The sequence below is a fragment of the Brevundimonas sp. genome, from assembly GCF_051860745.1.
GTDB lineage: Bacteria > Pseudomonadota > Alphaproteobacteria > Caulobacterales > Caulobacteraceae > Brevundimonas.
The window spans coordinates 111,845-168,478 of the sequence record NZ_JBHYDN010000006.1 but is presented as its reverse complement, the minus strand read 5'-3'; the positions used below and the strand labels follow the sequence as shown (position 1 = coordinate 168,478).

Annotated in this window: 51 protein-coding genes (2 of these 51 only partly in view); 23 read left to right on the top strand and 28 right to left on the bottom strand. The window is 68.2% G+C overall.

What is annotated here, in order from left to right:
* Window positions 1-517, top strand: partial view of an SOUL family heme-binding protein gene (locus ACTIEW_RS09345; protein WP_439477635.1) — the 3' portion only. It extends 140 nt beyond the left edge of the window; the window shows 517 of its 657 coding nt (coding positions 141-657); its start codon lies beyond the left edge, outside the window; it ends in the stop codon at window positions 515-517.
* Between the two features lie 26 nt (window positions 518-543).
* Here ACTIEW_RS09345 and ACTIEW_RS09340 read toward each other — a convergent pair whose 3' ends face one another.
* Together ACTIEW_RS09340 and ACTIEW_RS09335 are read right to left on the bottom strand one after the other, a co-directional pair.
* Window positions 544-846, bottom strand: a complete 303-nt coding sequence (locus ACTIEW_RS09340) for a sel1 repeat family protein (RefSeq protein ID WP_439477634.1) — start codon at window positions 844-846, stop codon at window positions 544-546.
* 214 nt (window positions 847-1,060) lie between these two features.
* A complete protein-coding gene (locus ACTIEW_RS09335) occupies window positions 1,061-1,780 on the bottom strand; it encodes a glutathione S-transferase N-terminal domain-containing protein (protein ID WP_439477633.1) in 720 nt (239 codons plus the stop codon).
* A gap of 176 nt (window positions 1,781-1,956) precedes the next feature.
* On the opposite strand from ACTIEW_RS09335, the gene ACTIEW_RS09330 reads away from it, so the two are divergent.
* The 4 genes from ACTIEW_RS09330 to ACTIEW_RS09315 all read left to right on the top strand — a co-directional run bounded on the left by ACTIEW_RS09330 (window position 1,957) and on the right by ACTIEW_RS09315 (window position 7,544).
* Window positions 1,957-2,556: an RcnB family protein gene (locus ACTIEW_RS09330; RefSeq protein ID WP_439477632.1), complete on the top strand. Its 600-nt coding sequence runs from the start codon at window positions 1,957-1,959 to the stop codon at window positions 2,554-2,556.
* A 164-nt stretch (window positions 2,557-2,720) separates the two neighbouring features.
* Window positions 2,721-3,707, top strand: a complete 987-nt coding sequence (locus ACTIEW_RS09325) for an RcnB family protein (RefSeq protein ID WP_439477631.1) — start codon at window positions 2,721-2,723, stop codon at window positions 3,705-3,707.
* A gap of 106 nt (window positions 3,708-3,813) precedes the next feature.
* Window positions 3,814-6,036, top strand: a complete 2,223-nt coding sequence (locus ACTIEW_RS09320; RefSeq protein ID WP_439477630.1) for an RNA degradosome polyphosphate kinase — start codon at window positions 3,814-3,816, stop codon at window positions 6,034-6,036.
* Complete coding sequence (locus tag ACTIEW_RS09315) at window positions 6,036-7,544, top strand: Ppx/GppA phosphatase family protein (RefSeq protein ID WP_439477629.1); 1,509 nt, start codon at window positions 6,036-6,038, stop codon at window positions 7,542-7,544. Before ACTIEW_RS09320 ends, ACTIEW_RS09315 begins: the two co-directional genes overlap by 1 nt.
* Before the next feature lie 7 nt (window positions 7,545-7,551).
* Here the strand turns inward: ACTIEW_RS09315 and ACTIEW_RS09310 are convergent, their stop codons facing one another.
* From ACTIEW_RS09310 to ACTIEW_RS09300, 3 genes are all read right to left on the bottom strand, one after another.
* Window positions 7,552-8,100, bottom strand: a complete 549-nt coding sequence (locus tag ACTIEW_RS09310) for a hypothetical protein (protein ID WP_439477628.1) — start codon at window positions 8,098-8,100, stop codon at window positions 7,552-7,554.
* Window positions 8,101-8,161: 61 nt separating this feature from the next.
* A complete protein-coding gene (locus ACTIEW_RS09305) occupies window positions 8,162-8,794 on the bottom strand; it encodes a methyltransferase family protein (protein WP_439477627.1) in 633 nt (210 codons plus the stop codon).
* A gap of 84 nt (window positions 8,795-8,878) precedes the next feature.
* The gene (locus ACTIEW_RS09300; protein WP_439477626.1) at window positions 8,879-9,856 is read right to left on the bottom strand and encodes a M28 family peptidase; all 978 of its coding nucleotides are present in this window, start codon (window positions 9,854-9,856) and stop codon (window positions 8,879-8,881) included.
* A gap of 140 nt (window positions 9,857-9,996) precedes the next feature.
* Between ACTIEW_RS09300 and ligA the strand changes: the two genes are divergently transcribed.
* Window positions 9,997-12,333 carry an NAD-dependent DNA ligase LigA gene (ligA, locus tag ACTIEW_RS09295; RefSeq protein ID WP_439477625.1) on the top strand — a complete coding sequence of 779 codons (2,337 nt, stop codon included), beginning with the start codon at window positions 9,997-9,999 and terminating at the stop codon, window positions 12,331-12,333.
* 151 nt (window positions 12,334-12,484) lie between these two features.
* On the opposite strand, the gene ACTIEW_RS09290 is transcribed toward ligA, so the two are convergent.
* The 8 genes from ACTIEW_RS09290 to ACTIEW_RS09255 all read right to left on the bottom strand — a co-directional run bounded on the left by ACTIEW_RS09290 (window position 12,485) and on the right by ACTIEW_RS09255 (window position 19,312).
* On the bottom strand, window positions 12,485-13,474 hold the full coding sequence (locus ACTIEW_RS09290; protein ID WP_439477624.1) for an aldo/keto reductase: 990 nt from the start codon (window positions 13,472-13,474) through the stop codon (window positions 12,485-12,487).
* Between the two features lie 72 nt (window positions 13,475-13,546).
* On the bottom strand, window positions 13,547-15,361 hold the full coding sequence (locus ACTIEW_RS09285) for an aminopeptidase P family protein (protein ID WP_439477623.1): 1,815 nt from the start codon (window positions 15,359-15,361) through the stop codon (window positions 13,547-13,549).
* Window positions 15,362-15,400: 39 nt separating this feature from the next.
* Entirely contained in the window at window positions 15,401-15,871 is a 471-nt protein-coding gene (locus ACTIEW_RS09280; protein WP_439477622.1) for a hypothetical protein, read from the bottom strand.
* 55 nt (window positions 15,872-15,926) lie between these two features.
* Window positions 15,927-16,796: a 50S ribosomal protein L11 methyltransferase gene (locus ACTIEW_RS09275; protein ID WP_439477621.1), complete on the bottom strand. Its 870-nt coding sequence runs from the start codon at window positions 16,794-16,796 to the stop codon at window positions 15,927-15,929.
* A 3-nt stretch (window positions 16,797-16,799) separates the two neighbouring features.
* Entirely contained in the window at window positions 16,800-17,540 is a 741-nt protein-coding gene (locus tag ACTIEW_RS09270; protein ID WP_439477620.1) for a hypothetical protein, read from the bottom strand.
* 4 nt (window positions 17,541-17,544) lie between these two features.
* Window positions 17,545-17,757 carry a DUF3126 family protein gene (locus ACTIEW_RS09265; protein ID WP_292173537.1) on the bottom strand — a complete coding sequence of 71 codons (213 nt, stop codon included), beginning with the start codon at window positions 17,755-17,757 and terminating at the stop codon, window positions 17,545-17,547.
* 62 nt (window positions 17,758-17,819) lie between these two features.
* Window positions 17,820-18,641 carry a serine O-acetyltransferase gene (gene cysE / locus ACTIEW_RS09260; RefSeq protein WP_439477619.1) on the bottom strand — a complete coding sequence of 274 codons (822 nt, stop codon included), beginning with the start codon at window positions 18,639-18,641 and terminating at the stop codon, window positions 17,820-17,822.
* 20 nt (window positions 18,642-18,661) lie between these two features.
* Window positions 18,662-19,312, bottom strand: coding sequence for an NUDIX domain-containing protein (locus tag ACTIEW_RS09255; protein WP_439477618.1), 651 nt, complete (start codon window positions 19,310-19,312; stop codon window positions 18,662-18,664).
* A gap of 46 nt (window positions 19,313-19,358) precedes the next feature.
* On the opposite strand from ACTIEW_RS09255, the gene ACTIEW_RS09250 reads away from it, so the two are divergent.
* Window positions 19,359-19,961, top strand: coding sequence for a nitroreductase family protein (locus ACTIEW_RS09250; protein ID WP_439477617.1), 603 nt, complete (start codon window positions 19,359-19,361; stop codon window positions 19,959-19,961).
* A 153-nt stretch (window positions 19,962-20,114) separates the two neighbouring features.
* On the opposite strand, the gene hutI is transcribed toward ACTIEW_RS09250, so the two are convergent.
* Window positions 20,115-21,320 carry an imidazolonepropionase gene (gene hutI / locus ACTIEW_RS09245; RefSeq protein WP_439477616.1) on the bottom strand — a complete coding sequence of 402 codons (1,206 nt, stop codon included), beginning with the start codon at window positions 21,318-21,320 and terminating at the stop codon, window positions 20,115-20,117.
* A 40-nt stretch (window positions 21,321-21,360) separates the two neighbouring features.
* Complete coding sequence (locus ACTIEW_RS09240) at window positions 21,361-22,248, bottom strand: agmatinase family protein (RefSeq protein ID WP_439477615.1); 888 nt, start codon at window positions 22,246-22,248, stop codon at window positions 21,361-21,363.
* A 330-nt stretch (window positions 22,249-22,578) separates the two neighbouring features.
* Here ACTIEW_RS09240 and hutU point away from each other — a divergent pair, with 330 nt between their 5' ends.
* Together hutU and hutH are read left to right on the top strand one after the other, a co-directional pair.
* Window positions 22,579-24,246 (top strand): urocanate hydratase, encoded by a 1,668-nt coding sequence (gene hutU / locus ACTIEW_RS09235; RefSeq protein WP_439477614.1) that lies wholly within the window; start codon window positions 22,579-22,581, stop codon window positions 24,244-24,246.
* A gap of 163 nt (window positions 24,247-24,409) precedes the next feature.
* Window positions 24,410-25,936: a histidine ammonia-lyase gene (gene hutH, locus ACTIEW_RS09230; protein WP_439477613.1), complete on the top strand. Its 1,527-nt coding sequence runs from the start codon at window positions 24,410-24,412 to the stop codon at window positions 25,934-25,936.
* A 503-nt stretch (window positions 25,937-26,439) separates the two neighbouring features.
* On the opposite strand, the gene fni is transcribed toward hutH, so the two are convergent.
* Window positions 26,440-27,462: a type 2 isopentenyl-diphosphate Delta-isomerase gene (fni, locus tag ACTIEW_RS09225; RefSeq protein WP_439477612.1), complete on the bottom strand. Its 1,023-nt coding sequence runs from the start codon at window positions 27,460-27,462 to the stop codon at window positions 26,440-26,442.
* Between the two features lie 39 nt (window positions 27,463-27,501).
* Complete coding sequence (locus tag ACTIEW_RS09220) at window positions 27,502-29,328, bottom strand: PPC domain-containing protein (RefSeq protein ID WP_439477611.1); 1,827 nt, start codon at window positions 29,326-29,328, stop codon at window positions 27,502-27,504.
* Between the two features lie 98 nt (window positions 29,329-29,426).
* Here ACTIEW_RS09220 and ACTIEW_RS09215 point away from each other — a divergent pair, with 98 nt between their 5' ends.
* From ACTIEW_RS09215 to ACTIEW_RS09195, 5 genes are all read left to right on the top strand, one after another.
* Window positions 29,427-30,350 (top strand): bifunctional methylenetetrahydrofolate dehydrogenase/methenyltetrahydrofolate cyclohydrolase, encoded by a 924-nt coding sequence (locus ACTIEW_RS09215; RefSeq protein WP_439477610.1) that lies wholly within the window; start codon window positions 29,427-29,429, stop codon window positions 30,348-30,350.
* A gap of 52 nt (window positions 30,351-30,402) precedes the next feature.
* Entirely contained in the window at window positions 30,403-31,086 is a 684-nt protein-coding gene (locus ACTIEW_RS09210) for a LemA family protein (protein WP_439477609.1), read from the top strand.
* A 44-nt stretch (window positions 31,087-31,130) separates the two neighbouring features.
* Window positions 31,131-31,895: a TPM domain-containing protein gene (locus ACTIEW_RS09205; RefSeq protein WP_439477644.1), complete on the top strand. Its 765-nt coding sequence runs from the start codon at window positions 31,131-31,133 to the stop codon at window positions 31,893-31,895.
* Window positions 31,889-32,581 carry a TPM domain-containing protein gene (locus ACTIEW_RS09200; protein WP_439477608.1) on the top strand — a complete coding sequence of 231 codons (693 nt, stop codon included), beginning with the start codon at window positions 31,889-31,891 and terminating at the stop codon, window positions 32,579-32,581. The genes ACTIEW_RS09205 and ACTIEW_RS09200 overlap by 7 nt, the downstream gene beginning before the upstream one ends.
* A gap of 81 nt (window positions 32,582-32,662) precedes the next feature.
* Complete coding sequence (locus tag ACTIEW_RS09195) at window positions 32,663-33,400, top strand: endonuclease/exonuclease/phosphatase family protein (protein ID WP_439477607.1); 738 nt, start codon at window positions 32,663-32,665, stop codon at window positions 33,398-33,400.
* Here ACTIEW_RS09195 and ACTIEW_RS09190 read toward each other — a convergent pair.
* On the bottom strand, window positions 33,387-34,913 hold the full coding sequence (locus ACTIEW_RS09190) for a phospholipase D-like domain-containing protein (protein WP_439477606.1): 1,527 nt from the start codon (window positions 34,911-34,913) through the stop codon (window positions 33,387-33,389). The two genes, ACTIEW_RS09195 and ACTIEW_RS09190, sit on opposite strands and share 14 nt — an antisense overlap.
* 130 nt (window positions 34,914-35,043) lie before the next feature.
* Here ACTIEW_RS09190 and ACTIEW_RS09185 point away from each other — a divergent pair, with 130 nt between their 5' ends.
* The 3 genes from ACTIEW_RS09185 (at window position 35,044) to ACTIEW_RS09175 (ending at window position 38,573) form a co-directional block, all read left to right on the top strand.
* Window positions 35,044-35,232, top strand: coding sequence for a hypothetical protein (locus tag ACTIEW_RS09185; protein ID WP_284222848.1), 189 nt, complete (start codon window positions 35,044-35,046; stop codon window positions 35,230-35,232).
* Window positions 35,233-35,360: 128 nt separating this feature from the next.
* Complete coding sequence (locus tag ACTIEW_RS09180; RefSeq protein WP_439477605.1) at window positions 35,361-37,862, top strand: tipN; 2,502 nt, start codon at window positions 35,361-35,363, stop codon at window positions 37,860-37,862.
* Window positions 37,863-37,976: 114 nt separating this feature from the next.
* Window positions 37,977-38,573 carry a hypothetical protein gene (locus ACTIEW_RS09175; RefSeq protein WP_439477604.1) on the top strand — a complete coding sequence of 199 codons (597 nt, stop codon included), beginning with the start codon at window positions 37,977-37,979 and terminating at the stop codon, window positions 38,571-38,573.
* Here ACTIEW_RS09175 and ACTIEW_RS09170 read toward each other — a convergent pair.
* On the bottom strand, window positions 38,537-39,715 hold the full coding sequence (locus ACTIEW_RS09170; RefSeq protein ID WP_439477603.1) for an MFS transporter: 1,179 nt from the start codon (window positions 39,713-39,715) through the stop codon (window positions 38,537-38,539). The genes ACTIEW_RS09175 and ACTIEW_RS09170 overlap by 37 nt on opposite strands.
* Before the next feature lie 50 nt (window positions 39,716-39,765).
* On the opposite strand from ACTIEW_RS09170, the gene ACTIEW_RS09165 reads away from it, so the two are divergent.
* Entirely contained in the window at window positions 39,766-40,137 is a 372-nt protein-coding gene (locus ACTIEW_RS09165) for a DUF423 domain-containing protein (protein ID WP_439477602.1), read from the top strand.
* Window positions 40,138-40,145: 8 nt separating this feature from the next.
* Window positions 40,146-41,138 (top strand): prolyl aminopeptidase, encoded by a 993-nt coding sequence (gene pip / locus ACTIEW_RS09160; RefSeq protein WP_439477601.1) that lies wholly within the window; start codon window positions 40,146-40,148, stop codon window positions 41,136-41,138.
* A gap of 815 nt (window positions 41,139-41,953) precedes the next feature.
* On the opposite strand, the gene ACTIEW_RS09155 is transcribed toward pip, so the two are convergent.
* From ACTIEW_RS09155 to ACTIEW_RS09120, 8 genes are all read right to left on the bottom strand, one after another.
* Entirely contained in the window at window positions 41,954-42,421 is a 468-nt protein-coding gene (locus ACTIEW_RS09155) for a DUF6173 family protein (RefSeq protein ID WP_439477600.1), read from the bottom strand.
* 46 nt (window positions 42,422-42,467) lie between these two features.
* Window positions 42,468-43,625, bottom strand: coding sequence for a rod shape-determining protein RodA (gene rodA / locus ACTIEW_RS09150; RefSeq protein WP_439477599.1), 1,158 nt, complete (start codon window positions 43,623-43,625; stop codon window positions 42,468-42,470).
* Entirely contained in the window at window positions 43,622-45,712 is a 2,091-nt protein-coding gene (gene mrdA / locus ACTIEW_RS09145) for a penicillin-binding protein 2 (RefSeq protein ID WP_439477598.1), read from the bottom strand. Before mrdA ends, rodA begins: the two co-directional genes overlap by 4 nt.
* On the bottom strand, window positions 45,709-46,227 hold the full coding sequence (locus ACTIEW_RS09140) for a hypothetical protein (RefSeq protein WP_439477597.1): 519 nt from the start codon (window positions 46,225-46,227) through the stop codon (window positions 45,709-45,711). Before ACTIEW_RS09140 ends, mrdA begins: the two co-directional genes overlap by 4 nt.
* The gene (gene mreC / locus ACTIEW_RS09135; protein WP_439477596.1) at window positions 46,224-47,321 is read right to left on the bottom strand and encodes a rod shape-determining protein MreC; all 1,098 of its coding nucleotides are present in this window, start codon (window positions 47,319-47,321) and stop codon (window positions 46,224-46,226) included. Before mreC ends, ACTIEW_RS09140 begins: the two co-directional genes overlap by 4 nt.
* Before the next feature lie 137 nt (window positions 47,322-47,458).
* Window positions 47,459-48,499, bottom strand: coding sequence for a rod shape-determining protein (locus tag ACTIEW_RS09130; protein ID WP_284222611.1), 1,041 nt, complete (start codon window positions 48,497-48,499; stop codon window positions 47,459-47,461).
* Between the two features lie 198 nt (window positions 48,500-48,697).
* Complete coding sequence (locus ACTIEW_RS09125; RefSeq protein WP_439477595.1) at window positions 48,698-49,126, bottom strand: hemerythrin domain-containing protein; 429 nt, start codon at window positions 49,124-49,126, stop codon at window positions 48,698-48,700.
* 94 nt (window positions 49,127-49,220) lie between these two features.
* On the bottom strand, window positions 49,221-49,940 hold the full coding sequence (locus ACTIEW_RS09120) for a TVP38/TMEM64 family protein (protein ID WP_439477594.1): 720 nt from the start codon (window positions 49,938-49,940) through the stop codon (window positions 49,221-49,223).
* A 229-nt stretch (window positions 49,941-50,169) separates the two neighbouring features.
* On the opposite strand from ACTIEW_RS09120, the gene ACTIEW_RS09115 reads away from it, so the two are divergent.
* The 3 genes from ACTIEW_RS09115 to ACTIEW_RS09105 all read left to right on the top strand — a co-directional run bounded on the left by ACTIEW_RS09115 (window position 50,170) and on the right by ACTIEW_RS09105 (window position 53,638).
* The gene (locus ACTIEW_RS09115; RefSeq protein ID WP_439477593.1) at window positions 50,170-50,967 is read left to right on the top strand and encodes an alpha/beta fold hydrolase; all 798 of its coding nucleotides are present in this window, start codon (window positions 50,170-50,172) and stop codon (window positions 50,965-50,967) included.
* A complete protein-coding gene (locus tag ACTIEW_RS09110) occupies window positions 50,957-52,633 on the top strand; it encodes an ATP-binding protein (protein WP_439477592.1) in 1,677 nt (558 codons plus the stop codon). Before ACTIEW_RS09115 ends, ACTIEW_RS09110 begins: the two co-directional genes overlap by 11 nt.
* 138 nt (window positions 52,634-52,771) lie before the next feature.
* Window positions 52,772-53,638 (top strand): Ku protein, encoded by an 867-nt coding sequence (locus ACTIEW_RS09105; RefSeq protein WP_439477591.1) that lies wholly within the window; start codon window positions 52,772-52,774, stop codon window positions 53,636-53,638.
* Here ACTIEW_RS09105 and ligD read toward each other — a convergent pair whose 3' ends face one another.
* Complete coding sequence (ligD, locus tag ACTIEW_RS09100; RefSeq protein ID WP_439477590.1) at window positions 53,639-56,200, bottom strand: DNA ligase D; 2,562 nt, start codon at window positions 56,198-56,200, stop codon at window positions 53,639-53,641. It lies immediately after the preceding gene.
* A gap of 129 nt (window positions 56,201-56,329) precedes the next feature.
* On the opposite strand from ligD, the gene ACTIEW_RS09095 reads away from it, so the two are divergent.
* Window positions 56,330-56,634, top strand: partial view of a pyridoxal phosphate-dependent aminotransferase gene (locus ACTIEW_RS09095; RefSeq protein WP_439477589.1) — the start only. It continues 901 nt past the right edge of the window; the window shows 305 of its 1,206 coding nt (coding positions 1-305); it begins with the start codon at window positions 56,330-56,332; the stop codon falls past the right edge of the window.

Below are 56,634 nucleotides of genomic sequence, written 5' to 3'. Positions count from 1 at the left end.
GCGGATCGCGGCCCAGACCGTCGTGACCGGCTCAAGCGAGGCGGCGCGCAACCGCGGTTTCCAGCGGTTGGCTGGCTACATCTTCGGGGGAAATGCGGCCCGCACCAGCATCGCCATGACCGCTCCAGTGGCCCAGGGCGCCGGCGACGGGGCCTCACGCCGGTCGCAGAGCATCGCCATGACCGCGCCGGTCGCCCAGGGCGCCGCCGGTCCGGACCGGTGGACGATCCAGTTCTTTATGCCGGCGGAATATACAATGGACAGTCTTCCGGTCCCGCGAGACCCCGCTGTCGTCCTGACAGTGGTCCCGGCCGAGACCTATGCCGTGCTGCGCTTTGCCGGCCTCGGCGCGGCGCGGACGGTGGCCGCGAAACAGGCTGAGCTGGAAGCGGGTCTGGCGGGCGGCGCCTGGGTCAGCCGCGGTGACCCTGTGGCCTGGTTCTATGATCCGCCCTGGACCTTTCCGCCCTTACGACGGAATGAGGTCGCCGTCCGGGTCGTCCGCCGCGATCGTTGAGATCGGGCGGCCCCGACGTCGGTTTGTCAGGCGGCGAGGCTGACCACGCCCGCATCAATCCAGCGGCGGGCTGCCTTCTGGGCCTCCGCGATCTCGTCCTGCTCCATCTCCTGGCTCATCTCGCGACGATAGACGCGCGCTTCGATGGAGCCCTTCATGGCGGCCAGGTTAAAGATCATATGGGCCGAGACGCGGTCCATCGGGCAACCGCCCTGGCCGCTCGAATACATCATGCCCAGCCGGAACAGGTCGTCGCCGTTCATGTCGGCGGTCGGCAGGGGCAGGCCCTGCTCTTGATCGACTTGCGGCGCGGTTTCTTGCGCGTTCATCACCGTATCTCCCGAACCGGAGCCTTTCTGGCCCCGCCCTCTGAGACGCGATCAAATACCTGCGGTTTGAAGGTAAAGTTAACAGCAGGGGGCAGTTGCGGCCTTTTCAGTACAGATTGAGCGAATACTGCGTCCCTGTTCAGACCTCTGAAATAACTCGGAAATCTCTGATTCACACCTGCTAACAGGGCATGACCGGGAGGCTTACGAACGGTTACCGCGCCCGCTGTCCGAACAGCACCTTGCGCGCCGTCTTGGCCGCCTCGCCGGACGCCGCCAGGCTGCGGCGCATATCATCGCCCAGTGCCCGACCCGCGATCACGGCGGGCCGGGCGCCCACCCGCTCCATCCAGGCTTTCAGGTTCGGGAACTCCGCCAGGTCCTGTCCCTGCAACTCCGGCAGCACCCAGGGCCAGGCCGCCATGTCGGCGATGGAATACTCCCCCGCCAGATAGTCGCGGTCGGCCAGCCGTCGGTCCATCACGCCATACAGACGATGCGTCTCATCCGTATAGCGGCGGACGCCATAGGCGATCTGGCGCTGATCCTTGATGATCGCGGGCGCGTACTGGCGGAAATGGTGCGTCTGGCCCGCCATCGGCCCCAGCCCCCCGACCTGCCAGAACAGCCACTGATCCACCTCGGCCTTGCCGCGGGGGTCCTGCGGATAGAACTGGCCCGACTTGATCCCCAGGTACTGCAGGATGGCCCCGGACTCGAAGATCGACAGCGGCTGCCCGTCCGGACCGTCCGGATCAACGATGGCCGGCATCCGCCCATTCGGGCTGATGGCCTGAAAGGCCGCCCCGAACTGCTCGCCGGCGCCGATGTTCACCGGCTTCATCTCGTACGGCAGGCCCATCTCCTCGAGCGCGATCGAGATTTTCCAGCCGTTGGGCGTAGGCCAGTACCAGAGTTCGATCGGCGCGGTCATGCAAGGGTCCTGTAAAGCTGGCTCACAGGTGGGTGGATCGCCTCGCGCGCGCAATGCCGCGCCCGCCAATCCTGACATTCGCGTTCAGGGAGAGTTCATCCCCCCGGGGCGACGTTCACACATGATTAACGGGCGGATCCGGTGTCTCGTCGCCGTCCCTCAGTTGGAGAGTGATCATGAACCGCTTGACCAAGGCTGCGGTGCTCGGACTGGTGCTGGCCACCGCCGCTCCCATGGCCGCCGAGGCCCAGAGCCGGGGCGACCGTCGCGAAAACCGCCGCGACTATCGCGAGGATCGACGGGACGACCGCCGCGAGTTTCGTCAGGAGCGCCGCGACGACCGCCGCGACTGGCGGCAGGGCGACTATGACAACCGCCGCGACTTCCGTCAGGACCGTCGGGAAGACCGGCGTGATTTCCGCGAGGAACGCCGCGACGACCGTCAGGATTTCCGCCGCGAACAGCGTTGGGACCGCAACAATCGCGACTGGTGGCGCGGCCGTAACGACTTCCGAGACTACCGCGGCGCCCGGAACGGCTACTGGTACGCCCCCAGCTACGGCTACTACCGCGTCGAGCCGCGCTATTACGGCCAGCGCTGGCAGCGGGGCCATTACCTGCCCCACTCCTATCGCAGCTACTACGTTCGCGACCCCTACGACTACAACCTGCGTCCGGCGCCGCGCGGCTACCGCTACGTCCACGCCGGCAATGACATCGTGCTGATCGCCATTGCGAACGGCCTGATCGCGAGCGTGCTGTCGGGCGTTTACTAGGGTCCGTCATACGCTCTGAAACGCGCCCCGCGGGCTTCGGCCGGCGGGGCGTTTTCGCATCCCGCTCCATTGTGACCACGCAGTTTGTTCAGTCATGGTTCATGATGAAAGCGCGACCTTGACCACAAGCCGTCTGACAGGGACGTGCGGGGAAGAATACGAGAATGAAACGCTCATTGATGGTCGCCGCAGCCCTTGCGGCCTTCGCCGTACCGGCCATGGCGCCCTTGACCGTCCTGGCCCAGGACGGAGAACGTGGCGGAGGCCGGCGCGGCGCCGCTCTCCAGAACGGGGACGAGGCTCGCGAAGACCGGCCTGACCGTCCTAACCGACCCGATACGCCGGATCAGCCCGACAGACCGCAACGCCCCGACAGGCCGGATCGACCGGATCGGCCGGATCGGCCTGACCGGCCGCAGACTCCGGATCAACCGCGCCCGGACCGGCCTGACCGGCCCGATAGACCTGATCGCCCTGACAGACCTGACCGGCCGCAAACACCTGATCGGCCGCGCCCGGACCGGCCTGACCGCCCGGACAGACCGGATCGCCCTGACCGGCCGCAAACGCCCGATCGGCCGCGCCCGGATCGTCCGGACAGACCCGACCGCCCTGACAGGCCTGACCGGCCGCGGCCTGATCAGCCTGACAGACCGGATCGCCCCGACCGGCCGCGCGATCGGGACGACCGGCGCGATGACCGATGGGATCGGCGCGAGGATCGGCGTGACGACCGCCGGGACCGTCGCGAGGATCGTTTCGAGCGTCGATCCGACCGCCGCGAGTATCGCGAGTTCCGCAACCGCTTCAATGGCGACCAATGGCGGCGAACCTGGAACCGCAACCACCGCGGCGACTGGTGGCGCAGCGATCGTCGGTTCCGGGGCTACAGCGGCTTCCGTATCGGTTTCTATTTCGCGCCGGGCTACGGCTATTACCAGGTGCCCCGGAACTACTGGGGCCAGCGCTACCATGTCGGCGACTACCTGCCGTCGATCTTCTGGCGCTATCAGCTGAATGACTGGCGCACCTACGGCCTCGGCTATCCGCCCGAGGGCACGCGCTGGGTGCTGGTCGACAACCACATCTATCTGATCGACCAGTACGACGGTTACATCATCGACGTCATCCTCGACGCCTGGAGCTGGTAAGCCGTCAGGACACGGAGGAAACGCCGTCCGGCCCCGGGGTCGGGCGGCGTTTTCCATTGTCAGAGCGAGGTTGCGGCCATCGCCGCGCCGGGCCAGAACCGGCTCCATGAGCGATCCGGCGATCAGCGACACGACCACCGGCGAGGAGGTCCCCTCCTCGCGTGCGCCACAGCTGGAGCTGTCCGAAGCCCTGATGGCCTCGCCGACCCGCTTCTTCAACCGCGAGATCTCGTGGCTGGCCTTCAACGGCCGGGTGCTGGAGGAGGCCGCCAATCCGGGGCACCCCCTGCTGGAGCGGCTGCGCTTCCTGTCGATTTCGGCCAACAATCTCGACGAGTTCTTCATGACCCGCGTCGCCGGCCTCAAGGGCCAGGTGCGCGAGCGGGTGCGCGTGCTGTCCGCCGATGGCCTGACCGCGGCCGAGCAGCTCGACAAGGTGAATGTCGCCGCCGGCAGCCTGATGGCCGAACAGCAGCGCCGCTGGCGCAAGCTGCGCAAGGAGCTGACGGGCGTCGGCATCGAGGTCGTCGATGCAGGCCGGATCACCAGGACCGAGCGCGAGCGGCTGGAGCCCGAGTTCCTGAACCAGCTGTTCGCCGTGCTGACGCCGATGGCGATCGACCCGGCCCACCCCTTCCCCTTCCTGCCCAACCTCGGCTTCTCGCTGGCGCTGAAGCTGAAGCGGCGCTCGGACAACCGCACGCTCTACGCCCTGGTCCCCGTGCCGACCCAGGTGAAGCGGTTCTGGCCGCTGGCGACCGACGGCCGCTCAACCCCCGGCCGCCGCCGCTATCTGACGCTGGAGAGCCTGCTGATGCTCTTCATCGACCACCTCTTCCCGGGCTGCGACGTGCTGGAGCGGGGCGTCTTCCGTCTGATCCGCGACTCGGACATCGAGATCGAGGAAGAGGCCGAAGACCTGGTCATGGAGTTCGAGGAGGCGTTGAAACAGCGCCGTCTCGGCTCGGTCGTGCGCATCAAGATCGAGGCGTCCATGCCGGACGACCTGCGGACCTTCATCACCGACCAGCTGGACGCCGCGCCGCAGGACATCGTTCTGGTCGACGGCATGCTGGGCCTGGCCCAACTGGCGGAGCTCATCCCCTCGGGCCACCCCGACCTGAAATTCAAGGGCTATGAGCCGCGCTATCCCGAGCGCGTACGGGACAACGGCGGCGACATCTTCGCGGCCGTGCGCGAGAAGGACATGCTGATCCACCATCCGTTCGAGAGCTTCGACGTGGTGGTCCAGTTCCTGCGCCAGGCGGCCCGCGACCCCCACGTTATCGCCATCAAACAGACGCTGTACCGGACCTCCAAGGACAGCCCGATCGTCGCCGCCCTGATCGAGGCGGCCGAGAACGGCAAGAACGTCACCGCCCTGGTTGAGATCAAGGCCCGGTTCGATGAGGAAGCCAATCTGCGCTGGGCCCGGGCCATGGAGCGGGCGGGCGTCCACGTCGTCTTCGGCTTCGTCGAATGGAAGACCCATGCCAAGCTCAGCGTCGTCGTGAGGCGCGAGGGCGAGGGGCTGAAGACCTACTGCCATTTCGGCACAGGCAACTATCACCCGGTGACGGCGCGGATCTACACCGACCTCAGCCTGTTCTCTTGCGACCCCGTGCTGGCCCGCGACGCTTCGCGCGTGTTCAACTACATCACCGGCTACGCGCAGCCCGACGAGCTGGAGGCCCTGGTGGTCTCGCCGCTCAACATGAAGACCACCCTGATCGACCTGATCGGCAAGGAGATGGCGGCGGCGGCCAAGGGCAAGCCGGCGGCGATCTGGGCCAAGATGAACTCGTTGGTCGATCCCCAGATCATCGACGCCCTGTATCGCGCCAGCCAGTGGGGCGTGCGCATCGAGCTCGTGATCCGCGGCATCTGCTGCCTGCGCCCCGGGGTAACGGGCCTGTCGGAAAACATCCGCGTCAAGTCCATCGTCGGCCGGTTCCTGGAACATAGCCGCATCGTCGCCTTCGCGAACGGCCGCGACCTGCCTCACGACAAGGCGAAGCTGTATATCTCTTCGGCCGACTGGATGAACCGGAACCTCGACCGCCGGGTCGAGCTGATGACCCCGGTGCTGAACGCCACGGTGCATGACCAGGTGCTGGACCAGATCATGGTCGCCAACCTCAAGGACGACGCCCAGAGCTGGGTGCTGGCCGCCGACGGCGCCTATCATCGGGTCACGCCCGCCGACCCCGAACGACCGTTCTCGGCGCACAAATACTTCATGACCAACCCCAGCCTGTCGGGGCGTGGCCGCAAGGTGAAGACCCTGCCGGGCCATCTCAGCTACGAGCCGTCGCGGAAGAAGCGTTGATGCCCGACGCGCTGCAATCCGTGATCGGCGCGCCGCGCGACGTCGCCGCCATCGACATCGGCTCCAACTCGGTGCGTCTGGTGCTGTACCGGCTGGAAGGCCGCGCCATCTGGACGGTATTCAACGAGAAGGTGCTGGCGGGTCTCGGGCGCGACCTGGGGGAAACCGGCCGCCTGTCAGTCGAGGGCGCGGCCCAGGCCCTGACCGCCCTCAAGCGGTTCGCCGCCGTCATCGACGGCGTTCAGCCCGCCCACACCTTCGTCGCCGCCACCGCCGCCGTGCGCGAGGCCGAGGATGGCCAGGAGTTCTGCGACCGCGTCGCCGCCGCCACAGGGCTGAAGATCCGCGTCCTGTCCGGCGAGGAGGAGGCGCGTTACGCCGCCCTCGGGGTCCTCGCGGGCATTCCGCACGCCGACGGGGTGGTCGGCGACCTCGGAGGCTCCAGCCTCGAACTGGTCCGTCTCGCCGACGGCATGGCGGGACGCGGGACGACCCTGCCCCTCGGCCCCTTCGCCCTGGCCGACGCGCGCGGCTTCGACGCAGACCGCCTGCGCGGGACTATCGCGGGGCGGCTGAAGCCCGTCGGCGACTACCGGTCCGACACCCTCTATGCGGTCGGCGGCGCGTGGCGGACCCTCGCCCAGGTGCATATGGAAATCACCGGCTATCCGCTGCGCATCGTGCACCAGTACGAGATGGACGCCGTCGACCTGATGGGCACGGCCCGGCTGATCGCCCGGTCGTCGAAGGCCTCGCTGGAGAAATGGCCCGGACTGTCGCGCAAGCGCGCCGACACCCTGCCCCTGGCCGCGCTCGTGCTGGAAGGCCTGATCGAACGGCTGGGGCTGAAGCGGATCGTTCTGTCGGCCTGGGGTGTCCGCGAAGGTCTGTTGTATGAGGCGCTTGAGCCCGAGGTCGCGTCCGCCGACCCACTGCTGGCGGGCTGCTCGGCCCTGGGCGCCCGTCAGGGCATTTCACCCGCGCTGCCCGGCGCCCTGAATGGCTGGATCGCGCCCTTGATGGCCGCCCTGCCCCCGGTGTTCGATCGGGACCGCGACGCCGTGCTGGCTGACGCGGCCTGCCGACTGGCCGATCTCGGCGCCCGTCTGCATCCCGACCACCGCGTCGAACTGGCCTTTGATCAGGTGCTGCGCGCGCCGGTGCCGGGCCAGAACCATGCTGAACGGGCCTATCTCGCCGTGGCCGTGAACGCCCGGTATGGCGGGGGCGGCTCGACGCCCGAGCCGAAGACGGTGGCCCGCCTTCTGAACGAGGAACAGCGGCAGGGCGCCCGCGCCCTCGGCCTGGCGATCCGGCTGGCCTGCGACCTGTCCGGCCGATCGCCCCAGCTGCTGGTCAACGCCCGCGCCGGGGTGAAGGACGGCGCCCTCGTCCTGACAGCCTCCGACGGCTATGCCGACGTCCTGCTGGGCGAACAGACCCGCCGCCGCGGCAAGGCCCTGGCCGAGGCCATGAGCTTGAAGCTGGATATCCGCTCGGGCGACTGACCCGGCGTCAGTCCCCGCCCCACCAGCGCAGCTCGACGTTCCGCGGTGGCGCTTCGCCGACCGTCAGCGTTCCCGTGACCACGACCCCCTCATCGCCGAGGTTGCGCCGCGAGGTCGCCAGGGCCCCGGGATCGAGCGCCCCCTCAAAACGGACCGCGCCCAGTTCGGCCGACTGACCTTCGAAGCGGATGCGGGTGTCCGTCACGGAATAGACCGTCGGCAGGACGCGAGCGGTGATGCTGCGCGCCTCGCCGATCTCGGTTTGGACCATAGGGCTGGTCACGTCGTCGAACTGCAGCATGACCGGGCCGAACGTCCCGCTCCGGCTTCGGCCTTCCCAGGCCTGGAACTCCTGCGCCTGACCGACGAAGACATGATCGAACGACCATTTCCCGATCCGCACCTCGCGCGCGGGCATGTAGTAGCCGGACAGGTACGAACTCAGGCTGTGGCTGAACGCCGGGGCGGAGGAGTCCGGGGCTTCGGCCGGAGCATCCGGCCGGTCGCATGACGCCAGAAGCGCCAGGCCAACCGCCAGTCCGATCAAATTTCGCATGACGAGGGCTCCCTGAACGTCCGGCGCCAACCGGACCACGGAGCGGTCCGCCTGTCCACCGTCAGGGCAGGTGGGCGGCGATATGCAGCCAGCCGGTCGCCTGGCCGGCGTCGATCAGTTCAAACACCGGAATTGCGAGCAGGAAGACCAGCCCGTCGCGGATCGTCGTCACGAACAGGCTCGGACGGATGGTCAACTGATCCTCATCCCGCCACAGCGAAAAGCACGGCCAGAAGCGCGGCGTGCGGGCCTTGTAGGCGATGTAGACGGCCCCGAACTCCCGTTCCAGAAACGCCTCCTCGCGCCGGACCGTCATGTAGAAGACGGCCATGGCCGCCAGCACAAAGCCCAGACCGATCGTGACGCTGCCGCTCTGCGCCCCGATCCCGAAGGCGCCGATGTAGCTGAAGACATAGAGTGGGTTGCGGCTGATCGAATAGGGACCGCGATCAACGATCTCGGCCTTCTTTCGCCCGCCGATGTACAGCGAGCACCAGGCCCGGCCGACGATCGACAGGATCATGGCGACGAACCCGATGGACTCGACCCGCTCGTGCCATTCGCCGTCGACGCCGCCGAGCGACTGGGTGACCAGGGCGAGTCCAACCAGCCCCACAAGAGCCGCGAGTACGGCCGCCTTGCGAATCTTCTGAACCGCGCCGAGGTCCAATGCCGGTCGATGTGCCGTGATCATGGGGTCGCCTCCGATTATCAAACCCAAACGACCCGAGCGTGACCATTTCAAGCCCGTATCTTTACGGGCACCCTGCGCTCGCGACTAGCGGTCGAGGCCGCGGTCCAGCGCCCGGAATGAGGCGATCGAGAGCTCGGTTACGCTGATGAAGACCGAGGGCGTGATCTTCTCGAAATCGTCCGACGGGCGGTGATAGTCCGGATGGTAGTTCACCCCCAGGTACAGGAACGGCACCTGGGCCCGGTGGAAGGCGGCGTGGTCCGACGACTCGACCCAGTTGTCCTGGCCGGTGTCCTGCGGCGTGTCCTTGCCGAAGGCCAGCGCCACCGCGCCATTGGCCGGAATCGGCTCGAGCAGGGGGCGGAACGTCGGATTCTGATAGGTGCCCGTGACCCACAGCTTGCCGTCGGTCTCGGCCCGCGCCGTCATGTCGAAATTCAGGTTCATGGCGATGGATTCGAGCGGCATCGGCGGCACCTCGACGAAATGCTTCGCGCCCAGCAGGCCGTGCTCTTCGCCGTCGAGGGCCACGATCAGTACGCTGTGCTCGGGCGCCTGACGCTTCAGATCGGCGGCCAGGGCCAGCATGGTTGCCACGCCGGAGGCGTTGTCGTCCGCGCCGTTGAACACCAGGCCCTCGGCGTTGACGCCGACGTGGTCGTAGTGGGCCGTGACGACGATATAGCGGTCGGTGACGCGCGTGCCGGGGATCACCCCGATCACATTGACGCCGTTGTACGTCTTCGGTCCCGCGCGGGTCCGGCCCTGCATCTCCCACGGCTGCAGCCGGCCCATCGGCGCCGCTACGACGCCCAGCGCCTCCAGCCGGCCGACGATGTAGGTGCGCGCCCTCTCTCCGCCCGCCCCGCCGGTGTCGCGGCCCTGCATGTCGTCGGCCGACAGGATGCGCACATCTTCCAGCAGCTGGGCGTGCATCGCCGACGGCGCCGGCGCGGCCGCTGCGGGCGGCGTCGCCTCGGGTCCGAACAGACCGGCGCAGGCCGACAGCAGAAGGGCGCCGCCGAGGGCGGTCGACAGGGCGAAAAGACGAACGTGACGCATGGGGGCTCCTGGGAATCGCCGCGACGCTAGCCGAGCGCGGCGGCGGTGTCAGTTTAACTCCCTGTCATCCGGCTTCCGGGCCTCGCAACCCCGTCGGCCGATGCTAGAACGACCCGGTGAGTCCTTCCGGCGAGCCCCCCATGTCCGACATCCCCGTCGATCAGCTGTCCGAGTCCGCCGCGCGCGAGGAGCTCGACCGGCTGGCCGCCGAGCTGGCCCGGCACGACGCCCTCTATCACGCCGAAGACGCCCCCGAGATTTCCGACGCCGACTATGACGCCCTCAAGCGCCGCGCGCTCGAGATCGAGGACCTGTTTCCCGATCTGACCAGTCCCGCCTCGCCGTCGCAGGTGGTCGGCGCGGCGGCCTCCAGCCAGTTCGCCCCGGTGCGCCACGGCGTGCCCATGCTGTCGCTCGACAACGCTTTCTCTCCGGAAGAGGTGACCGACTTCGTCGCGCGCATCCGCCGCTTCCTCAAACTGCCCGGCGACGAACACATCGCCTTCGTCGCCGAGCCCAAGATCGACGGCCTGTCCGCCAGCCTGCGCTACGAAAAGGGCGTGCTGGTCACCGGCGCCACGCGCGGCGATGGCAAGGCCGGCGAGGATGTCACCGCCAACCTGCGCACCCTGAAGGACATTCCCGACCGTCTGAAGGGTTCGGGCTGGCCCGCCGTGGTCGAGGTGCGGGGCGAGGTCTATGCCCCCAATGACGCCTTCGACGCCTTCAACGCCGCCGCCGAGGCCGAGGGTCAACGCACCTACGCCAACCCGCGCAATTTCGCCGCCGGCTCGCTGCGCCAGAAGGACCCGACGGTCACAGCCGCGCGACCGCTGCGCTTCTTCGCCTACGCCTGGGGGGAGACCTCGGCCGCCTTCGCGAAAACCCAGGCCGGCGCGCTCGAGGCCCTGGAGAGCTGGGGCTTCCCGGTCAACGACCGGTCGCGCCGGGTCGAGGACGAGACTGGCCTGCTGGCCCTCTACGACGGCCTCCAGACCGACCGCGCGACCCTCGGCTATGACATCGACGGTGTGGTCTACAAGGTCGACCGGCTGGACTGGCAGTCCCGCCTCGGCTTCGTCGCGCGCACCCCGCGCTGGGCCATCGCCCACAAATTCCCGGCCCAGCAAGCGACGACGGTGCTGGAAGACATCGACATCCAGGTTGGTCGCACCGGCTCGCACACGCCCGTCGCCCGGCTGCACCCGGTCACGGTCGGCGGCGTCGTCGTCCGCAACGCCACCCTGCACAACGCCGATGAGATCGCGCGGCTGGACGTCCGCCTCGGCGACACCGTCACCCTGCAGCGCGCGGGCGACGTCATCCCCCAGATATTGGGTGTCGTCGATCCCGACCGGCCGGGCCGCGGCGAACCGTGGGAGTTCCCGCACATCTGCATCTGCCCCCTGAAGACCGCGCTGGTGAAGGAAACCAACGCCTCGGGGGTGGAGTCCGTCGTGCGCCGCTGCACCGGCGAACTGGCCTGCCCATTCCAGCGCATCGAACACCTCAAGCATTTCTGCAGCCGACGCGCTTTCGACATTGAGGGCCTCGGCGAGAAACAGCTGATCGCCTTCCACGAACGCGGCTGGATCAGCCAGCCCGCCGACATCTTCCGCCTCGCCCGCGACGTCGGGAAGCTCGACACCCTGCGCGCCGAGGACGGCTATGGCGAGACCAGCGTCCGCAACCTCGTCGCGGGCATCGACGCCCGGCGCACCATCGCGCTGGACCGCTTCATCTACGGCCTCGGCGTGCGCGACATCGGCGAACAAACGTCTATCGTCCTGGCCCGCGCCTTCGAGACCTGGTCCGCCTTCGAGACCGCCTGTCTCGCCGCCGCCGGGGGCATTCCCAGCGAGGACTGGGTCCGGCTGAACGAGGCCCACGCCGTCTCGCCCCGCGTGGTCGCCGCCCTCGCCGAGGCCTCGCCGCCCGCCGCCGATCCGTGGCCCGAAGCCGCCATCGACCAGAAGATCGCCCTCGCCTTTCCCGGCCTCGCCGCCCCCGCCCGCCGCGGCCTCGCCATCCTCGCCGACGACTGGGCCGGACTGGTGCGCCTGGCCGCGATCGCCCGCGACGAAGGCCCCTCCGAGGGCCTCGGCCAGATCGCCGGCGTCTCCGGCGTCGGACCGGTCGCCGCCCGTGCGCTGGCCCTGTTCTTCCGCGAGACCCACAACCGGGCCATGGTCGACGCCCTGGTCCGCGAAATGGATCGGATCGAGGACGCGGAGAAACCCAGGTCCGACACCGCTGTCGCCGGCAAGACCGTGGTCTTCACCGGCGCGCTCGAACGATTCACCCGCGACGAGGCCAAGGCCCGCGCCGAGGCCCTCGGCGCCAAGGTTTCCGGCTCGGTGTCGAAGAAGACCGACTACCTCGTCGCCGGCCCCGGCGCCGGCTCCAAGATGGCCGACGCGCTCAAGCACGGCGTCACGGTCCTGACCGAGGACGAATGGCTGGCCCTGATCGGCTGACCCCGTCTCCTCCCTGTTCGCGCAGCGAATGGGGAGGTGGCGCGGCGCGGCTTCGCGCCGTGACGGAGGGGTGGACGACGCGCGCCGGCGCCCCTCCACCATGCTTCGCATGGTCCCCCTCCCCATCGCTTCGCGACAGGGAGGAAACGCCCTACCGGTTCAACGCCGCCCGCGCCGCCTCGGCATAGCGGTGGCCCGAGGCCGCTCCCTTGGGAAACACCGCCTCGATCCGCGCCTGATCGTCTGCAGTCAGCGTCAGATCGACCGCCGCCGCATTCTCCTCCAACGTCCGGATGCGCCGCGTTCCCGGGATCGGGACCAGCGTCTCGCCCTGGGCCAGCACCCAGGCCAGGGCCAGCTGCGCCGCCGTCACGCCCCTGTCCGCAGCAATGGCCGCGACGGCGTGGACCAGGTCGATGTTCTTCTGGAAATTCTCGCCCTGGAAGCGCGGGTTCGAGCGTCGGAAGTCGTCGGCGGCCAGATCCTCGACCGACTTGATCTCGCCCGAGAGAAAGCCCCGACCCAGCGGACTGTAGGGCACGAAGCCGATGCCCAGCTCGTCGCAGGTCGCGAACAGTTCGTCCTCCGGCTCGCGGCTCCACAGCGAATACTCCGTCTGCAGGGCGGTGATCGGGTGCTCGGCATGGCCCCGGCGCAGCGTCTCCGGCGAGGCCTCCGACAGGCCGAGGAAGCGCACCTTGCCCTCGGTCACCAGCTCGCCCATCGCCCCGACCGTCTCCTCGATCGGCGTGTTCGGGTCGACGCGGTGCAGATAATAGAGATCGACGTGGTCCATCCCCAGACGCTTCAGGCTGCCCTCGATGGCGCGGCGCACATTGGCCGGCGAGCCGTCGACGGCCAGGGCGGTGCGTTCGGCATTGTAGCCGATGCCGAATTTGGTCGCCACGAACGCCCGGTCGCGCCGGTCAGCCAGCGCCTTGCCGACCTGAATCTCGTTCGTGTGCGGACCGTACATCTCTGCCGTGTCGAGGAAGGTGACGCCGAGGTCGAGCGCGCGGTGGATTACCGCCGTCGCCTGCGCCTCATCCGAGGCCTGGCCATAGAAGGCCGCCATACCCATACAGCCGAGGCCAATGGCCGAAACCTGAGGGCCGCCGCGGCCGAGTTTGCGCGTCTTCATGACCGCTCTCCGTGAATTGTGGGGGGCCGGCGACGCATCCGCCGACCCACAGGAGATGGGCGCCGTTCGGCCTTAATTCAAGGGCGCTGCCTGCCCCCGCAGCCAGTCCAGCGCCTCGCCCTCCAGCAACGGTCCGACCTTGGCCAGAACCTCGGCGTGATAGGCGTCGACATAGGCCCGCTCGTCCGGCGTCAGGAGATCCACATCGATCAGCTTGCGGTCCAGCGGCGCGAGGGTCAGCTGTTCGAATCCGTGCATCGGCCGCTCGCCGCCCGGAATCGCCGTCGGCGGGGTCACCACTTGCAACGTCTCGATCCGGATGCCCCAGTGGCCCTCGCGGTAGTAGCCGGGCTCGTTCGACAGGATCATGCCGGTCAGCAGCGGCTGGCTGTTGACCGCCTTGGCGATCCTTTGCGGCCCCTCATGCACACCCAGATAAGAGCCCACGCCGTGGCCGGTGCCGTGGTCGTAGTCATGGCCCGCCATCCACAGCGGCAGCCGCGCCAGGGCGTCCAGCTGGTGGCCCGTCGTTCCGACCGGGAAGCGCACCACAGCCATGGCGATATGGCCCTTGAGCACGAGGGTGAACATGCGGCGCTGGGCGGCCGTCGGCTCGCCCACCGCCATCGTCCGGGTCACATCGGTGGTGCCGTCCAGATACTGGCCGCCGCCGTCCACCAGCAACAGACTGCCCTTCTCCATCCGCCGGATGGTGCGGGTCACGGGCTTGTAGTGCGGCAGGGCGCCGTTGGGCCCGGCCCCGGCGATGGTGTCGAACGACAGGTCCCTCAGCGCGCCGGTGGCCTCGCGGAATTCCTCCAGCGCTTCGGCGATCTGGCGCTCGTCCGGCAGGGTCTCCTGCCCCACGGTGTCGACCCAGTGCAGGAAGCGGGTCAGGGCCGCGCCGTCGCGGATGTGCGCCTGACGGCTGCCCTCGATCTCGACCGGATTCTTGCAGGCTCGCGGCAGGGTGCAGGGGTCCATGCCGCGCACCACGGTCGCGCCCGTCGCCTCGAGCCGATCGAAATACCAGGCCGGCGACTGGCCCGGATCGACCAGCACCTTCTGGCCCGAAAGGCCGTCGAGCACGGCGTCCAGCGCGGCGGGCGCTTCCAGCGTCACCGCATCGCCCAGCCAGTCGGGCAGTTCATTGGTCACCTTGCGCGGATCGAGGAACAGCTGCGCCGTCCCGTCCGCCTTCACCACCGCCTGCCCGAGTGGCAGGGGCGTGCGGATCACGTCGCCCCCGCGGATGTTGAACAGCCAGGCCAGCGACGCCGGCGCCGTCAGCACGGCGGCATCTGCGCCCGCCTTCGCCACCGCCTCGCCGATGCGGGCGCGTTTCAAGGCGCTGCTCTCGCCGCTGTAGCGGTCTTCGTGCGGGACCACCGGCGCGGTCGGCTGCTCCGGACGTTCCTCGGCCCAGGCGAGATCGAGCGGATTGGGTTCGACCGGCTTCAGCTCGGCCCCGGCCTTCTTCGCCGCACGCTTCAGCGTCGCAAGGGCGTCGGGACTGTGCAGCCGTGGATCATAGCCGATCACCGAACCCTTCGGCGCCCGCTCCAGCCAGGCCGGAACGCCGCCCTCGACGAGGTCGAGAATCTCGAACTGCGCCGGGTCCACCTGGGCCCTGACCTGAACCGTATAGCGGCCGTCCGCGAACACGGCGGCCCGGTCCATCAGCACGGCGCCCGCGCCGGCCGAACCGGTGAAGCCGGTCAGCCAGGCCAGCCGGTCGTTGGCGGCGGGCAGGTATTCGTTCTGGTGCTCGTCCTCGTGCGGGACCAGCAGGCCGTCGAGCCCCTGCTCGGCCATCTTCGCGCGCACGCGCGGCAGATGTTTCGCCCCGAAGGACGGATCGGTGGTTTCGTCGAAGCACTGGCGCATGGCGGCGAAACTAACGTCCCGCCGCCATGTCGCAAGCCGTCAGTTCTGCGGCGCGGTCGGCGTGACGATCGCGGGAGCCGGGACCTGCACCTCCCGCTCGATGACCATCGGCGTTGAAGCACGGGCTTCGGCGGCGCGAGCCTCGCTGGCGGCGCGGATGGCGTCGGCCTGCGAACGGGCGGCGTCGGCGCGGGCGATGTCGACGCTGGCCTGGGCTCCGGCGACCTGGCCCTGGATCAGGGCCGAATCCGCCTGGGCCTGGGCGGCGGCGGTGTCGAGCTGGGCTTCGAGCAGCGCCTCGTCCGACTGCGTGTCGGGTCCGCGCGCGAGGATCCAGAACACCGCGATAAGGACCGCGGCGCCCAGGATTCCGGCGATCCACCAGCCGGTGTTGGACTCGCGCACGACGACGGTTTCGACCGTCTCGGTCACATGGGCTGGCGATACGATGGTCTCGGTGATGACCGTCTCGCGGCGGTCGGGATCGTTGTTGGGGTCGTAATGCGTCACAGGCAGTTCCTCCACTGAACTGCCGCAACGGTTGCGGACGACGCCCGTTCCGCTGTTAACCCACCCGCCTCAAAACCAGCGCGCTCCAGGCGTCCCGATGGATGCGCCGCTCGAGGACGAAGCCGCGCGAAAGATAGGCCGCCGACACCCGCCGCTCCTGCGTCCGCAGCAGGCCCGACAGGATGGCGACGCCGCCGAGGCTCAGCGCGTTCTTGATGTCCTGCGACAGGGAGACCAGCGGCGGGGCCAGGATGTTGGCGAACACCAGATCATAGGGACCGTGCTGGCGGACCTTGCGGTCATTCAGCCCGAAGGCGTGCACGAAGCGGGCGTCCGCCATGTTCAGCTTCGCATTCTCGTTGGCGATACGCACCGAGGGCCTGTCGATGTCGGTGCCGACGGCGACCTTCGATCCGGTCCTGGCCGCCGCGATGGCCAACACGCCCGTACCGCAGCCGACATCGAGAACGCGCTCGAACCGTTCGCGCTTCAGGAGTTCGTCAAAGGCGATCAGACAGCCGACCGTGGTGCCGTGGTGCCCGGTGCCGAAGGCGGCGCCCGCGTCGATCTTCAGATTGACGGTATTCCCCGGCACGCTGCCCTCGTCGTGCGCGCCATAAACGAAGAACCGGCCCGCGCGCACGGGCGGCAGGCCCGACAGCGACATGGCCAGCCAGTCGGCGTCGGCCAGTTTCTCGACCTTTACGGTCAGGCCGTCATGCGCCTTCAGCCGCGCCTCGATGCCGCGGGCGTCGTCGGCGTCGTTGGGAAAGGCGTCTATTCGCCAGATGCCCTTGTCCTCGTCTTCCTCGAGAATCGAATAGGTGGCGCCCTCCAAAAACGGATCGGAATCCAGCGAAACAGCGGCGGCCTCGGCGATCGCGCGCGGGCCCCGGGCGATTATTTGAACTGCGGACTCGGACATTTCTCAAACACCGCTATCATTGCGAATCGAGACGCGCGCTGGCGTGCTCTCCTGCGCCAGCATCAACCAACTGAACCGAGGGGTCGGGGAATTCATGGCTAAAGCACCATCCAAGCCTAAGGCGGCCGCCAAACCGAAGCCGGCGCCCGCCGCTTCCAAGCCGAAACCGGCGGCAAAGTCGAGCGCCGCGCCGAAGGCCGCTGCAAAACCTGCCGCCAGGCCCGCCGCTCCGAAGGCCGTCGCGAAGAAGCCTGCCGCCAAGGCCGCCGCCAAACCCGCAGTCAAGGCGGCTCCCAAGGCCGCCGCGAAACCGGCGGTGAAGAAACCTGCCGTCAAGAAGCCCGCTGCGAAGAAGCCCGCAGCCAAGGCTGCGCCGAGAGCCGCTGCGAAGCCGGTCGCCAAGCCGGCCGCCGCGCCCCGGCCCGCTGCTGCAGCGCCCGCACTCGCGCCCGCTCCGAAGCCGGCGGCTCCGGCTCGCACCGCGGCCAGGCCCGCAGAGAAGAAGGGCTTCTTCGCATCGCTCAGCCGGATCATCTTCGGCAAAAGCTGACCATCAACGCCTGAAATGACGAAGCGCCGGTGGATCGCTCCACCGGCGCTTTTTCGTGTTCCTTCCATCCGCTCACCCCGGCGAATGCCGGGGCCAGGATGGAAGCCTGGTCGATGTCGGGAATGTTCGAGCGTGCTGTCCAGGCTTTCGCTGGTGTTTTCTGGGTCCCGGCATTCGCCGGGATGAGCGGGCAAGAACTCAGTCTGCCGGCAGATCTTCCGCCAGGATGGCCATCTCGAACATGAAGCTGCCGGCCTCGTCCTCGTCCTCGAAAACGACGCCGATGAACTCATCGCCGACATAGACCTCGCAGGAGTCATTGGGCTTGCCGCGCGGCTTCAGGATGATGCCGCCGGTGTTGAAGGTACGCTTCAGGTGCGTCTCGACGCGCTTCATGTCAGCGGTGTTCATGCTCGGCCTCAGGTCTGTCGTGAAGGCGCGGACCCTAGAGAAAGCCCCGCGCGAGGGGAAGGTCAGATGACGAAGTCGTAGACGATGTCGGCCAGCGTATGGTCCATCGTCCGCGCCGGCGTCGCCTCTGTCGGGCAGTTGACCAGCCGCGCGGGCACGCCCGCCACGGTGCAGCCCGCCGGCACGGCCTTAAGCACCACCGAACCCGAGGCCACCTTGGCGTAGTCGCCGACAGTGATGTTGCCCAGCACCTTGGCCCCGGCGCCCAGCAGCACCCCCTTGCCGATCTTCGGATGCCGGTCGCCGCGCCCGGCGCCCGTGCCGCCCAGGGTGACGTTGTGCAGCATCGACACCTCATCGCCGACCACCGCCGTCTCGCCGATGACAATGCCGGTGCCGTGGTCGAGAAACAGGCCGGAACCCAGCCGCGCGGCCGGATGGATGTCGACCTGGAACAGTTCGGAAATCCGGCTCTGAAAATGGAAGGCCAGGGTCTCGCGGCCCTCGGTCCACAGCCAGTGTGACACGCGCCACGCCTGCAGGGCCTGGAATCCCTTGAAGTAGAGGAAGGGCTGCAACAGCGTCTTGATCGCCGGGTCCCGCTCGGCCACGGCCTGAAGGTCGGCCTCGGCGGCGGCGACGATGGACGGATCGGCGGCGAAGGCGTCGCGGCACACTTCGCGGACCGACATCGGCCCCAGTTCGCTGTCGCCCAGCTTGCGCCCGATCTGGAAGCTCAGGGCGCTGGCCAAGTCGTCGTGCGACAGGATGACGGCGCTCATCTGCGACGCCAGATGCGGCTCGTCCCGGGTCGCCGCCTCGGCGGAGGCGCGCAGGTCCGACCAGCAGTCAGACCGCTGCGCGACAATTTCGAGCTTGGGCATCGCGGACTCCTTCGGCTTCATCATACGCCCGCCAGCATGGCCTTCGCCAGTTCGGGCGGCAGATCGCCTTCCCGCGCCATATGGTAGGCCCGGAGCGCGGTCGCCAGCGTGAACATGTCCCGGATCGCTCCTGTCCTGATCTCGGCCAGCAGATCGGCGAACGGCACGCGCACGACGCGGATGATCTCGGTCGGATCAGGGGCGACGGGCGCCGGCGTCAGCCTCCAGGCGATCCATGCCATGGCCCGCTCGTCGGTCACGGAATTGCTCATCTCGGCCTTGTAGGCCGGAAGCCAATGCGCCGCCTCAAGCCCGGCCTCCTCGGCCAATTCCCGCCGCGCGCCCTCGATCGGATCCTCGTCGCACGGCGCCCCGCCCTCGGGCATCTCCCATGACCAGTTCATCAGGGCGAAGCGCTGCTGACCGACCAGGGTCACCGTGCCGTCCTCATGCACCGGCAGCACCCCGACCGACAGATTGCGCGGCCGCATCACCACATAGTCGGCCTTCAGCCCCGTCGGCGCGGTCGCGTCATGGCGGGTCAGCCGCAGCCAGGGGTTCTCGAACGTCACGGCCGAACCGGCGTCGCGCCACGGCGGCGGCCGGTCGCTTCCATCGTCCCAGCCGGGCAGCGGGCGGTCGTCGTCGAAAGTCTTGTGGGAGTCGCTCATGGGTCCGGGTATGGCGCACCGGGCCTCGCGCGCCTAGGTCAGGCCCATGACCGACGCCGATCTGGGAGCCGCCCTCCCCCTGCCCGTCCCGTCCGCCGAGATGCAGGACCGCCTCACGCACCGACGCTCGGCCCCGGCCCAGGCCCTGACCACACCCGGCCCTTCGCGGGTCGAGGTCGAGCGCATTCTGCTGCTCGGCGCCCGCACCCCCGACCACGGCAAGCTCTTCCCCTGGCGGTTCGTGGTCATGGGCCCGCAGAGCCGCGCCGACCTCGCCGTCGCCCTCACGCCCCTCGCTGTTCGCCAGCCCGACCCCGGCAAGGCCGCCAAGGTGTTGTCCAAACTGACCGCCCCGCCCCTGACCATTCTGGTGCTCTCTGTGCCCGTCCCCGGCCACAAGGTGCCGGAGTGGGAGCAGCAGCTCTCCGCCGGCGCCGTCTGCATGAACCTCAAACACGCCGCCAATGCGCTGGGCTTCGCCGCCAGCTGGATCACCGACTGGTACAGCTACGATCCGGACGCCCTGGCCCTCTACGGCGTCGGCGCGGGCGAGCGTGTGGCCGGCTTCATCCACATCGGGACCCTGGCCGAGCCGCCGCTGGAGCGGCCCCGCCCGGACGTCGCGGCCCTCACGACCTGGCGCGACTGACCCTCAGAGTCTGAACAGGCCGAGGCTCGCCAGCGTCGCCGCCGCCATCAAGGCGGTGACCACCACCAGCAGGGCGGTGAGCAGGTTTTCGGTGCGGTCGGGCCGGTTGAGCATGGCGAATCTCCGCCTGCATCATCTCGCGATTCGGCGATTTCAGGCGTCCCAGACGCCGCCGACCATCCGCCGCGCCAGCAGCGGCTTGCCCAGCCAATAGGCCAGCTCCGCCGGCCGCTCGATATCCCACACCGCCAGATCGGCGGCCTTGCCGGCCTCCAGCGTGCCGATCTCGCCTTCCAGACCCAGCGCCCGCGCCGCGATCCGCGTCGCCCCGGCCAGCGCCTCCTCGGGCGTCAGCCGGAACTGCACGCAGGCCAGATTGATCGCCGCCGTCATCGAGGCCAGCGGCGACGTTCCAGGATTGCAGTCCGTCGCCACCGCAATCGCCACCCCATGCCGGCGCAACAGCTCCACGGGCGGCGGCGTGGTCTCGCGCAGCATCAGATAGGCCCCGGGCAGCAGCACGGCGACGACCCCGGCCTCGGCCATGGCCCGCACGCCCGTCTCGCCCGTATGTTCGACATGGTCCGCCGACAGCGCCCCGAACCGCGCCGCCAGCGCCGCCCCGCCGCCGTCGGACAACTGGTCGGCGTGCAGCTTGACAGGCAGCCCCAGCGCCCGCGCCTTGTCGAACAGCCGTCCCACCTCCTTGGTCGAGAAGGCGATCGGCTCGCAGTAGGCGTCAACCGCATCGACCAGGCCCTCGGCATGGGCTGCGGGCAGGATCTCGTCCACAGCCAGATCGACATAGCGGCCCCGGTCCGCCTTCCACTCGGGCGGCACCGCGTGCAGGCCCAGATAGCTGGTGCGCACCCGCACGCCCGCCTCGCGCCCGATCCGCCGCGCGACGCGCAGCATCTTCAGCTCGCTGTCCCGATCGAGCCCATAGCCCGACTTGATCTCGACCGTGGTCACCCCCGTCGCCTTCAGCCCCGACAGCCGCCCCAGCGCGCTCGCATACAGCTCATCCTCCGACGCCGCCCGCGTCGCGGCCACGGATGAGACGATGCCGCCCCCCGCGCGCGCGATCTCCTCATAGGTGGCCCCGCCGAGCCGCTGTTCGAACTCGCCCGAGCGGTCGCCGCCGAACACCAGATGGGTATGACAGTCGACCAGCCCCGGCGTGACCCAGCGTCCGTCCAGCCGGTCGGTCGTCACCGCCGTGTGCGCCGGCAGATCGGCGCGGGCGCCCGCCCAGACAATCCGCCCGTCGCCGATCAACAGCGCCCCGTCCTCGACGGCGCCGTACGGCTCGCCGCCCGACGTCATCATGGCCAGACGGCAGTCGGTGACCAATCTCATGTCCCTCTCCCCTCGGGAGAGGGGTTCTGAGTACGATCCTTCATCTTCCCGCAAAGCCCGCCAGCAGTTCGCAAAACCACCGCCCCGCCGTCAGCGAGCCGAGATCGCCGATCTCCAGCGACGGATCGTATTCCGTCAGGTCCACCGCCCTGACCTTCGCATGCGCCCCGATCACTCGCGTCGCATCGAAGAAGTCCTGGACCGAAACCCCACCCGGCCGTGCGCCCGGCGAGGCCGGCCACTGGCTCCGGTCGATCACATCGATGTCGAAATCGACGTAGATGACGTCGCAGAGGCCCGACAGCCGTTCCAGTTCCTGCGCGACCACCACCGCCATGCCCAGTTCACGGCAGGCCCGCGCCGTCCGCACCGATATCCCCGCCGCCTTGGCCTTGTCGTGGGCCCGTTTCGTATTGGCGAAGGGCGCGAGGCCGATCTGGCTGACCCGGTGGCCCGAAAGCCCGTCCTCGAGCAGCGCCTGCACCGGATTGCCGTTGGTCAGGCCCTGATCGGTGTCGCGCAGGTCGAAATGGGCGTCCAGCGTCAGCACCCCGACCCTGTCCAGCCCCAGCGCATGCACGCCCGGCCGGGTGATGGCGTTGTTGCCGCCGATCAGCACCGTCAGCTCGCGCGTTCCCTGCGCCGCCGCCGCATCCCGCACCGGGGCGAAGGCGTCCGCCGGCGACATGCCCTTCAGCGCCACGTCGCCCGCGTCATGCACCCGTGTAGACAGCTCGGCGCCGGTCTCCACGTCATAGGTCGAGAACCGCGGCAGCACCGCCCGGAACGCCTTCGGTCCGAGGTCGCACCGCCCCGGCGTCAGCGACCGCTCGTTCAGCCCCGCGCCGATCAGGGCGACAGGGGCGTCCGGGTGGCAGCCGACGAGGTCGGCGATGCTCGTCCAGCGAAGGGCTTCTGAGTCTGTCATCCGACCACATAACTCCTTCTCCGCTCAGGGGAGAAGGCCGAGGCGCCGGCCCTCTCCGACGGCCGATGTGGCCCGCCTTGTCATCCCGGCCGCAGCGAAGCGGAGAGCCGGGACGGGACTGACGCCCATCACCCCACCTCCCGGACAGCCCGTCAGGGCTGATCCGGGAGACAGCCGGACGCCACCCGGCCTGTCTCCCGGACAACCGCTGCGCGGCTTCCGGGAGAGCTCAGAAGCGTCAGCAAACGTCCCGGACATCGCCTTTGGCGATTCCGGGATGACAAGGGACCGGCGCTTCTCCCCCGAGGGGAGAAAGCGCTAGAAGGCCTGATGACGACTCAACAGACGAACACCCGCGTCATTCGCAGCCCACGCGGCCTCGACATGACCGCGAAGACCTGGGCCGCCGAGGCCGCCCTGCGCATGCTGATGAACAACCTCGATCCCGAGGTGGCCGAGCGCCCCGAGGACCTGGTGGTCTATGGCGGGATCGGCAAGGCCGCGCGCGACTGGCCGTCGTTCGATCGCATCGTCACGGAGCTGCGCAATCTCGAGGCCGACCAGACCCTGCTGGTCCAGTCCGGCAAGCCCGTGGGCGTCTTCCGCACCCATGCCGACGCCCCGAGGGTTCTGATCGCCAATTCCAACCTGGTGCCCAAATGGGCGACCTGGGAGCATTTCAACGACCTCGATCGCAAGGGTCTCATGATGTACGGCCAGATGACGGCCGGGTCGTGGATCTACATCGGCACCCAGGGCATCGTTCAGGGCACCTACGAAACCTTCATGGAGGCCGGACGCCAGCACTATGGCGGCGACTGGTCCGGCAAATGGATCCTGACCGCCGGCCTCGGCGGCATGGGCGGGGCCCAGCCCCTGGCCGCGACCATGGCCGGCGCCTCCTGCCTCGCGGTCGAATGCCAGCGCAGCCGCATCGAGATGCGGCTGCGCACCCGCTACCTCGACGTCATGGCCGAAACCCTCGACGAGGCCCTGGCCCTGATCGATCAGGCGAAGGCTGATGGAAAAGCCTTATCCATCGGTCTGTTGGGAAATGCGGCGGATGTTTTGCCTGAACTCGTCAGGCGCGGCGTGCGCCCCGATCTCGTCACCGACCAGACCAGCGCCCACGACCTGATCAACGGCTATCTGCCGCAGGGCTGGACCGTGGCGGAATGGGAGGACAAGCGCGTCTCCGACCCCGCCGCCGTGACCGCGGCCGCCCGCAAATCAATCGTTGATCATGTTCAGGCCATGTTGGATTTCCAGGCCATGGGCATTCCCGTCACCGACTATGGCAACAACATCCGCCAGGTCGCCTTCGACGCGGGCGTGAAGAACGCCTTCGCCTTCCCCGGCTTCGTCCCCGCCTATATCCGTCCGCTGTTCTGCCGGGGGATCGGCCCTTTCCGCTGGGCCGCCCTGACCGGCGATCCGGACGATATCCGCAAGACCGACGCGGCGATGAAGACCCTGTTCCCCGACAACGCCGGCCTGCACCGCTGGCTCGACATGGCGGCCGAGCGGATCGCCTTCCAGGGCCTGCCCGCCCGCATCTGCTGGATCGGCCTCGGCGACCGCCATCGCGCCGGCCTGATGTTCAACGACATGGTCGCCTCGGGAGAACTCAGCGGCCCCATCGTCATCGGCCGCGACCACCTCGACTCCGGCTCGGTCGCCAGCCCCAATCGCGAGACCGAGGCCATGATGGACGGCTCGGACGCCGTCTCCGACTGGCCCCTGCTGAACGCCCTGCTGAACACGGCCTCGGGCGCCAGCTGGGTGTCGCTGCACCATGGCGGCGGCGTCGGCATGGGCTACAGCCAGCATTCGGGCGTGGTCATCGTCGCTGACGGCACGCCCGGGGCCGCCAAACGCCTCGAGCGCGTCCTTTGGAACGACCCCGCCACCGGCGTCATGCGCCACGCCGACGCGGGGTATGAAATCGCCAGGGACGCGGCGCGCGAACACGGTCTCAACCTGCCGAGCCTCACATGAGAGCCCTCCCCCTCGAGGGGGGAAGGTTGGGAGGGGGTGGAGCCGCCAGCTTCTCCCGATCAAGCGCGATAGGCGCCGTCGCCTCCCGTGCCATAGCGACCGACATCCTGCCTCCACCCCATCCCCTGCCCTTCCCCCTCGAGGGGAAGGGAGAAGGTTTCGAATGACCCTCACCATCGGCCAATCCCCCCTCACCCTCGCCCAGCTTCGCGCGGTCCTCGACGTCCCCTGCACCGTCGAGCTCGCACCCTCCGCCTGGACCGCCGTCGACCGGGGTGCAGCGGTGGTCGCCGCCATCGTAGCCGAGGGCCGCACCGTCTATGGCGTCAACACCGGTTTCGGCCTGCTGGCCAACACCTCCATCGCCACGGCCGATCTGGAGACGCTGCAGAAGAACCTCGTCCTCAGCCACGCCTGCGGCGTCGGCGCCCTGCTGGACGACCGCGTCACCCGCCTGCTGATGGTGCTGAAGATCGCCAGCCTGTCGAAAGGCGCCTCGGGCATCCGCCGCGAAACGCTCGAGGCCCTGATCGCCCTCGTCAACGCCGACGTCCTGCCCTGCATCCCGTCCAAGGGTTCGGTCGGCGCCTCGGGCGACCTCGCCCCTCTGGCCCACATGTCCTGCGTCCTGATCGGCGTCGGTGAAGCCCGTCACAATGGCGAATTCCTGTCCGCCGAGGACGCTCTCGCCCGCGTCGGCCTCAAGCCACTGGTCCTGGGTCCCAAGGAAGGCCTCGCCCTCCTCAACGGCACCCAGTGCTCGACCGCCCTCGCCCTCGCCGGCCTGTTCGCCGCCGAGGCCGCCTTCGCCGCCGGCTTGGCCGCCGGGGCCCTGTCGGTCGATGCGCTCAAGGGCTCCGACGCCCCGTTCGACGCCCGCATCCACGCCCTGCGCGGCCAGCCCGGCCAGATCGCCGTCGCCGCTCGTCTGCGCGAGCTGATGGCCGGCTCGGCCATCCGCGACAGTCACCGCGAGCACTGCCACAAGGTGCAGGATCCCTACTCCCTGCGCTGCCAGCCCCAGGTCATGGGCGCCGTGCTGGACGTCCTGCGCAACGCCGCTGCCACGCTGGAATGCGAGGCCAACGCCGTCACCGACAACCCGCTGGTCTTCATCGAGGACGGCGACGTCATCTCCGGCGGGAACTTCCATGCCGAACCGGTCGCCTTCGCCGCCGATACTATCGCCATGGCGCTGTGCGAGATCGGCAATATCTCCGAACGCCGCACCGCCATCCTCGTCGATCCGAAGATGAGCGAACTGCCCGCCTTCCTGGTCAAGGAATCCGGCCTGAACTCCGGCTTCATGATCGCCCAGGTCACCGCCGCCGCCCTCGTCGCCGAGAACCGGATGGTCGCCCATCCGTGCAGCATCGACACCGTCCCGACCTCGGCCAATCAGGAGGACCACGTCTCCATGGCCACCCACGGCGCCCGCCGCCTGCTGGACATGGCCGAGAATACCGCCGCCGTGGTCGGGATCGAGCTTCTGGCCGCAGCCCAGGGCATCGAATTCCACCGCCCGCTGACGTCCTCGCCTGACCTTGAAAAGGTCTACGCCATCGTCCGCGAGGCCGCCGCGGCCTATGGCTCGGACCACTATTTCGCCCCCGACATCGCCCGCGCCACCGACGGCGTCCGTGCCGGCCGCTACCGCGTGTTCGCGGGGGATCTGCTGCCGTCGGCGTAGTCGCCTCGCCTTTCGTCATCCTCCGGCAAGCCGCGCCTTCGCGGCGCAGACCGGGGACCCAGCAGCGCCGAAGGCGATCTGTTCAGGCAAGGTGTCCGTGACAGTGTCGCGCTCTCGCGCGCCGCTGGGTCCCCCGGTCTCGCTCCGCTCGCCGGAGGATGACGAAAGCGGAAGCGCGCCCCCCCTGAGTCTGGTGCAGCGCCTTGCGCGGTCGGCCAGATTGAATGGAGACTCTCGCCCCTCCCAACCCGCTACTCTCGCCCCCGAAACCCGCTACTTCCGCCCCTTCGAAAAGCGGATTTCGAGCGTCCCGGGATCCTTACGACCGCTTCTGACGCATCCCCATGTTGTAGTGCTTCAACGCCCACCGGGCGGGGTCTTTGACATTATCCACCCCACGCCGCGCCGCCTTTGAGGCCCGGTTTCGCAGGGAGACCCACGGCCCGACCGCGTCCGAAAATTTGCACGTAATTTTTTGGCGGGACTACGAGACTCTCGCCCCTTCACCCCTGCAGCGGCGCCTTGCGCAGGGCCGTCAGATTGGCCGCGCCGGTGCAGAAGCAGACGGTGCGCATCTGGCGGATCACGGTCTGGAAATGCTCGACCACCGCCTCGGTCGAGATCGTCGCGGAGGTCAGAACGCCCGCCGCCTGACCGACCATGTCGGCGCCCAGCCGGATGGCCTTCGCCGCCTCGACCCCGTCGCGAATCCCGCCCGACCCGATAATCACGCCCTTGGGACAGGCCGCCCGGACCTCGGCGATGGCCCGCGCCGTGGGGATGCCCCAGTCGGCGAAGGCGGCGGCATGGGCCTTGTCGCCCTCGCCCCCGGCCCGCTCGCCCTCGACCGTGGCCCAGTTCGAGCCGCCGGCTCCGGCCACGTCGACGGCCGCCACGCCCATGGCGAACAGTCGCCTGGCCGTGGCCGCCGAGATCCCGGCCCCCGTCTCCTTGACCACCACCGGCGCATCGATCGACTTGACCAGCGCCTCAAGCGCCGCGCCCACGCCCCACCAGTCCCGATCTCCCTCGGGCTGGCAGGCCTCCTGCAGCGGGTTCAGGTGCACGATCAGGGCGTCGGCGGCGATCATGTCCAGCACCCGCCGCGCCTCTTCAACGCCGAAGCCGCGGGTCAGTTGGGCCGCGCCGATATTGGCCAGGATCGGCGTGTCAGGCGCCTTGAGCCGCAGGGCCATATCCAGCCCCGGCGTCGCGCCTTCCGCATCAAGCGCCGCCCGTTGCGACCCGACCGCGAGGGCGATGCCCAGATGCTGCGCCGCCTCGGCCAGCCGCGCGTTGATGGCCTCGGCCCGGGCCGGCCCGCCGGTCATCGAACTGATCAACAGGGGCGCCTTCAGCCGCCGGCCGAGGAAATCCGTCCCCAGGTCGATCTTGCCATGATCCAGATCCGGCAGGGCCTCATGGATAAAGCGAACCTCGTCGAAGCCATTGTCCAGCCCATGGGCCGCCATCCCCGCGAGGATGACGTCGAGGTGCTGGTCCTTGCGGTTCACGATCTCGGACACGGCCTCTCTCCACGCGGCCCGAGGAACCGGGGCGTCTACCTACGGCTGCTTCTCGACGTTCAACGCATAGGCCCCGGTCTGGCCCTGCTGGAACGTCCCGGCGCGGACCTCATAGACCCCGTCCGCAGGCGCGGTCCATTCCAGCTTGGCATGTGTGTCCGACAGGCTGTCGTCGTCCGAGCCCAGCACCTCGAAGGCGCCGCCATCCTGCTCGCGCCCGACGACGAGGAAGCTGTCGACCTCGTTGGAGACCATGGTGATCAGCAGCTTCTCGTCTTCCTTCAGCGTCACCCGATAGGCGTCGTAGTAGCTGTTGTCCTCGGCGGTCGCGTCGGCCTCGGTCAGGACGCCCCGCGCCGTGGCGCCGACCAGAACGCTGCCCGGCAGCGGCTGCGGTCCGCGGTCGTTCAGCTCCAGAGCGTAGAGGCCTTCGCCATCGGATCCCAGTGGCGAGACCCGCAGCACATAGTCGCCGTCTTCCGGCAGGGTGTAGCTGAGCCGTGAATCCGTGCCCTCGCCCAGGCCGTCGTCGTCAGAGGCCAGGGCCTCGAATTCTGTCCCCGCCCGGCCGACCTGCAGAAAGGTATCGAAATCGCCCGACCGCATGATGGCCTGCACCCGCTGGCCCGCGACGCCGCTGAAGGCGAAAGCGTCAAAGCCGCGGTCCTCGCTGTCGGTCGGATCGGTCTCGCTGATCTCGCCCTGGATCGGCGAGCCGAAGGCCAGCGCCTCCGGAGCCTTTTCAGGTTCGACCTCGGAAACCGACAATGAATAGGCGCCCGTCGCCTCGGTGAAGGCGCGCGCCTCGATGAAATAGACGCCGGTGCGCGGCAGGGTGAAGGTCAGCCGCGAGTTGGTGCCTTCGGCCGCGCCGTCGTCATCCTCGGCCAGACTGACGTGGTTGGCGTCGAACAGCTCGACATAGGTGTCGAACTCCTCAGAGCTCATGTCGATGCGGATGCGTTGGCCCTCCTGTCCGGAGAACCGGTAAGCGTCGGCGGTGGCTCCCCCGGCTCCCTTGCCGTCACCCTCGGCCAGCGAACCATCGACCGAGCCGCCGATCTCGATATCCTGCGCGGCAGCCAGTTCCGGCCCGCGCGCCAGCGCCAGGGTATAGGCGCCCTCGTCGCCCGGGGTGAGCGGCGTCGCCCGGATGATGTAGTCGCCGGCCGACTCCGCCGTGAAGAGCAACCGCGAATTCAGGCCCGTCTCCAGCGTGTCGTCGTTCATGGCCAGTTCGTTGAACTCCCCGGCCCGCATTTGGCCGACCCGGACCACCGGATCGAAGGCGTCCGAGCTCAGGTCGATCGCGAACCGGTCCCCGGCGCGGGCGCGGAAGGTGTAGGCGTCATAGGCCTGACCGCCTTGGTTCTCGGGATCGCTGGCCGTCAACGCGCCCCGGATCGACTGACCGACGCGGATTCCTGACGGCCTTGGGGGCCGACCCGCCGGCGGGCGTTGGCTCAGGCCAAGGCTATAGGCCCCGCCTTCAATGCCGGACAGGGTGCGGGCCCGAAGCACATAGGTTCCGGCCCGGTCCGCCGTGAAACGGAGTCGCGAATGGGTGCCCTCGCCCAGGCCGTCGTCGTCGCTGGCCATGGCGTCGCTGTCGCCCTGGTGAAAGACCTCGAGGTAGGCGTCGAAGTCGTCGGCGCGCATCACCGCTTCCAGCCTTTGGCCGGCGCGGGCCCGGATCAGATAGTCGTCGTAGCGATAGGCGTCTTCCGCCGCCGTGCCGTCGCCATCCGCGATCTGACCCTCGACGGTACGCCCGGGCGAGATGGTCTCCGCGCGCTGGGCCAGGGCCGGCGCCGCGACCGACAACGCCAGCAGGCTGACGGCGGCAAGAATGGTCGTACGGCGCATGGATATCCCCCTGAATGCGACTCCGATCATAGACGCCGAACCGCGCCCTCTGTAAATCGCAGCAACCGCACGATTCCTGACGACCGGAGCCGAAATCCATGACGGCCGATCCCACCCGCGCGATCCTGATCGACGGCAAGGCCTTCGCCGCCGGCCTTGTAGAGCGCGTCGCCGCCGCCTCGGCCCGGCTGGAAGCGGCGCATGGCGTCAAGCCAGGCCTCGCCGTGGTCATCGTCGGCGAAGACCCGGCCAGCCAGGTCTATGTCCGCAACAAGGGCGAAACGACCCAGCGCGCCGGCATGCGGTCCGACACCCACCGCCTTGCGGTTACGACCTCGCAAGCGGACCTGCTGGCCCTGATCACCGATCTGAACGCCGACGCCGGTATCCACGGCATTCTGGTCCAGCTTCCCCTGCCCGGGCACATCGACGCCTCCGCCGTGCTGGACGCTATTGATCCGGACAAGGACGTGGACGGATTTCATGTCGTCAACGCCGGGCGGCTGGCCGTTGGCCTTGCGGGACTGGTCCCATGCACGCCGCTGGGCTGTCTGATGCTGCTGAAGGCCGAGCTGGGCGACCTGTCCGGGCTGAACGCCGTCATCGTCGGGCGCTCCAACATCGTCGGCAAGCCAATGGCGCAGCTGCTGCTGGCCGAGAGCTGCACGGTGACCGTGGCCCATTCCCGGACCCGCGACCTCCCGGCCCTGTGCCGCACAGCGGACATTCTGGTGGCCGCCGTCGGCCGTCCCGAGATGGTGCGCGGCGACTGGATCAGACCGGGCGCGACCGTGATCGACGTCGGCATCAATCGCGTGCCGTCGCGCGACCCGGTCAAGGCGGCTGAGGGCAAGACCCGATTGGTGGGCGACGTCGCCTTCGCCGAGGCCTCGGAGATCGCCGGGCGGATCACCCCGGTGCCCGGAGGCGTCGGGCCGATGACCATCGCCTGCCTGCTGGCCAACACCTATACCGCCGCCTGCCGGTCCGTCGGCGTCACGCCCGACGCTCTGGACGCTTGAACCGCCTGCGTTGAACCCCGATAGTCGGACTCTGGCCTGTCAGGAGACGTCGATGATCCGCTTCTCGCCCCGTGTTTCGGCCCTCGCGGCCGTCGTGATCCTGACCCCCGCCATGGCGGGCTGCGGGATCAACGCCATTCCGACCAAGGAAGAAGCGGCCAAGGCGCGCTGGGCCGACGTCCAGTCGCAGTATCAGCGCCGCGCCGACCTGGTGCCCAATCTGGTCGCCACGGTGCAAGGCGCGGCCATCGCCGAGCGCACCACCCTGACCCAGGTGATAGAGGCCCGGGCCCAGGCGACCGGCGTGACCGTCACACCTGAGACGCTAAACGACCCGGCGGCCTTCCAACGCTATCAGGCGGCGCAAGGTCAGCTGTCCCAGGCGCTGTCGCGGCTGTTGCTGGTCGTGGAACGCTACCCTGACATCAAGTCGAACCAGAATTTCATCGCCCTGCAATCCCAGCTGGAAGGCACCGAAAACCGCATCGCCATCGCGCGGCGCGACTACAATGAGGCTGTACGCGACTACAACACCTCGCTGCGCACCTTCCCGACGGTGATCTGGGCCAACACCATCCACGGCGGGTCCGAGCCGATGCAGCTGTTCAGCGCCACCGAGTCAGCGCAGTCGGCGCCGGGTGTGAATTTCGACGCCCTGAACCCGGCCCAACCCGGTGGCGCGGCGCCTGCCGCCGCACCCGGCGCGGCCCCGCCCGCGGCCCCGGCGGCGCAGTGATCCGCACCCTTCCGGGTTCTCTTGTAGTCAGGGCCGCAGGCCTGATGGCGGCCCTGCTGGCCGTCGTCTGGCTGGCTGCGGTCGCTCCGGCGCTGGCTGCCGGTCCGACCTTTCCGCCTCTGAACGGGCGGGTCATTGATCATGGCGATCTCGTTTCCGACGCCAAGGAGCTGGCGCTGGCCGCCAAGCTGGAGGCGTTGGAGCGCGACACAACGGATCAGGTCGTGGTCGTCACCGTGCCCGACCTTCAGGGCTATGAGATCGAGGAATACGGCTATCAGCTGGGCCGCGCCTGGGGCATCGGCCAGGCGGAGAAGAACAACGGCGTGCTGCTCATCGTCGCGCCCCGCGAACGCAAGGTCCGGATCGAGGTTGGTTACGGTCTCGAACCCGTCCTGACCGACGCCCTTTCCGCCTTGATCATCCAGAACGATATCCTGCCCGCCTTCCGCGAAGGGCATTTTGAGCGCGGCATTGAACAGGGCGTCGACGCCATCGGCCGCCAGCTGAGACTGGACCCGGCCGAGGCCCAGGCCCGCGCCGCGGCGGCGGAACGACCCAGATCCGAGGCGCCTATCGGCGTCGGGGTGGTGATCGCCGTGATCTTCATCCTGATGATCCTGGCCATGATCGGCGGCGGCGGCGGGCGGGGGCGCAGACGTCCCAGCGGGGTCGGTCCCATACTGCTCTGGGCCGCGGCTGAAGCGCTGAGAAGCAGTGGCCGCGGGGGAGGCGGATTTGGCGGCGGCGGCGGTTTCGGCGGCGGCGGCGGGAGTTTCGGCGGCGGGGGAGCATCCGGCGGATGGTGATCAGGCTGACCCCCCAGGTTCAGAGCCGTATCGGCGACGCTATCTCGGCGGCCGAGTCGAAGACCTCGGGTGAAATTTTCTGCGTTCTGGCGCGACAGGTCTCGTCCTATCGCGACATCTCGCTGGGTTGGGCGGCGGCCGCAGCTTTGCTGCTCCCGCTCGGCCTGATCCCGTTCGGCTTCGATCCCGCCTGGATTCCGGGACTGGGAGACGGCTGGCAGGCCGCCCATCTGTCTTCCACCGACGTCGTCGTAGGTCAGTCGCTGGCCGCCTACGCCCTGATCCAGTCGGCGGTTTTCGTGACCGTCTTCCTGCTGACCTCCATACCGGGCGTTCGCCGTATCGTCACGCCGCGCAGCGTACGCCGGGCCCGGGTGCGCCGGGCGGCTATGGAACAGTTTCTGGCCCACGGCCTGCACGTCACCCAGGAGCGGACCGGGGTGCTGATTTTCGCCGCCCTGTCGGACCACCAAGTCGAGATCGTCGCCGATGAGGGCATCTACAGCAAGGTCGACCAGGCCGCTTGGGCCGACGCCGTCGAGGCGCTGGCCACGGGCATGAAGAACGGCGATCCGGCCGGCGGCTTCGAGGTTGCGATTGGCCTGTGCGGCGGCGTTCTGGCCGAGCATTTTCCCCGGCGAGCGGTGAACCCCAATGAGCTCGAGGATCGGCTGATCCTGATCTGAACCAAGATCGCCATCGCCGCTTTGGTGTCGTATTCCCCGTGGTAGTGGCCTGACCGCCGCCCGGCCTGTTCCCAGGACGTCATGCCCCGTCTGCTGACCTACAATGTCCACCGTTGCGTCGGCGTCGATCGCAAGCTCGACGTGGCCCGCATCGTCGGCGTGATCGCCGAGCATGAGCCGGACATCGTCTGCCTGCAGGAGTTGGACGTCGGCCGCGCTCGCACTGGCTATGTGGATCAGGCCCAGTCGATCGCCGACGGCCTGGCCATGACCTTCCATTTCCACGCCGCCATGCGGGTTGAGGCCGAACAGTACGGCGACGCCGTCCTGACCCTGCGGCCCGAGCGACTGGTGAAATCCGGGCCGTTGCCGACGATTCGCGGCGTGCCGGGTCTCGAGCCGCGTGGCGCCATCTGGGCGGTGATCGACTTCGACGGCGTCGAACTGAATGTGATCAACACCCACCTGGGCCTCGTGCCCCGCGAGCAGAGGCTGCAGGCGGCGGCGCTGGTGGGACCGGACTGGCTGGGCCATCCGGACTGCGTCGGGCCGACCCTGCTCACCGGCGACTTCAACGCGACCTCGGTCACCCGACCGTATCAGACGCTGGCCCGGCGACTGGCCGACTGTCAGCGCAGTCTCGGTTTGAAACCCTCGGTCAAGACATTTCCGTCCAGTTTTCCGGCTATCCGGATCGACCACTGTTTCACCAGTCCGGAGCTGCTGGTGACGGCGGTGAAGGCGCCCTTCTCTCCGCTGGCCCGGATGGCGTCGGACCATCTTCCACTGATCATCGAGTTCGAGATCAGGGGTCCATAGGCGCGGGCAGGGTCCGATGCGACCGGCTGCGCCGCTTCCAGGGGCGGAAGGCGTCCATGGTGGAGGTCGGGTCGCCGAGCTGGAACTCGGCGATGATGCGCTCGACCCGCGAGGGCGGCACCGCCCCGAGCACCTTCATTCGGCCAGTGTCGAACCGGTGGATGGCCTCACCCACCGTTCCGGTTACGGCCTCGACCGCGCCGAAGGCCTCGCCGCTGACGCCGATCCAATGGCCGATGGTGCGCTGGCGGAACCGCCGGATGGCCTCTCGACCCTCAGCATCCGCCGGCTCGGCGGCGACGTCGCACTCCGTGTCGAAGCCGAACGACCGGTTGTTCAGATTGGTCGAGCCGATGCGCAGCACCACATCGTCATAGATTGAGACCTTGGCGTGGACGATGATCCGCTCGCCTTCGCGCGTATGGGGAGCGAAGGCGAAGAAGCGATTGTGCCGGTCGGCCTGTTCCAGCCGGAACAGAACCTCGGACCGGGCCGTGTCCATGGTGATGCGGTCAAACCAGCTGGGACTGGTTCCCGTCGAAACCAGCACGATTTCAGGACCGTCAATATCGCCCAGTCGTGCGGCCAACGCCTCAGCAATGGCTGGCGAGGTGAAATACTGGTTCTCCATATAGATCAAGTGCTTCGCACGTCGGATGGCGTCGAGGTGGAGAGTCTCGTTCTCGCGGACCTCGGCTCGCCCGGCCGCGGCCGGCTCAGTGCGGGCGATGGCCACCGGCGTCCCATGCAGATCGGGCTCAAGACCGTCAGGCCAGGGGTCGTTGTCGGCCTCGTCGGCAATGGTCCGCTCGCCCGTGGACCGAAACCAGCGCTCCCGCGCCAGGTCACCGAGCGCCTTCGCCGCGGCCCCGTCCATGACCGCCATCACCTCGTGGCGGGGCGGCGGGATAAGGCCGGACGGCTGGCAGCGACGCGGATCGCCATCCAGATGTTCTTCGGAGTCCCACCGGTCCGTTGAGATGTCGCCGCCGCCGCAGAACGCGACGGCGTCGTCGATGATGATGACCTTCTGGTGGTGGCAGGCGCCGAACGTCGGCGGCGGATCCAGCCGAAACTCCACCATCCGCTTGCGGAACCAACCCTGGGCCCTATGCGGATAGAAGCCCTGAGACGCGGCGATCAGGAGGGGCGACTTCCAGATCAGCAGCCGCACGTCCAGCTCCGGATGGGCTTTCACCAGCATGCGCAGCCGGTGCCCGATCTGGGCCTGATAATCATCATGCGAGCTCTGCGGATCCAGCCGCGTGCGGGGATCGAACTGCCAGCCCAGGATGACGATTGAGCGGCGCGCCTTGCCCAGGGCCGACCGCAGGGCGTCGAAATAGGCTGCATTTTCCATCAGGACGGCGAACCGGTCCGCCGTCTCGACCCGCCAACAGTTGCGGCCCGGCGTCAGCAGGCTGTGGCTCTGGTCGTGCCCCGGTTCGTTCATGGCGCAGGTCTGGCCGATTCGCGTGATGGCGATGTGCGCCCCAAGCTCTACAGGACGCACGCCGACGACTTCCGTTCCATGGCCGGGCGCATCGGGTCAATGGTGACGCTTTGTTCATGTGGAGCAGGATTGTCCGAACGCGGTTTTGAGGGCATAAGAACCGCCGTCAGTCGGACAGGGGAGATCGGCGATGCAAGCGCTGATCGAGTTCATCGCCGGGTTTGTCGCCATGCTGGCCGCTGCAGCCTTGTCGCAGTTCGGCGTGGACCTTGACTCGCGTCAGACGCCCCAGCGTGAAATCCATCGCGTCCGTGATTGCGGCGACAGCCCGTCCGCCGCGGTTCTCGCGGCATCGACCGAGCGCAAGCAGGACTGCTGATCCCCCAGCGATCGACTGTCCCCGGAATCATACACCCTCGACTTTGCGCGCCGCGATTGACTCGTTAGGGTCGAACCGTCCTATCGCGCATCAGCTGTCGACGCGCACCGTGACGAGATCGCCGCTCCATGAAATCACCCCGTCAACGGCCCGCGATGAACCTGACCGAACCGGACCCGGCGGCGCTGGTCGCCGAACCGTTCCCGGAAACCGAAGATCTGTCGCCGCCAGTCAGCGATCCGGGCGCCGTCGAACGGCCGATGTCCGAACGCCGACGGCGCCGGCTCGCCGACGATCAACGCCGCGCCAAGGAGCGGGCGCTGGCTGAAGCCGCGCCGACGCAGACCGCCACGCCCGAGATCGGGGTATCGGCGGATGCGACCCCGGTCGCGTATCAGCCGCCCCCGACTCCGGTTCGAATCCCGGGTCGCGAGAGCCCTGCTCCGTCCGGCCGTCACGCCTATCTGGTCGCTGGCGTCGCCTCGGCGCTCTGGGTCGGAGGCGTGGCCGCATGGCTGGCCTTCGAGGTGGGCTCGGGGGCCGTCGAACTGGAGCCGCTTCGGCTGGCCGTCTATGCGCTGATCGCACTGGCGCCGGCCGGCATGGCCATCGTGCTGGCCCACGCCGTCCGCCAGGGCGCGGGGCTGGCCGTTGAAACCCGCCGCGCCCGCGAACTCTCCGAGGCCCTCATCGCCCCCACCGCGCTGGCGGCCCAGCAGACCGGAGAGGTTCTGCACTCACTGCGTAACGACATCGACCAGGCATCGCTGGCGGCCGAACGCGCCCGCAATGACATGGCCCTGCTGCGGGAGGCCCTGTCACAGGAGACGACCCGACTGAACGAGGCCGCCGAGACGGCCGGCCGCACCGCGCGTCGCCTCGCCGAACAACTGGGCGACGAGCGGGAGAAGATGCAGGTTCTGGCCACACAGATGGACAGTCAGGCGTCCGGCGTGATCGACGCCGTCGAGCGGCAGTCCCGGATGGTGGTCGACGCCTCCGACCTTGCCCAGACCCAGCTTCGCGAAGCCGAAGCCGCCCTGGCCGCCCGCGCCGCCGACCTCGCCGCCGCCGCCAGCGAGGCCCAGGACGCCGCCCGGGTCGCCGCTGACGACCTCGCGCGTCAGACCTTGCGGCTCGAGAACGCCGGATCGGGCGTCGCCGAGCAGATCCAGTCGGTCGAGGAAGGCCTGGGCCAGCAGCGCGCCGCCCTTGTGACCGCCGCCTACGCTCTGCGTACCGATCAGGAAGACTTCTCCGCCCAGGTCGAGAGCCAGCGCGCCCAGTTGAGCGAACAGTTGTCCGCTACCCGCACCGCCGCCGGAGAACTCGGAGACACCTCGACCCGGACGACCGAGACTATCAAGGATCTGGTCGAGGCCGCTACCGACCAATTCCGGGCCCTGGTTGAAATGTCCCAGCGCGAGGCTGACGGTTTCGACGCGGCGACGAAACTGGCGCTCGACCGGTTCGAAGTCCTGGCGGCCGAGGCCCGCGACGCCCTGGTCGAGGAAACTCGGTCCGCGCTGTCCGCGCTGCAGGCCACGGCCGATGAATCCCGTGAGGCCGCGAGCCATGCGGCTGAACAGGCCCAGGTTCGCGCCGACCGGCTGGGCGAAGCGTTGTTCGACGCGGCGCAGAAGGCCGATCAGGCGGCAGACGCCCGCGTCGACACGGCCCGCAAGATCGTCATCGAAACCAGCGAACTGGTCGATGAGGCCGGGGATCGGGCGCTTGAACGCCTTGAATCGACGGTCGAACGGATGAACGCCGCCCTCGCCCAGATCGACGAGACCATCGGCGACCTCGATGAACGCGCGTCCCGGCTGCCCGAGGAGGCCCAGAAGCGCGTTGAGGCCGTCCGGGCCTCCGTGGAGGAAGGCCTTGCCGCCCTGGCCGCCGCCTCGCAGAAGGCCGCCGCTGACACAGAGGCGCTGGACGCCGGCTTCCAGGAGCGGGTGCGACGCAACTACGACATGCTGACCGAGGCCGTGCGGCTGATGGGGGTGGTGTCGGGCGACACACCCGCACTGCGCCGCCGCGAGCCGGTCCCGGCGTCTGCGCCGGGCGCCGTTGAGGCCGACAGCGGTCGTTCAGGGCCGGCCAGGAAGGAAGAGCCACGTGCCTTTGGGCTACGTGGGCGGCTGAAGCTGGAGCCCATGCCCGGATCGGGCGCGCCCGCCGGCGACCGGCTGGACTGGAACGATCTGGTCGATGACAGCCCCGGTGAGGCCCCTCTGGATCTCGATACGCCCGTGATGCCGGCCGAAGCCGCCGAGGCGCTGGAGACGCGGATCACCGCCGCCATCCGGCGTATGGGCGTGGATCCGAACGCCCTCCTGCCCCGCTCCCGGGTCGAGGAAGCGGCGCAGGCCATGGCCGAACGCGATCCGGACCGGGCCCGCCAGATCGTGCGACGGGTGGCGCCGGCGGCGGTCCGCAGCGTCTCGCGCCGTGTGCTGACAGACCCCGATTTGCGGGCAGACGCCGAGGCCTATGTTCGCGGCTTCTCGCGCGATCTGGCGACCCGCGCCGGAGCCAACGACGGACCCGGCATTCTGGGGCGCCTGACCTCGGACGGCGGACGGGCGTTCATGCTGCTGGACGCAGCCGTCGGCGATCTCGCCTGACGCGTGAATTTCACCAGCGCTGACGCCCCCAATGGCGATTGCGCCTTGACGCCGGGGTCCGGGTGACGACACCGTGCCGGGCAGTGTCACACTTCTGTCATACACAGGCCGGTCATGCTTGAGCCCAAGGACGAGGCCGCCCCGGACTTCCGACCGGCGCTCGTCATCTGCGCATGGGACGTCGACGAAGCGGGCTGGGACCCGGTTGAGGATCTGTCCGGCGAATCCTGGCACCCGATCGGCGCCCGGACCCTGGCCGTGGCCGCGGGCGAGCCCGAGGCGCTGGCGACAATCCTGTCCGCCCATCTCGACGACCGTAGTTGCCGGGGCCTGCTACTGGTGGGCCGCACGCGGCGCAGTGACGCCTTCCGGCTACAGATACGGGCCGAAAACCGGTCGCTGGACGGCGGTCGGCTGGACGTCGTCGGACCGGGAATGGCCCGGGCTACCGCGCCGGTCGCGGACATCGTCCGGGCGCTGAACGAGGCCGGACTGGCCGCCGACGCCAGTTCCGACTCCGAGGAGGACGCCGGCAGCTATCTGCTGTACCGTGTCCTGTCCGGTCTGCCCGACGGGCCGGACACGCCGGCGATCGGCCTGTTGCGTGCGCCCGAGCATGAGACTGACGCAATGGTTCAGCGGGCGGTCAAGGCGGCCGCCCAGGCCATGGCGCATCATCTGCCGCCCCTGCCCCGCTCCCGCGCCAACTGACCACGCAAGGGGATGGCGGCCAGAAGACCTGCGGCCGCCAGCGCCGCCATCGCCCAGTAGCCACCGGCGCCGAAGCGATCGTACAGGGGGCCTGACACGGCCGTCGCCAGACCGATTAACACTCCGGCGGACAGGACCGAGCTGAGCATCTGCGCCGCCGTGTGGGTGTCTGGCGGCGAGAGGCGTTCAACCAACTGGACCCCCGCCAGGAAGGTGGCGGCGAAGGTCAGGGCGTGCAGGGCCTGCAGAGGCCATAGCAGCCAGAGCGGAGGAGCCAGCGCCATGACGCCCCAGCGCAGGATGGCGGCGGCTGAGCCGACCATCAGCAGGCTCCAGGGGCCTATGCCGACGCGGCGACGCCATGGCTCGAACACCCACATCAGCGCGATCTCGACCACGACGCCGAAGGCCCAGAGCTGTCCGGTCACGGCCTCGCTGATCCCCTGCGCCTTCCACAGGATGGCGGAGAAGCCGTACTGGAAGGCGTGGGCGGCCTGGACCGCGCCGACGGCGAAGATCGTCGTCAGGAAGACCGGATCGCCAAGCAGCCGGCCCAGTCCCCGGAACCGCTCCCGACCCAGGATCGGCGCGCCGTCGGCGACGGGCTCCGGCGGCAAGGCCAGGACGGCGGCGGCGGCGAAGCCCAGGGACGCAACCACGATCCAGACGATGATCCCGTCGACCGGCGCAGCCAGCAGGAGCACGCCCATGCCGATATTGGCGACAACGAAGGCGGCGGAGCCCACCCCGCGGGGCAGGGCGAAGGTGAATCCGAGGCGCGATGCGAGGCGCAGGGTCATCACGTCGGTGAGGGGCACCAGCACCCCCATGGCCGTAGCGCCGATGAACCAGCCGGCAGCGCGCAGGGCGAAACCGTCGGCAAGGCCAGCAAGGCCGTAGCCGAGCGCCATGATCACGCCGAGCAGGGCGATCGGCGTGCGCCTCAGCCGGAAGCCGTCGGCCCAGACGGCCAGCAGGGGACCGGTGACGATTCGCGCCAGCATCGGCGCCGCCAGCACTGTCCCGATCTGGGCTCCGCTCAACCCCTGCGCGCTCAACCACAGGCCTGCAAACGGAAGGCTCACGCCAGTGGCGCCGAAGAGCAACACATACTGCAGGGCCATGCGCTGGGCGGCGTTCATGGTCGGCGGAATAGCAGACGCGCGGGATTCTGTCGGCTAGCGTCTGGGCCATGAACGCGACTCGCAATCTGGCGGCCTTCGCGGCGTTGAACGGAGCGCTCGCTGTCCTGATCGGGGCGTTCGCGGCGCATGGCGCGGGGCCGCAGCTCAAGACCCTGCTGACCACCGGCAGTCACTACCTGATGGTCCATGCCCTGCTGGCCCTCCTCTGCGCCGTCTGGCCCGGCCGGAACAGGCTGGTCGTGCTGGCCGGGTGGCTGGCGGCTGGGGGCGGCCTTGTCTTCTGTCTCGCCTTGTCAGCCATCGCCCTGCTAAGTCTGACGGAAATGGGTGCAATCGCACCAATCGGCGGCGTGCTGATGATCGCAGCTTGGCTTTTGCTGCTGATTGCCGCATTGCGGTCACAATCCACACCCGCCTGACGGCGCAAATGAGACCGATTACCCGTATGGCCTTCCCTGCGCCCGAAACCCCTCGCCGCGAGCTTTTCCCCGAAATCGAGCCCTATGCGACCGGCTTCATGCCGACCGACGGCGTGCACGAGGTCTATTACGAAGAATGCGGCAATCCGCAGGGCCTTCCGGTGGTCGTGTTGCACGGCGGGCCCGGCGGCGCGGTCAATGCGGGCATGCGACGCTATTTCGATCCCGCGAAATACCGGATCGTGCTGTTCGACCAGCGCGGCTGCGGCCAGAGCCGTCCCAACGCCTCGCTGGAGGACAACACCACCTGGACGCTGATCGAGGACATCGAACGTCTTCGCGAACAGCTGGGCGTCGACAAATGGGTTGTGTTCGGCGGCAGCTGGGGCTCCACCCTGTCGATGGCCTACGCCATCACCCATCCTGAGCGGGCCACGGCGCTGCTGCTGCGCGGCATATTCCTGCTGACCAAGCCGGAGCTGCACTGGTTCTACCAGGACGGGGCCTCGAACATCTTCCCGGACGCCTGGGAGCGGTTCGTCGCCCCGATCCCGGAGGATGAGCGGCACGACCTGATGGGCGCCTACTACAAGCGGCTGACCGGCGACGACAAGGCCGAACGCGAGCGTTGCGCCGTCGCCTGGTCGAGCTGGGAGGGCGAGACCGTCAGCGTGGAGGGCCCCGACGCCCGGCCGGACAAGTTCGCCGAGCCCGAGTTCGCGGTCGCCTTCGCCCGCATCGAGTGCTGGTACTTCATGAACGGCGGCTTCTTCCCCGAGGAAGGCTGGCTGCTGAAGAACATCAGCCGGATCAAACACATTCCCTGCTGGATCGCCCAGGGCCGGTTCGACGTCGTGACGCCGATCACCAGCGCCTGGTCGCTGCACCGGGCCTGGCCCGAGGCGAAGCTGGACATCATCAAGGACGCCGGCCACGCCTCCAGCGAACCAGGCATCGTCGACAGCCTGGTACGGGCCTCAGACTGGGCGGCGGGGCTTTAGTTTTCAAAGACCGGGGGAGTTCGAGTGTCTCCCCTCCCTCCGTGGGGAGGGAGAACGCGCAGGCTGAAGCTCTCTCCGGCATTGCTGCCGGAAAGTGACGGGGAGGCCGCGGAGCGCGGGCGGTCAGCCCGGAACCGTGATGTGGCCCCCTGCTTTCGCGTTACGGGGACCGGAATGAGTTTTCGGCGTCGCCGCCTTCGCTCCGCGCGACCGGTTCACGCAAGCCGACGGGGGCGGGCTTCTGGTGGCGACCCGCGGGGCTTGTGGTATTTCCCACCCCGACCTCTGTGCCGCATTCAGCCCTTTCCGTCGTAAGCCCGCGACGGGCGGAAGGCTTCCAGGCCCTCCGGGCCCCGGGGTTTCTCAGCCCCCGGGCAGTCCGCCGCCCCCACGCCCCCGATAGTCCGCAAGTCACAGTTGTTCACCGCGCAAGGGTCCGGGCGACGATTCCGGGACGACGTTTCCCGCTCGATCACACCCCGCCGCACGTTGATGGCCCTGGCGCCAGACGCCCTCCCCCGCGACGGGATGGGAGGAGTATGCCGGCGGGCCTGACTATGGCGGGCTGGGGACGCTGTATTTTTTGGAAGACGAGCGAAGTCAGAGGGTTGGCGGCGCGGGATATGCTGACAATCGGAAAATGGTCAGCAGTGCGGATTCCTTCTCCCGATGGGAGAAGGTGGCCCGGAGGGCCGGATGAGGGGCGGGTGGTTGAGGCGGCGAAGCCGCCCCCGGACAGGCGAACCTCACCCTTTCGCCTTGCCGATCGCTTCGCTCCCGGAGGCTCAAGCCCTCTCCATTGGGAGAGGGTTCGCCTATTTCGGATTGGTCTTCTGCACCAGTTCGGAAAGCTGGAAGCCGATGCGGCGGGCCTCACGCTCCTCGGGCTTCTTGCGGGCGTCGAGCAGGACGTTGATCTGGCCGTAGTGCTGGATCAGGCGCACCGGCTTGCCATCGGAATTCTTGCCCAGGAACATGATGAAGTCCGGCCCCCAGAAGCCGAGGTCCTCGATCGACATGGTTCCGTCGCCGGGCAGTCCGACGATGCGGGCGCCGATCTCGTCGTCCTTGTCGAGCCCCCTCTCGAAATCCTCGATCAGTTTGGACAGGCGGACGAAGGCCCATTCGGCCGGGTTCTCGCGCATCTGCACGCCGTCCATGAGGGCGGCGGCGCGTTCCGGCGTCGTCGCAGGCAGGACCGGCTTCGGACAGGGCTTGTCGCCCCAGTCAGGAACGAAGGCTGGCGGGGCAGCGGGCGTGGCCGGTTTGGGCTTGTCGGTCATACCCACATCGTAACGCCCTCTCCCCGTTGTGGGGAGGGAAAGCGTCCTAAAACAACCCATGCCCCTTGGGCAGTTCCGCATAGCGATGGACGCGGGTGGACAGGATCAGGCCGAAGCCGAACATCACCGTCATCATGGACGATCCGCCATGGGACAGCAGGGGCATCGGCACCCCGACGACCGGCGCCAGACCCATCACCATTGCGCCGTTGATGAGGACGAACAGGGCGAAGAAGGCTGTCATCCCGGCGGCGGCGATACGACCGAAATGGCTGTGGGCCAACGAGGCGATGCGCAGGGCGATCAGGATGATGGCGATGTAGCAGGCCAGCACGGCGAACGAACCGACGAAGCCGAACTCTTCCGCCACCGTCGAGAAGATGAAATCCGTATGGCGCTCCGGAAGGAACTCCAGCTGACTCTGGCTGCCAAGCCCGTAGCCCTTGCCCAGGACGCCGCCCGATCCAAGCGCGATCTTGGACTGGATGATGTTGTAGCCCGTGCCGGACGGGTCGGACTCGGGGCTGAGGAAGGTCAGCACACGGTTCCGCTGGTATTCCTTCATGCCGAACATGACGAAGGGCGGGATGATCGCGGCGGCGGCGACAGCGCCGGCGGCGATGACCCGCCAACTCAGGCCGGCCACGACCATGATCGCGCCCCCGGTCAGACCGATGACCATGGCCGATCCGAGGTCCGGCTGTTTGGCGACCAGAATGAACGGCAGGCCGATCATGGCGGCCGGGAACAGCAGCTTCCAGGACCAGCGGGCCTCCTGGGCCGTATGGCTGTGGTACCAGCGCGCCAGAGCCAGAACGAGGCCGAGCTTCATGAACTCGGCGGGCTGGATGCGGATGAAGCCCAGGTTCAGCCAGTTTCTGGCGCCGCCCGCGACGTAGCCGAGCGGAGTGAACTCGATCATCAGAACCAGCACCAGCAGGAAGCCGTAGAGCGGATAGGCCCCGCGGAACCACCATTTCGGATGCACCATGGCCAGCACGAGCATCACGACGAGCAGGGCGCCGAAGCGGATCGCGTGATTGAGCGCCCACGGCCGCCACTCTCCGCCCGCTATCGAATAGAGCATGGCGGTGCCGACGAAGGCGATCACGCACAGCAGGCCGACGAGACGCCAGTCCAGTTCGGTGATCTTGGTCGAGAGGCGGTCGCGCTCTCCGGGACGGGTCAAGGCGGAGGCGGTCATCGCGGCGGCTCCGACAGATAGGGGCGCGGGCCGCTGGTCGCAGACGGGGTGCGGCGAGGCGCCGGCGTGGCGGGAGCTACCTCGGCGGCCGCGGGCCCGGTGACCTCGCCGCCAGGTGCGGCGCCCAGTTCGCCCTCGTCGGCCCCGGCGGGGGCGACGGCCTCCGGCGGCAGCGGCCGCTCGATTCGCGCGCGCATATCCGGATCCTTGAGCAGGACCGTCTTCATGATCTCGCGGGCCTTGGGCGCGGCGTCGGCGGCGCCGCCGGCGGGGGCGTGCTGGATGATCAGGGCGATGGCGTAGCGCGGCGCGTCATGCGGGGCGAAGGCGACAAAGATGGCGTGGTCGCGGCGGGTCCAGTCGGCATTGCGCGGTCCGCGGGACTCGCCGTCACGATAATCGCGCGACTGGGCCGTCCCGGTCTTGCCGGCCATCTGGATGTCGCCGAGGCCGAGTTGCGACGCCCGGTAGGCCGTGCCGGTCACATCGTTGGCCACGGCGATCATGCCGCCGCGCACGATGTTGAGGTGTTCCTGACTGAAGGGCAGGTCGCGGCTCGCCCCGGCCGCCGGACGCTCGACGCCGCCCACTGACTTGACCAGGCGCGGCGTGATCGCCTTGCGGCCGTTGGCGAGGCGGGCGGTCATGACGGCCAGTTGCAGCGCCGTCGTCTCGATCGCCCCCTGCCCGATGGCGACAGACAGGGTCTCACCCGGATACCAGGTGCCTGCGTCCGGGTGCGGATTGCGGGTGCGCCGGGCGTATTCGGCTTTCCAGGCCCGGCTGGGCATGGTGCCGCGACTCTGCCCGGCGATGCCGATCTCATAGGTCTGGTGGAAGCCCAGGTCCTCGGCCACCCGGGCGATCCGGTCGACGCCGGCCCGGTTGCACATATGGTAGAAGTAGGTGTCGCACGAGTTCTTGATGGCGTTGTGCATGTCCATCGCGCCATGACCGCCACGCTTCCAGCAGCGGAAGGTGCGGTTGCCGTAGCGATACCCGCCGGTGCAGGTCACACGCTCGGCCGGACTGACGCCCGCGTCCAGCAGGGCGAGCGCGGTGGTCATCTTGAAGGTCGAGCCCGGCGGGAAGCTGCCGTAGATGGCCTTGTCCAGCAGAGGCTTGCGCTCATAGTCGCGCAGCGCGCCATAGACCCGCGACGGCACGCCGCCGACGAACATATTGGGGTCAAACGACGGGGCCGAAACCATGCACAGGATCTCGCCGTTGCGCACATCCATGACGACGCAGCCGCCGGACTCCTCGCCATAGACCTCCAGCGCGCGGTTCTGGACGTCGGCGTCAAGGGTCAGGACGACGTCCTTGCCCGCGACGGCCGGCTTCGAACCGCCGATGTCCTCGGCCACCACCCTGCCCCGCGCGTCGACCTCGACCCGAGTGCCGCCGGCCTCGCCGCGCAGATCGGCGTCGAACGACTTCTCGACCCCTTGGCGGCCGATGCGGAAACCCGGGTTGTAGAGAATGTCCGGGACCTTCTCGCCCCGGTCCTCAATGGCCTTGATATCGCGGTCATTGGGTTTGGCGACATAGCCGATGACGTGGGCGAAGGCGCCGCCGAACGGGTAGTAGCGGGCCTCATTCATGTCGGCCATGACGCCCGGCAGCTCGTTGGCGTACAGGTTGACGCGGGCGAACTCCTCCCAGGTCAGATCGCTCTTGACCGGCACCGGCGAAAAGCGCGGGGCGGCGTTGACCTCGCGAATGATGGACCGGCGCCGGTCCATGGTGTCGGGCAGCAGCCGGCCCAGCAGGTCCAGGGTCTGGTCCAGATCCTTGGTCTCGTCGCGCACGACGAGAACCCGGAAACTGGGCCGGTTGCCGGCGATGACCACGCCGTCGCGGTCGAGGATGCGGCCACGTGGGGGAGGCACCAGACGGAAGTTGAACTGGTTGTTCGACGCCATGGTGGCGTACTGGCCGGCCTGAATGACCTGAAGCTGGGCCAGGCGGCCGGTCAGGGCCAGGCCGCCGAGCGTGGTCAGGCCGCCGAGCACGAAGGTGCGGCGCAGGAAGGAGCCCTGACGCTCATTGACGTCCGAAAAGAAGATGGAGGGTTCCGAGCTCATCGGAACCTCACGTCGCCGTCCTCGAACCGCTCGATCATCCGGTCGGCGAACGGGAACAGGAGCAGGGTCGGCACGATCTGGCCGATCAGGGCCAGGATGCTGGGCGGGTTACGGGCGATCAGGGTGACCACCAGATAGGCCATCAGGAAGGCCAGGGTGCAGCAGGCGGCGTACCAGGCGAAAAGGACGACCGTATCCTGACCGATCAGGAAGCTGCGTGAGACCAGCACCACTGCATAAATGGCCAGCAGGGCCAGGGCCCACAGGCCGAGCGGGCCGTAGGTCAGGACGTCGAGGATCAACCCCAGCAGGGTCAGCACCAGCGGGGCTGTGACCGAAGGGCGGATGAGCGGCCAGGAGAAGGCCAGCACCATGGGAATGACCGGCTCGGGCAGGTTCAGGCCGAACAACTCGACCGGCGTGGCCAGGAGGATGGTGACGGCGACCGTGACCAGGGCCGGAATGACAATCCACTGCACCGGTCCGACGACGCGAACCGCGACCGGGCGTCTCATTCGGTCCCTCCGGGCGGAGCGGCGGCGGGTTGGGGCTGCGGCGATGCACCCGCGGGCGCAGGGGTCGCGGGCCGCGGCCGGGCGGCCTCGGCGGCCGTGGCGGCGGCGGTGTCGGACCGCCTCTGCTCGGCCTGCGCGCGGGCGGCATCACGGCGGGCGGCGGAGTCCCTGATGGCGGAGGCCTGTTCGGCGGTCGCCTCGGACAGGGTGCCGAGCGCGGCCAGCGGCGGGGCGTTGAGATCCTCGGCGCCGATCAGCTGGCCAAAATCCTCGAACAGCATGACGCGGACAAAGTCGATGGCCCCGCGGTCGCTGAACAGTTTGACGCGCCAACTGCCGTCGATGCCCTTGGCGGCAATGCCGATGGGGACCCCGCGGGGAAGGCCGCCGCCGTCGCCAGACGACAGGATGCGGTCGCCGACCTGGACAGAGCCCACGCCGCGCATGAATTCGAGCCGGGGATTCGACGAACCATCCCCCTTGAGGATGGCGCGGGCGTCGGTGCGGTCGACCAGCACCGGAATCTGGCTGGCCACGTCCGTGACCAGCAGCATACGGCTGATGCCCGGAGACGTGCCGACGACGCGGCCGACCAGCCCGTGCTCATTGATGACGGGATTGCCGACCTTGACGCCATTCGCCGAGCCGGCGTCGATCAGCCGGGCCTTGGAGAAGGGTCCCCGCGCGTCGAGGATCGACCGCGCCGTCTGCATGGCGACCGGCGGCTCGGGCCGGATGCCCAGCATGGCCTCATAGCGGGCGTTGACGTTCTTGAGCGCGATGGCCTGGTCGCGCCACGGCTGCAGGTCGGCCAGTTCGCGCCTGAGCCGGCGGTTCTCGGAGACGGCGAAGAAATAGCCGCCGACATAGTCAGACGCGTGGCCGAACCAGCGCACCGGGGCCGCGAAGACGCCGCCGACGGGGCCGGCGACCGCTTCCACGCCAGAGCGCACCGGTTGATAGGGCGAGGTCTGGGCGCGGGCGTCGCTGATCAGCAGCAGGACGCAGCCGATGGCCGCGACAACGACGGTCACGGCCGCGGTCCAGACCAGCGGCACCTTGATGTTCTCGAACGGTCCGTCGCGAAACGCCACGGCGCGCCTTCCTCAGAAAAGGGAATCAGCGGGACGCCCCCGGCCGATTTGTCGAGCCTATCGCAAAATCCGTGCCGGTTGCATACCGGCGACAGCCCACGATGACGGGGATTTGCGGCGCTGTTTCGACCTGAACCTCAAAGGGCCGAGTCGAGCACGCCCTTCATCCAGCGCGGATGCTCAAGCACCCGGCCGCAACCGATGGCCACGCACGACAGCGGATCGTCTGCGACCGAGACGGGCAGGCCCGTGTGGTCGCGGATTTCCGCGTCCAGGCCGCGCAGCAGGGCGCCGCCGCCGGTGAGCATGATGCCCTTGTCGGCGATGTCAGCGGCCAGTTCGGGCGGGGTGGCTTCCAGCGCCACCTTCACGGCCTCGACGATCTGCGAGACGGGCTCGGCCAGGGCTTCGGCGGCCTGGCGCTCGGAGATGCGGACCTCGCGGGGCACGCCCTGCATCAGGTCGCGGCCCTTGACGTCGATCGACAGGCCTTCGCCGTCGGCCGGGATGCGGGCGGTGCCGATGTCCTTCTTGATGCGCTCGGCCGTGGTCTCGCCGATCAGAAGGTTATGGTTGCGGCGCATGTAGCTGATGATCGCCTCGTCCATCTTGTCGCCGCCGACGCGGACCGAGCGCGAATAGACGATGCCCGACAGGGACAGCACGGCCACCTCGGTGGTGCCGCCGCCGATGTCGACGACCATGGAGCCGGTCGGCTCGTGGATCGGCAGGCCGGCGCCGATCGCGGCGGCCATCGGTTCGTCGATCAGGCCCACGCGGCGAGCCGAGGCGTTGAGGCAGGAATCGTTGATGGCGCGGCGCTCGACGGCGGTGGCGCCCGACGGCACGCAGACGATGACCTTGGGGTTCACGAAGCCCTTGCGATTATGAACCTTGCGAATGAAGTGCTTGATCATCTCTTCCGCGACTTCGAAGTCGGCGATGACCCCGTCGCGCATGGGACGAATGGCTTCCATGTGGCCGGGCGTGCGGCCCAGCATCTGTTTGGCCTCGATGCCCACGGCGTGAACGATCTTGCGGCCGCCGACGTTACGCAGGGCGACCACGGACGGTTCGTTCAGCACGATGCCCTTGCCCTTCATATAGATGAGGGTGTTGGCAGTGCCGAGGTCGATGGCGATGTCGTTGGAGATCGCGCCAAAAATGCTTGAGAACATGGGTCCGGGATACCGTTCGTTCGGGCCTTGGAGGGGCTTGCGTCAGTCTCGATCCGCTTCGGCGACGCCCCGGCGCCACGCATCCCCACGCGCCGCCTCCTGATCGTTATCGCCTCACCGACCTTACGGCTCGTTTGCCCGTGTGCGAAGGCGAATACAAGCCCTTGCACACGCCGCTGTCGAAGCCGTGACCCCGGCTCAGGCAGCCGTGCCGACCCGCCCGCCAAGGCGAGCCGCCGCTTCAGCGGCAGGATACAGGCTGTCCTCCTCCATCTCGGCCCGCAGGGACAGTGCGCGCATCAGCCTGCCCCTCGCGACGGCGAAGCGCCGGGGATCGGCGAGCATGGCCGTCTCGGTCCAGTGATCGCGGAACCGGACCCATGTTTCGAGCAGTCCGCCGATGCCGGCGAAGGCCTCGGCGCCCAGGATGCGAAGACCCTCGTCCCGCGCGTTCATCAACAGCGGATAGAGTTCGGTGTCCTCGATAGTCAGATGGGCGACCAGCTCCAGGTCGATTTCCGCAATCAGGCGGCGAGCCTCGAGGGCGTCGTCACGGGTCCTGATGAGCCGGCGGAAGCCGCCGAGCACCGCGGCCTTGTCGATGATCGACCGGTGCTGGCTCCTCAATGCCCGGACGTCCAATGCGCGACCCCACAACTACAAAAGGCATCATCGCGCTCGTAGCGTTAAGGTTGGCTTAAGGTAGGGTACCGGCGGCCTTCTATTCCTCGACGCCCGACGCGGTCTCGCGCCGTTTCACCAGCTCGCGGACGCCCAGCATCAGGCCCAGCCAGACCAGGGCCACCCCCGCGAGAATCAGCGAGGTCCAGACGCCGTCGCCGCTGACCGCCGCCACCACCGCCCCACCGAAGAAGGCCACCAGGGCGGTCTTGGGCAGGACGCCGAGGGCGCAGCCGGCGAGGAAGGCGGGGAAGGACGCACGCGTCGCGCCGAAGGCCATGTTGACGACGATGAAGGGCGCCGAGGGCACGTTGCGGATCATGAAGCTGGCGTGGAAGGCGTTCTTGCCGACAAAGCCCTTGAGCCGACCCATGGTGCGGCCGCCGAACCGGTCGACCAGCCGCGCCGTCGGCCCCCGCCCCAGCCAGTACGTAACACCGGCAGAGACCACCGTCGCCGCCCAGCTGTAGAAGAAGCCCAGCGACGGGCCGAAGGCGACGACGCAGGCCGCGATCAGGATGAACTGCGGCACGCCGATGAAGGCGGCGGCGATGAACAGGCCGATGGTGGCGGCGAAGGCCCATGGGCTGCCGCGATAGCCTTGCAGCCAGGCCTCGAGGTTTTCCTCCGCCGCCAGCCCCAACTGGCTCTTGCCGATGGCGAGCAGGCTGATCGTGGCGCCGAGCAACAGCGCCGTCGCCAACGCGGCCCGCCAGCGGCGGGCTTCCATGTTGAGGATGAAGTCGAGGATGCGGCGCATGGGGCCCGATTAGCAGGCGGTGGGGACGGGGGCGAGCGTGGGCAGGCCCTGACCGAAGTCTGCGCCTAAAAAACTCGAGGCCGAACAGAGATTATGCCTCCGCTTGCGCATCTCCAGACTTACAGGGATACGGCTTGATCCTGTTCGTCATCGGCCTTGTCAGCAACGATATCGGCGGCGGCGAAAGCGCTTGAGTTTCAGGACTGGGTCACTGTCCAAGGAGAACGGGATGTCCGCCCGTGCGCGTCACAATGTAAAAATCAGCGGCTCGGGCCCGCGCCCGATGGTTTTCGCCCATGGCTTCGGCTGTGACCAGCACATGTGGCGCTTCGTGGCTCCGGCCTTCGAGGATGCGTTCAAGGTCATCCTGTTTGATCTCATGGGCGCCGGGGGGTCCGATCTGAGCGGCTATGATCCCGCCCGTTACGCCAGCTTGGAAGGCTTTGCCGATGACCTGGTCCTGGTCGCGGAAGAACTGAATGTTCGGGACGGTGTTTTCGTCGGCCATTCGGTGAGTGCGATGATCGGACTTCTGGCCGCGCGGAAGGCCCCTCACCTCTTCTCTGATCTGGTGATGATAGGCCCCTCGCCCCGCTACATCGACGACGCGGCCGCCGGCTATACGGGAGGGTTCTCGGAGGGCCAGATTCATGAGCTCCTGGACTTTCTGGACAGCAATCACATGGGGTGGTCTCAAGCCATGGCCCCCACGATCATGGGCAATCCTGAACGACCCGAGCTGGCGGACGAACTGACGAACAGCTTTTGCCGAACCGACCCGGAAATCGCCAAACGCTTCGCGCGGACGACATTCCTTTCGGACAACAGGGATGATCTGGACGGCTTCGATGTCCGGACACTGATTCTTCAATGTGCGGATGATGTCATCGCGCCTCAGTGCGTCGGCGAATATGTGCATCGCGCGCTGCCCAACAGCGAGTTGGTGCTCATGAGCGCGACAGGACACTGTCCGAACCTGAGCGCGCCGGAGGAAACCGTCGCGGCGGTCCAAGCCTTTGTCCGATAGCGACATCAGTGAAGATGGTCTGACGGGGGACGATCTCCGTGATCTGTTCGAGGATGCCCCGTGCGGCTACGTCATCGCCGACGGCGCAGGCCGCATTGCCCGGGTAAACCGAACGCTCGCGCGCTGGCTGGACCAGGAGCCCGGGGCCATCAGGGGCCGGCGATTTTCTGATCTCCTCAATGTTGCGGGCAAGATCTACTACGAGACGCACTTTGCTCCGCTCCTGCGGATGCAGGGCTACTTTCATGAAGTCGCGCTTGATCTGACGCGCAAAGCTGGTGATCCCCTGCCCGTGCTCGTCAATGCGGTGGAACGCAGTTCAGACGACGGGGCGCGGCGGATCGTCATCAGCGTCTTCAACGCGACCGACCGGCGGCGCTACGAACGGGAGCTGCTGGAGGCCCGCCGCCTTGCCGAAGCCGCCTCTTCCGAACTTCAGCAGCTCAACCTTACCCTTGAAGCGCGGGTCGCTGAGGAGGTAGGCGACCGCCTGAAGGCCGAGGCCGCCCTTCGGCAGGCGCAGAAGATGGAGGCGGTGGGCCAGCTTACTGGCGGGGTGGCTCACGACTTCAACAATCTTCTCACCGTGATAATCGGCGGCTTGGAAACAGTCAGCCGACAGCTGGCCGCCCCCTCCACGCCGGAGGCCACCGGTCGAATCAAGCGGGCGGTGGCCATGGCCACCCACGGGGCGGAGCGGGCCGCGACGTTGACGGCGCGGTTGCTTGCCTTCGCCAGACGTCAACCTCTCGATCCCCGCCCCGTCGATCCGGCCCGGCTGGTGACCGGCCTCGCCGACCTGCTGCAGCGCACGCTGGGAGAGACAATCGAGTTCGAAACCGTTTCGGGCGCGGGACTCTGGCTTTCCAACGTCGATGCCGGAGAGCTCGAGAACGCACTGGTGAACCTTGCCGTGAATGCACGGGACGCCATGCCCGCGGGCGGCCGTCTGACGATAGAAACCAGCAATGCTTTTCTCGACGATGACTATGTGAGCACCGTCCCCGAGCCGGTTGCAGCGGGTCAGTATGTGCTCGTCGCGGTGTCCGATACGGGCATGGGAATGGACCAGGCCACGCTCGATCAGGTGTTCGAGCCGTTTTTCACAACCAAGGAGGTCGGCAAGGGAACGGGGTTGGGCTTGAGTCAGGTCTATGGTTTCGTGCGGCAGTCGGGGGGCCACATCCGCATCTACAGCGAGCAGGGGCTCGGAACGGCCATCAAGCTCTATCTGCCGCGACTGGTTGGCGGGTCACTCCCCACCGAACGCGTGATCGACGCATTGACCTCTGATGGAGGCACCGAGACGATCCTGCTTGTCGAAGACCATGAGGACTTGCGGGCCTATAGCGCCGGAGTACTGCGGGAGCTCGGATATCAGGTTCTTGAAGCACCCAATGGACGCGTCGCGCTCGACGTCCTTCAATCACACAACGACGTCGCGCTTCTCTTCACCGATGTCGTGATGCCGGATGGTCTGGACGGCCGCCAACTGGCCGAAGAGGCGCTGCGTCGGCGTCCCGAGCTCAAGGTCTTGTACACGACCGGCTACACCCGCAACGCCATCGTTCACAACGGGCGGCTGGATGCCGGAGTGAACCTGTTGGGCAAACCTTTCACCTACCGGGAACTGGCCGAAAAAGTGCGGCGACTGCTGGACGCCTAGCGTGCTCGTGGTCGCCGGGCGGACATGCTCGCGTCACCATGGGCCCACAGCCCCGGGGTGATCGCAACCGGCCGATTTCGGCCCCCCTGCCCGAACATATCCCCTGCTGGCGCATTCTCCCCGGCAAGGAGACTGAACATGGCTGCTCGCCCGACCTGGCAAGGACATCTGAAGCTGTCGCTCGTCACCTGCCCGGTGGCGCTCTACACCGCGACGACCAGCACCAATGACGTGCGCTTCCACCTGGTCAATCCGGAGACCAACAACCGCATCCGGATGGTGCCGACCGATCCGGACACAGGGCCGGTTGAGCGCAGCGATCTGGTGCGCGGCTATGAGGTGTCCAAGGACGAATATGTCCTGTTCGACGACGCCGATTTCGACAAGGTCAAGCTGGAGAGCACCAGGACCATCTCGATCGACAAATTCGTCGATGAGAGCGAGATCGACCGGCTGTACTGGGCCGATCCCTTCTTTGTCGTGCCCGAGAAGGGCGCCGGCGTCGAAGCCTTCGCCGTCATCCGCGACGCCATGAAGAAGCAGGGCAAGGTGGCGTTGGGCTGTCTGGTCCTGCGCGGCAAGGAGCGGCAGCTGGCCCTGGAGGTGCGGGGCAAGGGGCTGGTGGCCTACACCCTGCGGGCGAGGGACGAGGTGCGGGACGCCGGGGACTATTTCGATGACATCCAGAGCGTGAAGGCGGACGCCGACATGGTCGAGATCGCCGCCCGGATCATCGGTCAGAAGGAGGCTGACTTCGATCCCGCCGACTTCAAGGACCGTTATGACGACGCCCTGCGTGAGATGATCAAGGCCAAGGCGAAGGGCGGCAAGGGGACGGTCGATGTGACCGAGCCGGACGACACCAATGTCATCGACTTGATGGCCGCCCTGAGGAGCAGTCTTAAGGGTTCGGCGGGGTCGGAGAAGAAGCCGGCTGCGAAGAAGGCCTCGGCCGCGAAGGCGCCGGCGAAGAAGGCTGCTCCCCGAAAGAAGGCGGCGGCCTGATCAGACCACGCCGACCTTCTTCAGCACCGGCTTGAGGCTGGTCTCGGCCTTGCGGAAATCCTTCCACGGATCGGGTTTCTTCAGCATCTCGGGATAGTTCCAGAGATTGAAGGCCGACGGGTCGAGACCGGCCTTCACCTGGCCCCAGGCGAGCGGAAAGGCGATGCCGGCGCCGGGCCGGGCGCGCGCCGACCATGGGGCCACCGCCGTGGCCATCCGGCCGTTACGCAGATAGTCGATGAAGATCTTCCCGCCGCGCGCCTTCTTGGCCAGGGTGGTGGTGAAGCGGTCGGGGGCGTCCATGCGGATCAGTTCCGAGACTGCCCTGGCGAAGGCCTTGGCCTGATCCCAGGTGACGCGGCTGCGGGCGTCGGTCTTGATCGGGACCACGACATGCAGGCCCTTGCCGCCGGTCGTCTTGACGAAGGACGTCAGGCCCAATTCCTCCAGCTTCGCCTTCACCACCTTCGCAGACGCGATGACGTCGCTGAAATCCAGCCCCTCGTCAGGGTCGAGGTCGAAGGTGATCTGTTCGGGGGTTTCAGGATCGCCGGGCTTGCAGCCCCACGGGTGCAGCTCGAGTCCGCCCGACTGGCCGATGGCGACGAGGCCGCCGACATCGACGGCGGTGACGTAGGGGGTGCGGGCCTTGATATCGATCAGCTTGAGCCGCGGGTTGGAGCCGGCCATGGCATGGCGCTGGAAGAAGGTCTCGCCGGTGATGCCGTCCGGCGCGCGGATGATCGAGGTGGGCCGGTCGGCGACGTGAACGAGGATGCGCTCCGACGCCGCCTCATAGTAGCGGGCGAGGTCGGCTTTTGTGATCGCCGGACGACCGTCGCGGGCGGGCCACAGGATCTTGTCGGGGCTGGAGATCGTCACGCCCGAGACCACGACCTTGCCCGGCTTCGAGGCGGCCTTGACCGTGGTGGTCGGCTTCATCTCCGTGGGCGCCTGCGGGGCCTCAGTCACCTCGGCGGCGGTCTTGTCCTCGCGCAGACCCTTGAACGCCGCCTGACGCAGTGATCCGGCCTCGGTGTAGCCGCCGTGCTCGACCTCAGCGACGAGGACCGGCTTGACCCAGTGTATGTCCTTCGCCCCCTTGGGCGCGCCCGCGCCGGCGAAGGGGCTCTTGTCAGCGGCGGCGGCCTTGAGCGCCGGGGTCAGGGCCTTGGTCACCGCCTCGCCATAGCCGGTGCCGACCCGGCCCAGATAGCGGAGGCCGCCCTTGTCGCGGACCCCGACCAGCAACGAGCGGAAACGCGTTCCGCCTTCGGACGACCAGCCGCCGATGACCACCTCATCCCGGCCCCGGCATTTGGATTTGACCCAGCTGGTCGAGCGGCCGGCGCGGTAGGGGGCATCCAGTTTCTTGGAGATGACGCCCTCCAGATCCATGCGGCAGGCGCTCTCCAGCACGGCCTGTCCGGACGAGCCAAAATGGTCGACGTAGCGAAGGCGTTTCGCGCCCGCCTTGCCGATCCGGTCGACATAGGCCTGCAGCCGCGCCTTGCGGTGCGAGAGCGGCAGTTTGCGCAGGTCCTCGTCGCCCTCGAACAGCAGGTCGAAGGCGAAGTGGATCAGGTCGTCGGTGCGACCGTCCGAGATCGCCGACTGCAGGGCCGAGAAGTCAGGCATGTGATCGGCGTCGAGGGCGCACAGTTCGCCGTCGATCACAGCGTCCGGCCAGCCCGCGGCGTCGGCGGCGAGGGCCGGGAACCGGTCGCTCCAGTCCAGCCCCTTGCGGATGCGCAGCACGGCCCGGCCGCCGCCGACGCCGATCTGGATGCGGTAGCCGTCGAACTTGATCTCGTGCGCCCAGCCGGCGGCGCCCGGCGGATGATCTGCGACCTTGCACAGCTGGATGGGGACGAAGGCGGGTGGCTTCGTCGCCTTGCTCGCGGCAGCCCTGGAGGGTCTGGGCTTGGCGGGAGCCTTGCGACCGGTCGGTTTCGACGACGTCCATTGCGCCTTGCCCCCGGCGATTTCCGCCAGCGTCCGGCCGGTCGTCACCGAGGCGTCGATCTCGGCCAGGGCGTCGCCCTCGCCCGGCACGGCGTGATCGTCCTTTTCCTTGATCAACAGCCAGTTTTTGCGCTTCGACGGCTTGCCGCGATCGGATTTGAGCCGCACGAGCGCCCAGCCGCCCTTCAGCCGCTCGCCGTCCAGCGTCATCTTGACCGAGCCCCTGGCGAAGTCGGCCTCCAGCGTGTCCGGATGCTGCGGCGTCCAGAAGCCCGTGTCCCACAGCTGGACCGTGCCCGCGCCGTAGTTGCCGGCGGGAATAGTCCCCTCGAACGACCCGTAGTCCAGAGGGTGGTCCTCGACCTCGACCGCCAGCCGTTTGACGGAAGGGTCGCGCGACGGGGCCTTGGTCACCGCCCAGGACTTGAGCACGCCGTCAAACTCAATGCGGAAATCGTAGTGCAGACGCGTCGCCGCGTGGCGCTGGATCAGATAGCGCAGGGGCGCGGCGGCCTTGCGCCGGGTCTTTGCGCCCTTTGGTTCGGGCGTCTCGCCGAAGCGGCGTTTCGTCTGATAGGTCTTGAGCTCGCCGCGCATGCCGTCCCCGGGGTCTGACAGGGGCTCAACGCACTACGCCCGGTTGGGATCAACACCGGGCGGCGACGGGCGGCATTTGATCGCTCTTTCGCAACTGCGTAAGGAATGGTCGCCGTCTCCGGAGTCGCCATGTCCAGCCTGCAGTCCTCCGCCCTCGCCCGCGTCAAGCCGTCGGCCACCCTGGCGGTGACCGCCCGGGCGCGTGAGCTGAAGCGCGAGGGGCGGGATGTGATCGGCTTGGGCGCCGGCGAGCCGGATTTCGACACGCCGGAGAACATCAAGGAGGCCGCCATCGCGGCGATCCGGCGCGGCGAGACCAAATACACCGACGTCGACGGCATTCCCGAGCTGAAGGCGGCGGTGGCAGCCAAATTCTCGCGCGAGAACGGCCTGACCTATGGGGTGAACCAGATCCATGTCGCCCCCGGCGGCAA

Coding starts and splice junctions, on each gene's coding strand:
- ACTIEW_RS09130 (WP_284222611.1), bottom strand. CDS start 48,499: ATGTTCTCAAGCATTTTTGGCGCGATCTCCAACGACATCGCCATCGAC.
- ACTIEW_RS09315 (WP_439477629.1), top strand. CDS start 6,036: ATGCCCGACGCGCTGCAATCCGTGATCGGCGCGCCGCGCGACGTCGCC.
- ACTIEW_RS09120 (WP_439477594.1), bottom strand. CDS start 49,940: ATGCGCCGCATCCTCGACTTCATCCTCAACATGGAAGCCCGCCGCTGG.
- ACTIEW_RS09155 (WP_439477600.1), bottom strand. CDS start 42,421: ATGACCGACAAGCCCAAACCGGCCACGCCCGCTGCCCCGCCAGCCTTC.
- ACTIEW_RS09330 (WP_439477632.1), top strand. CDS start 1,957: ATGAACCGCTTGACCAAGGCTGCGGTGCTCGGACTGGTGCTGGCCACC.
- ACTIEW_RS09215 (WP_439477610.1), top strand. CDS start 29,427: ATGACGGCCGATCCCACCCGCGCGATCCTGATCGACGGCAAGGCCTTC.
- ACTIEW_RS09180 (WP_439477605.1), top strand. CDS start 35,361: ATGAAATCACCCCGTCAACGGCCCGCGATGAACCTGACCGAACCGGAC.
- ACTIEW_RS09305 (WP_439477627.1), bottom strand. CDS start 8,794: ATGATCACGGCACATCGACCGGCATTGGACCTCGGCGCGGTTCAGAAG.
- ACTIEW_RS09105 (WP_439477591.1), top strand. CDS start 52,772: ATGGCTGCTCGCCCGACCTGGCAAGGACATCTGAAGCTGTCGCTCGTC.
- ACTIEW_RS09185 (WP_284222848.1), top strand. CDS start 35,044: ATGCAAGCGCTGATCGAGTTCATCGCCGGGTTTGTCGCCATGCTGGCC.
- ACTIEW_RS09175 (WP_439477604.1), top strand. CDS start 37,977: ATGCTTGAGCCCAAGGACGAGGCCGCCCCGGACTTCCGACCGGCGCTC.
- rodA (WP_439477599.1), bottom strand. CDS start 43,625: ATGACCGCCTCCGCCTTGACCCGTCCCGGAGAGCGCGACCGCCTCTCG.
- ACTIEW_RS09195 (WP_439477607.1), top strand. CDS start 32,663: ATGCCCCGTCTGCTGACCTACAATGTCCACCGTTGCGTCGGCGTCGAT.
- ACTIEW_RS09300 (WP_439477626.1), bottom strand. CDS start 9,856: ATGCGTCACGTTCGTCTTTTCGCCCTGTCGACCGCCCTCGGCGGCGCC.
- cysE (WP_439477619.1), bottom strand. CDS start 18,641: ATGCCCAAGCTCGAAATTGTCGCGCAGCGGTCTGACTGCTGGTCGGAC.
- ACTIEW_RS09240 (WP_439477615.1), bottom strand. CDS start 22,248: ATGACAGACTCAGAAGCCCTTCGCTGGACGAGCATCGCCGACCTCGTC.
- ACTIEW_RS09170 (WP_439477603.1), bottom strand. CDS start 39,715: ATGAACGCCGCCCAGCGCATGGCCCTGCAGTATGTGTTGCTCTTCGGC.
- ACTIEW_RS09115 (WP_439477593.1), top strand. CDS start 50,170: ATGTCCGCCCGTGCGCGTCACAATGTAAAAATCAGCGGCTCGGGCCCG.
- ACTIEW_RS09210 (WP_439477609.1), top strand. CDS start 30,403: ATGATCCGCTTCTCGCCCCGTGTTTCGGCCCTCGCGGCCGTCGTGATC.
- ACTIEW_RS09340 (WP_439477634.1), bottom strand. CDS start 846: ATGAACGCGCAAGAAACCGCGCCGCAAGTCGATCAAGAGCAGGGCCTG.
- ACTIEW_RS09220 (WP_439477611.1), bottom strand. CDS start 29,328: ATGCGCCGTACGACCATTCTTGCCGCCGTCAGCCTGCTGGCGTTGTCG.
- ACTIEW_RS09335 (WP_439477633.1), bottom strand. CDS start 1,780: ATGACCGCGCCGATCGAACTCTGGTACTGGCCTACGCCCAACGGCTGG.
- ACTIEW_RS09250 (WP_439477617.1), top strand. CDS start 19,359: ATGACCGACGCCGATCTGGGAGCCGCCCTCCCCCTGCCCGTCCCGTCC.
- ACTIEW_RS09140 (WP_439477597.1), bottom strand. CDS start 46,227: ATGAGACGCCCGGTCGCGGTTCGCGTCGTCGGACCGGTGCAGTGGATT.
- ligA (WP_439477625.1), top strand. CDS start 9,997: ATGTCCGACATCCCCGTCGATCAGCTGTCCGAGTCCGCCGCGCGCGAG.
- hutH (WP_439477613.1), top strand. CDS start 24,410: ATGACCCTCACCATCGGCCAATCCCCCCTCACCCTCGCCCAGCTTCGC.
- ACTIEW_RS09265 (WP_292173537.1), bottom strand. CDS start 17,757: ATGAACACCGCTGACATGAAGCGCGTCGAGACGCACCTGAAGCGTACC.
- hutI (WP_439477616.1), bottom strand. CDS start 21,320: ATGAGATTGGTCACCGACTGCCGTCTGGCCATGATGACGTCGGGCGGC.
- ACTIEW_RS09320 (WP_439477630.1), top strand. CDS start 3,814: ATGAGCGATCCGGCGATCAGCGACACGACCACCGGCGAGGAGGTCCCC.
- hutU (WP_439477614.1), top strand. CDS start 22,579: ATGACGACTCAACAGACGAACACCCGCGTCATTCGCAGCCCACGCGGC.
- ACTIEW_RS09325 (WP_439477631.1), top strand. CDS start 2,721: ATGAAACGCTCATTGATGGTCGCCGCAGCCCTTGCGGCCTTCGCCGTA.
- mrdA (WP_439477598.1), bottom strand. CDS start 45,712: ATGAGCTCGGAACCCTCCATCTTCTTTTCGGACGTCAATGAGCGTCAG.
- ACTIEW_RS09205 (WP_439477644.1), top strand. CDS start 31,131: ATGGCGGCCCTGCTGGCCGTCGTCTGGCTGGCTGCGGTCGCTCCGGCG.
- ACTIEW_RS09310 (WP_439477628.1), bottom strand. CDS start 8,100: ATGCGAAATTTGATCGGACTGGCGGTTGGCCTGGCGCTTCTGGCGTCA.
- ACTIEW_RS09290 (WP_439477624.1), bottom strand. CDS start 13,474: ATGAAGACGCGCAAACTCGGCCGCGGCGGCCCTCAGGTTTCGGCCATT.
- ACTIEW_RS09165 (WP_439477602.1), top strand. CDS start 39,766: ATGAACGCGACTCGCAATCTGGCGGCCTTCGCGGCGTTGAACGGAGCG.
- ACTIEW_RS09275 (WP_439477621.1), bottom strand. CDS start 16,796: ATGTCCGAGTCCGCAGTTCAAATAATCGCCCGGGGCCCGCGCGCGATC.
- ligD (WP_439477590.1), bottom strand. CDS start 56,200: ATGCGCGGCGAGCTCAAGACCTATCAGACGAAACGCCGCTTCGGCGAG.
- ACTIEW_RS09285 (WP_439477623.1), bottom strand. CDS start 15,361: ATGCGCCAGTGCTTCGACGAAACCACCGATCCGTCCTTCGGGGCGAAA.
- pip (WP_439477601.1), top strand. CDS start 40,146: ATGAGACCGATTACCCGTATGGCCTTCCCTGCGCCCGAAACCCCTCGC.
- ACTIEW_RS09255 (WP_439477618.1), bottom strand. CDS start 19,312: ATGAGCGACTCCCACAAGACTTTCGACGACGACCGCCCGCTGCCCGGC.
- ACTIEW_RS09200 (WP_439477608.1), top strand. CDS start 31,889: ATGGTGATCAGGCTGACCCCCCAGGTTCAGAGCCGTATCGGCGACGCT.